The following is a 57,671-nucleotide window of genomic DNA, read 5'->3' on the forward strand; positions in this document are numbered from 1 at the left end:
TTCTCTCGACGGCGAAAGTGCCGCGCTGATATAGAATGTATGGAGAGGTCTTTGTTGCAGCGAATTTTCCCAAGCGCACGCAAACAGCGTGCCCTTCTCGCAGGCACAGCAATTCTCTTTTCGGCGGCTCTCGTCGGATGCAACACTGCATCCACGCTAAACCCGTCCGAAACGATCACAGAGGGTTACGTGCTTGATCAGGAAGCGCTCGATTCGGTGCCTGTTGGCTCCAGTCGTGAGCAGGTTCTTCTGGCTCTTGGTACGCCATCAACTACCGCAACCTTTGATAATGAAGTGTTCTATTACATTTCACAAAAGCGCTACCGTGCAGTGCAATTCATGAAACCCAAGATTGTTGATCGTCATATCCTTGCGGTTTACTTCGACAAGGATGGCAAAGTTCATCATATTGCGAACTACGGTCTGCAAGACGGCAAGATCTTCGATTTTGTATCGCGCACCACGCCAACCGGCGGCAAGGATCAGACCTTCATCGGCCAGATCATCCAGGGTGTTGCCAAGGCTCCGACATCGCTTCCGGGCGGTATGGGCGGAAACAACTGACATCGAATACAAACGAAAAAAACCCCGCCTCTCGGCGGGTTTTTTTGTTGTCCGAATATCAGGCCATATGAGCAAGAACCGCAAGTAGCAAGAGGGCCACGATATTGGTGATCTTGATAGCGGGATTAACGGCTGGACCTGCTGTATCCTTGTAAGGATCGCCAACAGTATCGCCAGTCACCGAAGCCTTGTGTGCTTCCGATCCCTTCAGATGTTTCACTCCATCAGCATCAGTAAAGCCATCTTCAAAGCTCTTCTTGGCATTATCCCAGGCACCACCGCCAGATGTCATGGATATGGCCACGAACAAACCGTTGATGATAACACCCAGCAGCGAGGCGCCGAGTGCCGCAAAAGCTGCCGCTTTGGAGCCTGATATCAGCAGCACGCCGAAATAGACGACAAGCGGCGCCAGAACCGGCAGAAGCGACGGAATAATCATTTCCCGAATAGCCGCCTTCGTCAAAAGATCGACAGCCCGGGCATAATCCGGGCGTTCTTTTCCAGTCATGATGCCAGGCTTCTCACGGAACTGACGACGCACTTCCTGCACCACTGCGCTACCTGCCCGACCAACAGCCGTCATCGCCATACCACCGAAGAGATATGGAATGAGTCCACCAAAGATCAGACCGGCAACCACGTAGGGATTGGAGAGCTCAAATGACACAGGCCCCATATCCGCGAAATAAGGATAGGTTTGGCCGTTGGCGGCAAAATAAGCCAGATCGTTAGAATAGGCCGCAAAGAGCACAAGAGCCCCCAGACCTGCCGATCCGATAGCATAGCCCTTGGTTACGGCCTTGGTCGTGTTGCCGACGGCATCCAGCGCATCGGTCGACTTTCGCACTTCCGGATCAAGGCCGGCCATTTCAGCAATACCGCCGGCATTGTCTGTCACCGGACCAAAAGCATCGAGGGCCACGATCATGCCAGCAATGCCAAGCATGGCCGTAACAGCGATTGCTGTGCCAAAGAGTCCAGCAAGCTGATATGTGCTGATGATGCCGCCAACAATGACAATTGCTGGCAAAGCGGTCGATTCGAGCGAAACAGCCAAACCCTGAATGACGTTGGTGCCGTGCCCTGTTACCGATGCCTGGGCAATCGAATTAACCGGTCGCTTGTTTGTTCCGGTGTAATATTCGGTTATCACCACGATCAGACCAGTAACGACGAGACCAATCAAACCACAGATGAAGAGATTGGTGCCGGTAATCGACATACCTGCGACAGTGCCGATTTCACCCCAGCCGATGGTCAACGTGTTGGCAACAGCAAGTCCCAAAACAGACAATAGACCTGTTGCAATGAGGCCCTTGTAGAGAGCGCCCATGATCGAGCCATTGACGCCGAGTTTGACAAAAAATGTGCCAGCAATCGAAGTGATGACACAAGTGCCGCAAATCGCCAGCGGATAGAGCATGACGCTTGAGAGGACGTCTGAGCCAGTGAAGAAGATAGCCCCCAGAACCATGGTCGCAACGACCGTAACAGCGTAGGTTTCGAACAAATCCGCCGCCATGCCTGCGCAGTCACCGACATTGTCGCCGACATTATCGGCTATGGTCGCAGGATTACGCGGATCATCTTCCGGAATGCCTGCTTCAACCTTGCCGACCAGATCGCCACCGACGTCAGCGCCCTTTGTGAAGATGCCACCGCCAAGGCGCGCAAAGATTGAAATGAGCGAAGCGCCGAAGCCAAGTGCGACAAGGGCATCGATGACGGTTCTGTCGGAAGGCGAATAGCCCATCCAGACAGTTAGAATGAAATAATAAACCGAGACCCCCAAGAGTGCGAGACCGGCCACAAGAAGCCCCGTAATGGCGCCCGATTTGAAAGCGAGTTCCAATCCACCTGCAAGACTTAACGAAGCTGCCTGCGCCGTACGCACATTTGCACGCACCGAAACATGCATCCCGATGAAGCCGGTCAACCCGGACAGGACTGCTCCGATGAGAAAGCCTATAGCAGCGGTGATCGACAACAGATACCAGACTGCCAGAAACACAACGACGCCAACAACGGAAATCGTGGTGTATTGTCGAGTGAGATAGGCTGATGCGCCTTCACGGATGGCACCAGCGATTTCCTGCATACGTGGTGTGCCCTGATCCGCCGCAAGCACAGAACGGATCGCCCATACGGCAAAAAGAACGGAAATCACACCACAGGCAATGACGAGAAGAAGAACTTCAATTCCCATTTAGGCCAACTCCCATGAGCTCGTGCCAGTCACAAGCAGACCGCACTCAATATTGGCGATGCCTGCATATATCGGCGCATTAAAGGCCCGAAAACCCCTCCCCGGGCCTACAACAGCGGCATGGAAGTGCCCGAAACCGACCATTCACCGGGCTTCTTCGGCTTCTTAATACTTTGAAAACACCGACCAGAAATTAAATAATTGGCAAAGGTTTTCGCATTTCAGCATTCGCATTGCCGCATGCCCAACATGCGGAAGCTATCTGCAAAGGTCAAGCCGTAGTTTATAGCGCATCCCGAAAAGGGCAAAGTCGTTGTCGGAACAAGATGCGCGTAAAAACAAATAGATAGAGCGGTTTCAATGATTTGGTATTCGCTGGAGCAGCTTTACTATACCAGAATGCAAAAAGGCCGCGATTTCTCGCAGCCTTTTGAGAAATTGCTGAGTGGCTAAGGCTTATCGGCCACGCGGCTTTGCGCCACGGCTTTCGCCACGCAGTTCAAAGGCCAGACGGTCAAGCACCGCGTTAACAAGCTTTGGCTCATCTTCAGTGTAGAACGCTTTAGCAATATCGACATATTCCGAAACGATCACAGCAGTCGGCACGTCCTTGCGGGTCTGCAATTCCCAAGCACCGGCACGCAGGATGGCGCGGAGGGTCGAGTCGAGACGCGACAGCGGCCAGTCCTCGGTGAGTGCCTGATGAATCATTGGGTCAAGCTTGAGCTGGCTATCGACAACACCGGCAACAATGGCGCGGAACCATTGTGGGTCGGCATCGAGATACTGTGTGCCATCCACTTCCTTGCCAAGACGATGGGCCTCATATTCAGCCACGACTTCCATGACGCCAGTACCGGCAACATCCATCTGGTAAAGCGCCTGCACGGCTGCAAGACGTGCAACGCCACGCTTGTTTGCAGATCGTGGTGCGTTCGGTGCAGAACGGCCTTCAGAAGAAGAAGTCATCGTATCAGGCTCCGAATTTCTTACGCAAATCAATCATGGTGAGCGCCGCACGGGCAGCAAAGCCACCCTTATCCTTGTCTTCGCGACGCGCACGGACCCAAGCCTGCTCGTCGTTCTCAACTGTCAGGATACCATTACCGATCGCAAGACCTTCTTCAACCGAAAGATCCGTGAGCGCGCGGCAGGACTCGTTGGCAACAATATCGAAATGATAAGTTTCACCGCGAATAACTGTGCCGAGAGCCACAAAACCATCGTAATAAGTGCCACCATTTTCCGCACCATCAAGTGCAAAAGAAATGGTCGCAGGCACTTCAAGCGCACCTGGCACCGTGACAACATCATATGTTGCTCCAGCCGCATCAAGAGCAGCCTTCGCGCCGTCAAGAAGCGCATCGGACAGTTCTTCATAGAAACGCGCTTCAACAATGAGCAAATGCGGCGCGCGCGCCTCGTGCTTCGACATGAGAGACTCCATAGCAGAAATCGCGGACCGCAAAATCTGCGGTCAACGCCAAATTCGGAAAATGCTGTTATAGCTTTAGAATGTAGGCTCTAAGCTTATTTCTGATATTGCGCAAGCCTTGCTGCGTACCGCGCGAGCTGATCGATCTCAATATTGATCCTGTCACCAGCCTTGCGATCGCCCCAAGTCGTCACTTCCAGCGAATGACGAATGAGCAGAACGTCAAAGTGGTTCCCATCGACACCATTGACTGTCAGTGAAGTGCCATCAAGCGCAACAGAGCCTTTCTGTGCAATAAAGGGTGCCAGTTCTTCCGGCGCGCGCAGCGTGAAGCGTACCGCATCGCCCTCTTCCTTCCGCTCAATAATTTCCGCCTGCCCATCAATGTGCCCGGAAACCAGATGACCACCCATTTCGTCGCCAAGCTTGAGCGAACGTTCTAGATTTATGCGTGTACCATGTTCCCATTTTGAAATCGTGGTCAGTCGCAGTGCTTCTTCCCAGGCTTCAACTTCAAACCAACGGGCATTTGTGCCTTTTTCCGGCAGCGCCACCACGGTCAGGCACACACCAGAGCAAGCAATCGACGCACCAAGCTCAATTGTTTCAGGGTCATAGGTTGTTTCAATGCGCAGCAAAATACCTTCATTCAAAGGCTTGATACGGTCCACTTTGCCGATATCGGTGACAATCCCAGTAAACATCACGCTTTCCTTACATACTCGATACAGGCATCTTGGCCGTACTGCGCATGGCGCAAAATTGTAAATTCATTATCGATATGGGATTGCAGATCCGTGACGGCAACCCCATTCTTCGCGCCGATTTCCACAGGCGAATGAAACAGGATAAGCCGGTCAACCAGCTTTTGTTGCAGGAAATTACTGGCAACACTGGCTCCACCTTCGACCAGAACAGACGAAATACCCTGCGCGGCAAGATCATCCATGAGCTCCGGCAAAGCAATTCGGCCTTCGTCGCTTTCCGCTGCAATGATACGGCAGCCTGCTGCCTGCATCTCGTAACGCCTTTCAGGCGCGACATTTTCACAACACGAAATCCACAAAGGAAGAGTCTCAGAACTACGAACCAGCCTTGAATCGAGAGGTAATTTCAATCCACTGTCCAATATAAGGCGAATTGGCGAACGCTGTTCCACCCCCGGAAGACGGCAATTCAGGATTGGATCATCAGCGATTGCCGTTTCAACACCGATCAGGATCACGTCGGTCTGTGAGCGCAATATATGCGACTGGGCGCGTGCAATCGGACCGGTAATGGAAACCTGCCCCTCACCCTTTTTTCCAATGTAGCCATCGGCAGAAAGTGCAAGTTTCAGAATCACTTCGGGGCGTTTTTTAGAAGATCGATTCAGATAGCCTGCCAGATCATCAGCAGCCTCGTCCGACAACACACCCGGCACCACTTCAATGCCTGCTTCGCGCAATATGGCGAAGCCTTTTCCACTCACCCGATCATCTGGATCAGTTGCAGCGACCACGACGCGTGCGACACCAGCCCGCACCAGCGCTTCGGCACATGGCGGGGTGCGACCATGATGAGCGCACGGCTCCAAAGTGACATAGGCCGTAGCGCCGCGTGCCGCTTCACCTGCATCGGCCAGCGCCTGCGGCTCGGCGTGAGGACGCCCACCGATTGCGGTGACGCCGCGTCCGACGATGATACCATCCTTGACAAGAATCGTACCCACTGACGGGTTTGTACCTGTAAGGCCTTTATTACGACGGGCGAGCCGGATCGTTGCTTCCATGAAGCGGACGTCATCCGAGTTGACATTTGTATGCAGAAATTCAACTCGGCTCATTTTATGCGTCCGGATCGCGATCGGCTTCAGTTACCGTAAGTTCATCAATGACATTATGGAAATCAACGGCCTTGCTGAAATTGCGATAAACGGAAGCAAAACGGATATACGCAATATCATCCACACCCTTAAGCGCATCCATTGTCAGACGGCCGATTTCTTCAGAAGTAACTTCTGCCTCACCGGAGCTTTCTAGCTGTCGCACAATGCCGGAAATGGCGCGCTCAACGCGTTCTTGATCGATCTCACGCTTTCGGAGCGCCACTTCGATGGAACGGGCAAGCTTTTCGCGATCAAAAGGCACCCGACGACCACTCTTCTTGACGACCATGAGGTCGCGGAGCTGGACACGCTCAAAAGTGGTGAAACGTCCGCCACAGACCGAACAAACACGGCGCCTGCGAATAACGGCACCATCCTCCGCGGGGCGGGAATCCTTAACTTGCGTATCTTCAGACTGGCAATAGGGACAACGCATGGCACTCTTTCACTTACGAAAGCGCATCTGCAAAAGGCTTGCCGAAGCGCTTTATCCTTTGTTTTCAAGCGTGCTGGTTAAAAGACACGCTTTGGATCGACTGATTCCTGATAATCATACCCCATCGTTAAGTTCGTGCATAATTAGTGCATAATTGAAAAAGCCCCACTCAACAGGGTTGAGCGGGGCTTCATCAAAATGTGAGCAGTTTAGCCCTGATAGCCGTACATGGGGAAGCGGTCGGTCAGTGCGATAACCTTTGCCTTCACCGCTGCTTCAACGGATGCATTGCCTTCATCGGAATTTGCTACCTTGAGACCATCGAGCACTTCTGCGATCAGCGAGCCGATTTCCTTGAATTCTGCCTTGCCGAAACCGCGCGTCGTTCCAGCCGGTGTGCCAAGGCGAATGCCAGAGGTTACGAATGGCTTTTCCGGGTCGAAAGGAATACCGTTCTTGTTACAGGTCACATTCGCACGACCAAGAGCCGCTTCAGCGCGTTTGCCTGTTGCATTTTTCGGACGCAGATCGACCAGCATAAGGTGGTTGTCTGTGCCGCCGGAAACGATATCGAGACCCTGCGACTTCAGCTCGTCCGAAAGAGCGCGCGCGTTATCGACGACATTCTGAGCGTAGACCTTGAATTCTGGCTTCAGCGCTTCAGCGAAGGCAACTGCCTTACCAGCGATCACATGCATCAACGGACCGCCCTGCAGACCCGGGAAGACAGCCGAATTGAACTTCTTTGCCAGTTCAGGATCGTTGGTGAGGATCATGCCGCCGCGCGGACCGCGAAGCGACTTGTGAGTCGTCGTGGTGCAGACATGGGCGTGTGGAACTGGCGATGGATGTACACCACCAGCAACCAGACCAGCGATATGAGCCATATCAACCATCAGATATGCGCCAACTTCGTCAGCGATCTCGCGGAAGCGCTTCCAATCCCAGAAACGGGAATAAGCAGTGCCGCCAGCGAGAATCAGCTTTGGCTTGTGTTCGCGCGCAAGGCGAGCGATTTCATCCATATCCAGAAGGTGATCGTCTTCACGAACGCCATAGGAAACAATGTTGAACCATTTGCCCGACATGTTGACCGGTGATCCGTGGGTCAGGTGACCACCGGAATTGAGGTCGAGGCCCATGAATGTGTCGCCAGGCTGAAGAAGCGCAAGGAACACAGCCTGATTCATCTGGCTGCCGGAGTTTGGCTGCACGTTGGCAAACTCTGCGCCAAAAAGCTTCTTGGCGCGTTCGATTGCCAATTCTTCAACAACGTCAACATACTGGCAGCCGCCGTAATAGCGCTTACCTGGGTAGCCTTCAGCATACTTGTTGGTAAGGATGGAGCCCTGAGCTTCAAGCACCGCACGCGATACGATGTTTTCCGAAGCGATCAGCTCGATTTCATGACGCTGACGACCGAGTTCATTACGGATCGCACCGAAAATATCGGCATCGACTTCTTCAAGAGTTGCGTTGAAAAAAGCGTTATTGGCTTGCGACATGTTTCACACCCTCCGGGTTAGCCGGTGATAGCTATATGGTATGAGGCGCAGTATCACACTTCGAATAGCAAGGCCAATGGCCGCGAAGCGAAAAGCATGTTCCAAAATGCGGCATGACGTAGCTTGGACCGGCACTCCCAACAAAAATAGCCGTCCGAACCAAGTTCGGACGGCTATTTTTCATTAAAGCGCGTTTCGGTTTGATTAGATCAGGTATCGGTGCCGAGTGCCAGAGCGGTTGCACCATCCATCTTGTAAATGTCGTCGCGGAACTGCACCACGCCATCGCCTGTTGACCATGCGGTTATGTAGACGAAATGAAGTGGCACAGGATCAGCCACCTGTATCGGCGTATTAACACCCGATGCAATGGTCCCTTCGATGTTCTGGCGATCCCATCCTGCGGTATTTTTCAACAGCCAGACATCAAGATCGCGGACATTCTGCACACGCACACAGCCCGACGAATCAAAACGCATAAGCTTGTTGAAGTAGCTCTTTTGCGGTGTGTCATGCATATAAACCGCATGGGTATTGTGGAAGTTGATTTTGGTCGAGGACATGGCGTTGATCTTGCCCGGATCCTGACGGAACATCAGCTTCACAGCATCATCGGTATTCCAGTCTACGCTTTCCGGCGGAACTTCCTGTCCCTGCGCATTGTAGAGGCGGATCTTGTTATTGGTCAGATATTGCGGATTTTTCCGCATCAGCGGAATAATGTCCTTCTGGATGATCGACTTTGGTGCAGTCCAGTAAGGATTAAGAATAACTTCGTGAATCTTGGAATCAAGAATTGGCGTCTGACGGTCGATCTTGCCGACAACGGCCGTATGGCGCTGTGAAACGCTGCCATTTTCCACGGCTTCAATTCGAGCAGCCGGGATATTGACCATGACGAAACGCTGTTCGGACTGCGTTGCAGGTGTCATCGCCGACAGGCGCTGAAGGTTTGTCTGCAACTGTCCAAGGCGCGTATTGGCATCGACATTCATTGCCGCATAGGTAAACTGCCCCATGACACCATCAGCCGGAAGGCCGTGACGTGACTGGAAGCGCTTCACCGCTGCATCAACATAAGTATCGAAAGCAGTGGAAACACCGGCTTCACGCGGAAGATCACCGGAAACAATCAGACGCTGACGCAGAGCCTGAACCGCAGGGTCACTGACGCCAAGCTGTAATTTCGCATTGCCCGGCACCTGTGGCCAGCCGCCGCGGCCAGCAATGTCCGCATATTGCGCGATCGCCGACTGAAGATTGCCTGCGGTCTGCGTGCTAAGCACCGGTTGATTGGTCGCGACTTTCTGACCACCAGTCACGCGTGCGTCGAACTGGTCATCCCAGTTGCCGCGGCGTGGAGCCGATAGAATATCATTCAGAGCCTGCTGCTGGGCGAAAGCCGCCGGAGCGATTGCAGAGGCTGCGGCAGCCAGACCGGCCGTTGCCGCACCGCGAAGAAAGCCGCGACGACCCGCATTGAACGCTTGTGTATTCTTATCGGTTTTGGTCATTATTCTGGTCCCAAAGGCTAACCTGTTGCATCCGAATACAAAGCATTCGGAAATAGCTCATGATTATGCACTGTATTAAACCGCTTATGTCGGTTTTTATGGCTTATTCATGTCGCAAAGCCCGGATTTCAAGCCAAGCCTCGCTAAAATAGCTATCAATAATGAAGTTTAACTTACAAACAGTGCTGGTTGTGACCATTCTGCAACAAGGCTGTCAGAGTCTATAAGCAATGCTGTCGTTCCAGAAGCGATCCAAACGCTGCAACGACCTGTTCATGGCAGTAAATTCTTCAACCTGAATACCACCAACCTGCTCGATGGAAGCAATATGGCGCTGATAAAGCGACTGTACCTGATCTGCAATCTCGTTGCCCTGATCGGTCAGACTGACACGAACTGAGCGGCGGTCAGTGTTCGAACGTTCATGATTGATGAAGCCCATATCGACAAGCTTCTTGAGATTATAAGAAACATTCGAGCCCAGATAATACCCCCGCGAACGCAATTCACCGGCAGTCAGCTCTGAATTGCCGATGTTGAACAGGAGCAGTGCCTGCGTTGCATTGATGTCGCTGCGGCCAGCGCGATCGAATTCATCTTTGATGACGTCAAGCAGGCGGCGATGCAGACGTTCAACGAGCTGTAGCGCTTCGAGATAGAGTGTGCGGAGAGCTGCTTCGGGATTCAAAAGCGGAGCAGATGCATCCATTCTGTGCTGTGCATTGATCATTTCTTTTGCCTCTCTGTCGGAGCTGCCTTACGTGAGACTGCTCTCTTCCTGTTGGTCCGGTGTATTATCTCACCGTGTCTTGAGAGGACTTTAGGCTTGATGCATAAAATTCGACTTAAAAGTCAGCCTTAACAATCACTTACCACGCGAAATGCAATTTCAGGCTTAATGTTCGGTTACCATGCTGCTTCGTCACACAGCCAAGCCTACGCGGGAAAGCCGCCTTTTTTCAATATAAAGCAAAACGCGAAACACAACATAAATGATGATACAAACCGCATTAAAAGCGACGAGCAGCGGTCTGTATTCGAAATGGCGAGCAAAAACTGAATAGATGGCAATCTCACCCACAGATGCGATAATCCACAACACCGGCCCCCATTCAGCCCGCATCCATAGGCCTGTCGCGGCAACCGGCATCAGCAAGGCGAGCGCCACACATGCCGTCTGCCATTGCCACGGCATGAGATCAAAACGCCACAGCAATCCCGGCTGAATACCGATCAGCTTGATCCAGTAATACACGCCGCTTGCAAGAGCAGAGAGCGCGATCAACCTTATAAACCAGACAAATGACCATTCTGTGCCGCTGGGTTGTAATTGCTGGTGCAGTTCATCCTGACGCATCAAAAACTCAGTTCCCTCTCGCCAAGATTAGCAAAATACGCATTGACCATTTCCGGCTTCACTTCATCAATCGATGCTGGCTTCCAGACGGGTGCACCGTCCTTGTCGATCAGCACGGCTCGCACTCCTTCATAGAAATCATGTTGGCCAAGCATACGGGATGCAATGCGATATTCCATCCGCATACAATCGTCGAGATCCAGAGCGCGACCATCGGCAATCTGACGGAATGTGACAGCCACACTGGTTGGTGAACGCGTAGCAATTACGTTCAGAATATCCGTTGCCGGCTTATTGCCTGCATTTGCAGCTTTTTCCAGTTTATCGAGGCATTCGGACAGCGTCGCATGTGCGAAACTCTCGGCAATGACTTTGCGAGTTTCGGGTGCGGTCTCAAAATCGGGGTATTGAGAACGGGCCAAAGCCCCATCAAGATCAGCCCTTGCCACAAGGTCATCGCGAAGGTCTTCGAGATCGCTGGCAGCCACAGCATGTGTTGCGATGCCGCTCTGCAGGCAGTCTCCCCAGCGAATGCGATTACCGGTGAGTGCAAGATAATAGCCGAAATTATCATGAAGATGCGGCAGGAAGGCGCTTCCACCGACATCGGGGAAGAAGCCGATTCCGGTTTCCGGCATCGCAAAAAGCGTGTTTTCAGTCACGATCCGGTGCGAACCATGTACAGAAATGCCAGCGCCACCGCCCATGACGATGCCGTTTAGCAGCGATATATACGGCTTTGGAAACCGTCCGATGCGGGCATTCAGTCGATATTCATCGCGGAAAAAATCAAAGGCGGGCGTGCCTTCGCGCCCAGCCTTATAAGCTGCAACGACGTCACCGCCGGCGCAGAATGCACGGCCTTCGCCTTCCAGAATAACGCAGGCGACATCCGGATCGGTTTCCCAAGCATGCAAAGCACGGTCGAGTGCGAGAATCATTTTATGAGTCAGAGCATTGAGAGCAGACGTGCGCGTAAGCTTCACGAGCCCCGCTTTTCCCTTGCGTTCAAAGCTGATTTCACCACCACCACCGAAATCGATCTGCATCATGTCTCTCCCGTTTATAAGAGGAGTAGAAAGTGAAACGCCCCGCGTCAATCCTGCACAGGCCTGTACCGGCCAATGCACTTGGATTAGCCACTTTTCCCGTGATAAACCGTGCTCATCTGATAACAAGCTTCCGAACCGTTAGATTCCCAAGCTTTCTTCTCTCGGGAACATGTATATGACTGATCGTTTGTCCAACATCTCTTCTGCCAACATTTCAAGCCATGTCGATGACGTGACGCAAGGTCGTCGTCTGCGCAGAATGCGCAAGGCCGACTGGTCGCGTAGACTGGTTCAGGAAACGCATCTGAAGGTGGACGATCTAATCCTGCCATTCTTTCTGACTTACGGAACGAATGTCAGTGAACCTGTGGACGCAATGCCGGGCGTCGAGCGTTACTCGGTCGATATGGCTGTGCGCATGGCAGAAAAGGCTGCCAAACTTGGTATACCGGCAATTGCGCCCTTCCCGCGCGAAAAAGCCGAAGTCAAGTCCGAGGACGGCGCTTTTGTTGCAAGCCCAGACAATCTGATCAACCGCGCCGTGCGTGCGATCAAGAAGGAAGTGCCGGAAATCGGTATCATTACCGATGCAGCACTCGATCCATTCACAACGCATGGCCATGACGGCATTTTGCGCAATGGCGAAATCATCAACGATGAAACAGTTGCGATGGTGGTTCGTGGCGCACTTTCTCAGGCCGAAGCCGGTGCAGACATTATCGCACCTTCCGACATGATGGATGGCCGTATCGGCGCTATTCGTCAGGCACTGAATGCCCAGGGTTTCAGCCATATTCCGATCATGTCCTATGCGACCAAATTCGCATCTGCCTTCTACGGCCCGTATCGCGATGCGATTGGAACGGCAGGACTTTTAAAGGGTGATAAGAAAACCTATTATCTCGACCCGGCAAACTCTGATGAAGCTGTCCGTGAGGCAGAGCAAGACGTCGCTGAAGGCGCTGACATGCTGATGGTCAAGCCTGGCATGCCTTATCTCGACATCATCCATCGCCTGAAAAACGCATTCCGCCTGCCGACTTATGCCTATCAGGTATCGGGCGAATATTCGATGATCAAAGCTGCAGGTATGAATGGCTGGATCGACGAAGAAAAAGCCATGATGGAAAGCTTGCTTGCCTTCAAACGTGCAGGTTGCGACGGAATTCTAACCTATTTTGCACTTGATGTAGCGGCAAAGCTGAACAGCCACGCTTAACTTGCTGAATACTATTTCCTTGAAATAGCCAGTTTCGTACACCACTTTGAGACTGTCCCGCGTCGTGCGGGGCAGCGGACGGTTGTTCCCGGACGCTTCGTTTGAAGGACTGGAAGGAAAAATGTCCGACAATATTCTGCACGGCGAAGTCATAGGGCCGCATTACGAGAGCCGCGCATTTTTCGAAGGCGTGAGAACACGTCGAATTATGGCTTTTCTTATCGATTATGTTATTGTTTTTCTGCTGTGCATTCCGGCGGCAATCGTGATTTTCATTCTTGGAATTCTCACGCTTTCACTGGGATGGGCGCTTTACGCCATCATGTTTCCGGTGGTCGCTTTGTTCTATGTGTCACGCACGCTCGGTGGCCCACAGCAGGCGACAAAGGGTATGCAGATGATGAACATCAAGATGGTTCGTCTTGAAGGCGGCACGATCGATCCGATGTTGGCGGTGGCCCACACAGTGCTATTCTGGGGCCTGAATGTGGTGCTTACACCGCTAATACTGTTGGCCACGCTCGTGATTGACCGCAAACGTACTGTGCACGACCTTCTTCTTGGAACCGCAGTCATCCGTTCGGACCGCTAAAACCAAGCATCAAAAAAATTCAGAGCCGACTGCGCAAAAGTCTATTGACGTTTTGTGCAGTCGGCTCAATCTTTAGAGCTTAAAGAGATGGTTCGGTATTGCCGTTTCGTGGATATTGAATGACCCATCAACCGCAACAGTCTCCGCAGTTTTTCTTAACGGCTCCATCGCCCTGTCCGTATCTTGACGGACAGATGGAACGGAAAGTGTTTACGCATCTGGTGGGCGACAAGGCCAGAGAAATCAACGACCTGCTTACGCAAGGTGGTTTCCGCCGATCTCAGAACATTGCTTATCGCCCAGCCTGCGAACTTTGCCGCGCTTGCGTTTCGGTACGAATCCTGACTGGCGAATTTGAGATGAACCGCAGCATGCGGCGTGTCTGGAACCTTAATCGTGATCTGATAGGCCGTGAGCACAAGGCGCAACCGAGCACCGAACAATATGCTCTCTTCCGGGATTATCTGGATGCGCGCCACCATTCAGGCGGCATGTCCGATATGACAGTGCTCGATTATGCCATGATGGTTGAAGATACCCACGTCAACACGCAGATTATCGAATATCGCAGACGCGGGCCGGACAGCTTTATCAGCGCCAAAGGTGACGGGGAGCTTATCGCGGTAGCGCTTACCGACGTGATGGCCGACGGCCTCTCTATGGTCTATTCATTCTTCTCACCGCATATGCATGATCGATCGCTCGGAACCTTCATGATCCTTGATCATATTGAGCGCGCGCGGGCGGCTGGCCTCCCCTATGTCTATCTTGGCTATTGGGTCGAAGGGTCACGCAAGATGCAATATAAGACGCGCTTCAAACCGCAAGAACATCTCGGTCCTCGCGGCTGGCAGAAGTTTGAGGGCTAGAAACAAATAAGGCGGCATAAGCCGCCTTTATTTTAAAACTTGCCAGAACGTGGGAACCCCTTGGGCACCAGCCGCCCAGCGGACGCTCGGGCTGCAATCCACTCGACAAGCTCTTCCTTGCTGCGATTGAATGTGCGATCTGCTGAATCCTGCCATGACAGGCCTTCGCTGATTGCGAAGGTACGGACATCGGACACGCCGCCGTCCTTATACTTCTGCAAGCGAACGCCCTTGCCCCGGGTCATTTCCGGAATTTCCGCCAGCGGAAAGACAACCATCTTCCGATTCTCGCCCACGACCGCAATGTGATCCCCTGAAATGCGCTGGCAAAGCTTTGCTTCGTCCGGTGCCTTCACGTTCATCACCTGTTTGCCCTTGCGGGTATTGGCGACTGCTTCATTCTCGGAGACGATAAAGCCATTGCCTTCATGCGATACGAGCAAAAGCTTGGCTTGAGGATCATGGACAAAAGCTGTGAGGATATCCTGATCATTCTCCATATCGACGAGGATGCGGATCGGTTCTCCATGGCCGCGTCCGCCCGGAAGGGTGTTCGCACCAATGGTGAAGAACTTGCCACCTGTCGTGAAGAATAGAAGCTTATCAGTCGTTTCTGCATGGAAGGCAAGCTTGAGCTTATCACCTTCCTTGAAAGCCAGTGTAGAGAAGTCTGCCAGATGACCTTTCATCGCGCGCAGCCAGCCCTTTTCAGACACGACGATGGTTACCGGCTCACGCTCGATCATCGCCTGATGAATGTCTTCAAGGTCATGCGTCGGTGCTTCGGCAAATGTACTACGACGCTTGCCGAGTTTGGTTTCAGGGCCAAACTTTTCCCGAACAGCTTTGATTTCGGTGCTGATTTTCTTCCACTGGCGCGTGCCCGAAGCAAGCAGACCTTCCAGATCAGCCTTCTCGGCAGTCAACCCGTCGAATTCTTTGCGAATTTCAAACTCTTCAAGCTTGCGCAACGAACGCAGCCGCATGTTGAGGATCGCTTCGGCCTGATTATCCGTCAGATCGAAAGTCCGCATCAATTCCTGCTTAGGCTCATCCTCTTCACGAATGATGCGGATGACTTCATCAAGATTGAGATAGGCCTTCAGGAATCCGCCGAGGATTTCCAGACGCTTATCAATTTCCGCCAGACGGTATTCAGAACGGCGAACCAGCACTTCCTTGCGATGTTCAAGCCATTCCTTGAGCACGCCGCCCAGTGACAGAACATTCGGCACTTTGCCATGCGAAAGCACGTTCATGTTGAGCGAAACCCGGTTCTCAAGCTCGGTCAGCTTGAAAAGTGATTCCATCAGCAGTTCAGGATCGACCGTGCGGTTCTTCGGTTCCAGAACGATGCGGATATCTTCCGCAGACTCGTCGCGAATATCGTCGAGCAACGGCAGCTTCTTGGCGAGAAGCAGCTCTGCAATCTTTTCGATCAGGCGCGATTTCTGAACCTGATACGGAATCTCAGTGACAACAATCACCCAGGTTCCGCGGTTCCCCTCTTCCTTATGCCAGCGCGCACGCGAACGGAAAGAACCACGCCCGGTCCGATAGGCTTCAACAATATTGGCATGTTCTTCAACCAGAATGCCGCCGGTCGGGAAATCAGGACCACGTACCTTGCACTTCAAAAGGGCTGACGGATCGCTTTCCGCTTCCTTTTTCAGCTCTTCCCATTGATCCGGCGAAGTGACGAGTTCTTCAACTGTCGCTTCTGGATGGTTGATGAGATACAGCGCCGACGAGCACAGCTCCGCCACATTATGCGGAGGAATATTGGTCGCCATACCAACCGCGATGCCGGCCGAACCATTGGCAAGCAGGTTCGGGAACGCACCCGGGAGGACGATGGGTTCTTCATCCTCTTCATTATAGGTAGGGCGGAAGTCGATGGCGTTTTCGTTGATGCCTTCAAGAAGCAGCGTCGCCACTTCGGTCATACGCGCTTCGGTATAACGCATAGCAGCCGCATTATCGCCGTCGATATTGCCGAAATTGCCTTGCCCATCCACGAGCGGATAACGCACGGCAAAATCCTGTGCCAGACGCACCAGCGCATCGTAAATCGAGGCGTCGCCGTGTGGGTGGAATTTACCCATAACGTCACCGACGATACGCGCGCATTTTGCGTAAGCCTGATCGGGATTAAGTCGCAGCAGGCGCATGGCATGCATGATGCGGCGATGCACCGGTTTCAAACCGTCACGCACATCCGGCAGCGCACGATGCATGATCGTGGACAGCGCATAAGCGAGGTAGCGTTCCTCGAGTGCCGATTTAAGGTCGACCCGTTCGATGTGTTCTTCGCCGTCGCCCGGCGGAATCAGACTTTTACCCATAGTTCTCAGTACCAATTGCGCGATTCGTCAGCAAGTAGCGATGAGAACCAATCCAGTACATTCGTCGTAAATAAACCGTCATTTCATTTCTATACGAGAATTGTAGTGGTTTTCTCCACAACTATCATCGGATGAACAAAACGGGCTTTTTTTCCTTTCGTAAAAGCTTATGAAGTCATTTGAATTTTTTTACCAAAAGATCAGGAGCTATTAAATGCAGTTTTTCGTTGTTGGTAAGCGGACTATACGCACCTTCGCAGCAAGCACGGCGCTCTCGCTCGTTCTTGGCGGCGCAGCAATGGCTGCGGATGCAAATGCGGTCGCGGAACGCATCAAGGCATTGTATACCAAGCAGGGTGGTGAGCTGAACTTTTCCGAAGTGACGGCTGATGGCGATGATGTTCTTTTAAAAGGCGCGTCAATCAAGCTGCCTACGGTTTCCAAAGGTGCTGTTCCACTCGGTGATATAACGCTCGAAAACGTTCAGGATACACCTGAAGGCGGCTACAGCATTGAAAAAATTGCTGTTGCTGATATGGATTTCCCTGCTGAAGGCGCAGATAAGAACGATAAAGCCTCGATCAAAGGTATCTCGATGGAGAATGTCATTCTCCCATCGGAAAAAGCTGAAGGCCCCCTCAGCCAGATGATCTTCTATGATAAGATGAAGATTGATGAAGTAGCCGTCGGTACACCTGGAAGAGATGGCGCTCTCATCAAGGGAATGGAAGTCACCCTAAATTCAGCCAACAAGGCTGAAAAGATCGATTACGCTCTTACTATTGCTGATATTGATGCAACCTTCGATAAAGACGGCAAAAATCCACTTGCTCCGCTGGACATAAGTGCGTTGAAGGGCTCGATTAACTCGAAGGGCACATGGCAGCCGACTGCTGGCAATGCAACACTTGATCAGTTCGAAATCGATGCGAATGATCTTGGAAAAATCAACCTGACCGGTGCCATTGAGGGCTACGATCTATCGTTCGTAGAAGCTCTGCAGAAGACACAGGAAAACATGGCCAAGGCTGATGCCGAAAAGGATGCAGCAGGCCTCGCTTTTCTCGGTCTCGCGGAACAGCTGAGCCTCAAGAATCTTTCGATTCGCTTTGACAACGAAACACTCACACAGAAGCTGCTCGACTATTACGGCAAGCAGCAGGGCGCTGATGGCAAGCAGCTTGGCGAACAGCTGAAGATGATGGTTCCACTGATGGCTACACAGCTCAAGAACCCTGAATTTGCTCAGCAGCTCAAGACCGCAGCTGAAAAATACTTCGACGATCCAAAGTCGCTGACTGTTTCTGCTTCGCCTGACCAGTCGGTCAGCTTCGCATCCATCGTTGCGACTGCTTCGCTCGACCCAACGAAAATCATCCAGCTTCTGAAAATTGGTGTTGAAGCCAACAACTGATCAGATCGAGTTTGATCACATGAAATCCGGTGAGTTCTGCTCACCGGTTTTTTATTATTTACCAAAGAAAAAGCCCGGTCGGCGACCGGGCTTTTAAGTGTTCAGACGGGAGGAAATCAGCTCTTCTGAGTTGGTGCTAGGCGAATATGAAGATCGCGCAGCTGAGCTGGTGACACCTCCGAAGGCGCGTTCATCAAAAGATCAAGCGCCTGCTGGTTCATTGGGAAGAGCGAAATCTCGCGCAAATTCTTCGCACCAACCAGGAGCATGATAACGCGATCAATACCGGCTGCCATGCCGCCGTGTGGAGGCGCACCATACTGGAACGCGCGATAGAGACCGCCGAAGCGCTCTTCCACGTCCTGCTGGCTGAGGCCAACCTTTTCGAACGCCTTGACCATAACATCCGGCAGCTGGTTACGAATCGAGCCGGAAGCGATTTCAAAGCCATTACAGACGAGATCGTACTGGTAAGCCTTGAGCGTCAGCGGGTCCTGCGTTTCCAGTGCTTCCATGCCACCCTGTGGCATCGAGAAAGGGTTGTGCGCGAAGTCGAGCTTCTTGTTGTCTTCGTCCCATTCGTAGAACGGGAAGTCGATGATCCATGCGAGTTCAAAGCGATCACGATCAACGAGGTTCAGTTCTTCACCAGCACGCGTGCGGGCGTCGCCTGCGAATTTGTAGAACTTCGATGGCTGACCGGCTACGAAGAAGCAGGCATCGCCGTCGCCGAGACCCAGCTGGTTGCGGAGCGCTTCGGTTCGTTCTTCACCAATATTCTTGGCAATCGGACCTGCGCCTTCAAGCTTGTCGCCTTCTTTGCGCCAGAAGATATAACCGAGGCCCGGCTGGCCTTCACCCTGCGCCCATGAGTTCATGCGGTCGCAGAATGCACGCGAACCACCGGTCTTTGCGGGGATTGCCCAGACTTCTACTTTTGGATCGTTGGCGATCATGTTCGCGAAGACCTTGAAACCGGAACCAGCGAAATGCTCGGTCACTGCCTGCATTTCAATCGGGTTGCGCAGATCAGGCTTGTCCGAACCATAAGTGCGGATTGCGTCGTCATAAGCGATGCGACGGAACTGTTGCGTGACAGGCTTGCCTTCGGCAAACTCTTCAAAGATGCCGCGCATGACAGGTTCCATCGTTTCCCAGATTTCTTCCTGAGTAACGAAGCTCATTTCAAGGTCGAGCTGGTAAAACTCGCCCGGCAGACGATCTGCACGTGGATCTTCATCGCGGAAGCAAGGGGCGATCTGGAAGTAGCGGTCGAAACCGGCAACCATCAGAAGCTGCTTATACTGCTGCGGAGCCTGCGGCAGCGCATAGAACTTGCCTTCATGGATACGGCTTGGCACGAGGAAGTCGCGCGCGCCTTCCGGCGAAGAAGCTGTCAGGATCGGCGTCGAAAACTCATTGAAGCCGATTTCGGTCATGCGGCGACGCATTGCGCTAATGATCTTGGTACGGCTCATAATGTTCTTGTGCAGCGTTTCGCGGCGCAGATCGAGGAAGCGGTACTTGAGGCGAATATCTTCCGGATAGTCGGGCTCACCGAACACGGGCAGCGGCAGTTCCTTGGCAGCGGCCAGAACTTCGATCTCGGTTGCGAAAATTTCAACGTCGCCAGTTGGCAAATTGGCGTTCACGGCATCGCCTGCGCGGGCCTTCACTTCACCATCGACGCGAATAACCCATTCGCCGCGAACAGTTTCAGCAACCTTGAACGCGGGCGAATCAGGATCGGCCACGATCTGTGTGATGCCATAATGGTCGCGAAGATCGATGAAGAGAATGCCGCCATGGTCACGGACGCGGTGAACCCAGCCGGACAGACGGACATTGGAACCAACATCCGATTTGCGAAGGGCTGCGCAGGTATGGCTGCGATAACGGTGCATGATTTCTGCCTTTTGGAACTTTATAAATCTTGTGCAGGCAAAGCGCTGCAATTCCGGCGGAAAAGCGCATTTTGATCACACTTTGTCAAGCCGATACTGCCTATATCCAGGCACGTACAAGGCCTTGTTGAACCAGCTTGGCGGATTATGTCGACAAAAACCACTATTTACGTGCTATTGCATCACTATATACTTTTTGCAGTGCGACCAGCAGCCCGAAGCCATCCACCATTATCCAGAGCTTGTTTCAATCTGACTGATTCATATAGAAGCGTGCGCTAATCCTCCGTTAAACGTGCATCGTGTCCGAAAATCGCTTCACAGTTTTCGGGATGCGCTCTAAAAGAAAAACATGCAGCTCATCACGACCACAGAGGCCCTTGAAGAGGCCGTATCCGCCCTAGCCAAATCCGACTTTGTAACGGTCGATACCGAATTCATTCGGGAAACGACCTTCTGGCCGGAACTCTGTCTCATTCAGATGGCTTCGCCCGACCATACCGCTCTGGTCGATGCATTGGCACCCGGTCTTGATCTCGCTCCTTTCTTCCGCCTGATGGCCGATGAAAAAGTGGTAAAGGTGTTCCACGCAGCGCGCCAAGACATAGAAATCGTCTTTCACTTAGGCAATTTGATCCCTGCCCCGATTTTTGACAGTCAGGTTGCCGCTATGGTCTGCGGCTTTGGCGATGCCATTTCCTATGACGCTCTGGTTCAGAAAGTCACCGGAAAACACATCGACAAGTCCTCACGCTTTACTGACTGGCGCCGCCGTCCCCTGTCTGAAAAACAGCTCGATTACGCGCTGGCTGATGTCACCTATCTGCGCGATATCTACCTTTATCTCAAAGATGAGCTCCAGAAAGAAGGTCGTAGCGAGTGGGTTAACGAGGAAATGGCTGTTCTCAGTGCACGCGAGACTTATGATCTGCATCCAGATGATGCTTGGAAGCGTGTGAAGACCCGCATGCGTAAACCAATTGAGCTTGCAATCGTTCAGTCTGTTGCTGCATGGCGTGAACGTGAAGCACGCGAACGCAATGTTCCGCGTGGCCGCGTCATCAAGGACGACACGATTGCTGAAATCGCCCAGCAGCAGCCAAAAGATGCGGAAGCGCTGGGACGTCTTCGTTCGATTCCGAAAGGCTGGGAACGGTCGGCTCAAGCGGCGGGTCTGGTGAACGCCATCCAGACGGCATTGGCTATACCAAAAGAAGACCTGCCAAAGTTGCCAAAACAGTCTCATTCGCCAGAAGGCAGTGCTGCGGCTGCAGATATTCTCAAAGTGCTGCTCAAGCTTGTAACCGAAGAACACGGGGTTGCCGCCAAGATCGTTGCAAGTTCTGATGATATTGACAAGATCGCAGCCGAAGGCGAGAAAGCCAATGTTCCCGCCCTTCAGGGCTGGCGCCGCGAAGTCTTCGGTCAGAAAGCGCTTGATCTCATTGAAGGCAAAATCGGTATTCGGTTTGAAAACCGGCGCATTCAAGCTGTCGAATTAAACTAGAGTGCATTCTGAGAAATGTTAAACGGTCTTTAAAAAAAGAGGCACGATAAAACATAAGGAAAAGGCCGGCGGGAAAACTCCAGTCGGCCTTTTATCTTAAGTATTCTGACGAATTTAATGACGCTCGTTTGCGTCAATCGCACTATCTCCAATTGCAAAGAAGAGATTCTTTCCTGTCAGTTTTGCAAGCTGCTGCAAACGTCCTTCCGGACGATCAGAAATCAGGTCGGCAATGTCGCCCGGTACGACCAGCGCAACGCCATTTTCTTCTTCGCGCCAGTAAAGGCGCGGGATGACACCAGGCATAGATGCTGACAGTAGATAAATCACACGCAGCAATGCGCCAAGAAGCTTTGCCCGCGCACGCAAACGCGGCGTGGCAAGCTGCAGGATTTCCGGCGCTATTTCGTCTTCGACCAAACCTTCATGGCGATAATAATTCGCAAGCGCCATGAAAGAACGGCCCGGGTGATCGATGCCGCCGAATGAACCATGCGCAATGATGTTCAATGCCTGTGAACCGCGATAGTCGGGATGCGCGCGCCAACTGATGTCAGCCACGAGACACGCCGCCTGACGATAGCGACCTTCATCCTCAGTCTCATCGAAACCAAGGATGGGCAGTGAAAGCGTTGTCCAGGTGGCAAGTTCGCGTGCATGGCGCGGAGAGCGAGAACGCAGGATTGCCAGCTCTTCCGCTGAGGATAGAAGCGGATCAAGTCGCTGTTCGTTCTTGGGCAGCAACGAATAGAGATAGCCTTCACGAACACCCAGCGCCGAGAATACGATCTTGGAGGGCTTCATTCGACGAATGGTTTCGAGCAGAACGGCCGCACCGTAGCCAAGAAGCTGGCGACGGTTCTTGGATACAGCTTCGATGCCGCGCATCGTGTCGATATTGCCTTTGGCAACCCTTGTGAGAAAGCTCTTTGCTTCCACCGGATCCATCTCATAGCCATGCATGACGTGCAGCGGATAATGCTTGGCCGTCATGTGCAGCTTGGCGAGATTTCGCCATGTACCACCCACAGCGTAAAAAACCTGCCCTTGATGTTCTTCAAGCAGCGTTGCGCGCGCCAATTCCGTACGGGCAATCTTCGCGGCTTCCGGCAACTGCTCGTTGGACATATCCTGCAAACGCAAACCACCAAGCGGAAGGGTAATCCCCTCGCCGACCTCGTGGTCATTGACGCCAACCAGCTCCAGACTGCCACCGCCAAGGTCGCCAGTTACGCCCTGCGGTTTGTAAAAACCGGAAATGATACCCAAAGCAGAATAATAGGCTTCTTCCTTACCGGTCAGCACTTCAATGTGTCGTCCAAGAATGGCCTCGGCTTGCGAAATGAAATCGGGACCGTTTTTCGCTTCACGTGCAGCGGCTGTTGCGAGTGCATGAATTGAAACCGCCCCCGCCTGTTCGGCCAGAACGCGAAAACGCTTCAATGCGCGCAAGGCAATATCGACGGACTTCTCATTAAGCTTTCCGGTCTTGGCCAATCCTTTACCAAGACCACAGAGAAGCTTTTCATTGAAAAGCACTGTCGGAGACCGGACGATGCCCTCGTAAACAACGACTCGGATCGAGTTGGAACCGATATCGATAACCGCAACGGGTTTGAGCCCCTTCAAACGGCCTTGTGCAACTGCTGGACTCATGAAGTCGTTTTTCTTTCAGCCTGTGCACGTCTACGATGCGCAGTGAGGCGTGGGGCAGATGACTTCGGTGACTTTCCTCGACCAGACAAGCTGGGATTTGTCATGAAATATTCCTGCGCGTTGAAGGCTTCTTCTCCATCCGCCTTTTCTATCCGGCGAGAGGTACCATCCGCAAGTAGCTGATAGCTCTGTTGGTTATCAATTATGTTGGCAAACATAATTTGCGACAGAATCTGCTGGTGTACAGTGGCATTCGTTACTGGCACCAAAGTCTCGACACGGCGGTCCAGATTGCGCGGCATCATATCGGCAGAACCGATATAGACGATTGCCTTGTCGGACGGCAAATCATGCCCATTTCCGAAACAGAAAACACGGCTGTGCTCGAGAAAACGTCCGACAATCGACTTCGCGCGAATGTTGTTCGAAAGACCTGGAACCCCCGGACGCAGGCAGCAAATACCGCGTACAATCAGCTCAATATCAACCCCTGCCTGACTCGCTTTATAGAGCGCATCAATAATCTGTGGATCAACCAGCGAATTCATCTTCATCCAGATGGCAGCGGGCTTACCAGCCTTCGCATTGCTAATCTCATCTTCAATGTGCTTCAAGATTCGCGCGCGAAGCGTCAATGGTGAGATCGCGATTTTCATTTCCTCGGCTGGCTGCGCATAACCGGTAATGAAATTAAAGATATGCGCAACATCTCGCGCAATATCAGTATCTGAAGTAAAGAACGACAAATCGGTATAAATACGCGCCGTGATCGGGTGGTAATTTCCCGTACCAAGGTGAACATAGGAACGCAGTTTCTGATCTTCACGGCGAACAACCAGCGACATCTTTGCGTGCGTCTTCAGTTCGATAAAGCCGAACACCACCTGAACACCTGCACGCTCCAGATCGCGCGCCCAGCGAATATTGGCTTCTTCATCAAAACGCGCCTTCAGCTCGACAAGGGCCGTTACCGATTTGCCAGCTTCGGCCGCATCAACCAATGCACGCACAATGGGACTGTCATTGGATGTACGATAAAGCGTCTGCTTGATTGCAAGCACATCCGGATCAGCCGCAGCCTGACGAAGAAACTGCACCACCACGTCAAATGATTCATATGGATGATGGACCACTATGTCCTTTTCCCGAATTGCGGCAAAGCAATCGCCGCCATGCTCACGGATACGTTCGGGGAAACGCGGATTGTAAGACACGAATTTCAGATCATCGCGCGGAACCGACACAACTTCCGAAATCATGTTGAGCGCAAGAAGACCTTCAAGAACACTGATACGGTTTTCGGAAACACCGAGTTCAGTTGCAACAAAAACCCGCAATGCTTCAGGAATTTCAGCATCAAACTCTATACGGATCACCTGACCACGGCGGCGGCGCTTCAAAGCTGTTTCGAAAAGTCGAACCAAATCTTCCGCCTCTTCTTCCACTTCTATATCGCTGTCGCGAATGATGCGGAATGTTCCGGCGCCACGAACTTCATAGCCAGGGAACAGACGACCAATAAACAGGCTGACTGCATCTTCAATGGTGATAAAGCGGAAAGAGTTCTGCTGTTCAGACGGAAGCTGGATAAAGCGCTTCAGCGCAACCGGAATACGCAAAAGCGCCGTCATTGGATGACTATCGAGGCGGCGTGCGAGTTGCAGCGCAATCGAGAAACCAAGATTTGGAATAAACGGGAATGGATGCGCAGGATCGATTGAAAGCGGTGTCAGAACCGGGAAAATCGTTTCAAGAAAATGGCCTTCCAGCCAATCTTTTTCTGTTTCCGACAAGGCTGATGGGCGGACGATCTCGATATTTTCTTTTTCAAGTTCTTCGCGCAGCGTGCGCAAGCGTTCCTGCTGCCCTTCCTGAAGACGGCCTACTTCTTCCAGAACAAAATCAAGCTGTTCCTGTGGTGTGCGACCATCGGCGCTGCGCATGGCAACACCTGCACGCACCTGTGCCGCCAGACCCGCAATACGCACCATGAAGAATTCATCGAGATTGGCTGCAGAAATTGACAGGAAGCGCAGACGCTCAAGCAACGGCTGGCGTGTATTGCCAGCTTCTTCCAGAACACGACGGTTGAACTGCAGCCACGAAAACTCACGATTGACAAAGCGCTCCGGGCTTTGCATCAGCTCAGAAATCTTATCATCATTCATAGCTTCTTGAGCACCCCCAACTTTTCCGAGATTCTTTTCCGCGGAAAGACCGTTGGCTGGCTGAATGGTCAAATCAGTCGTTTGTGATGCCATAATGCTGTTTTCGTTCATTTTTCCTGTCCCGGCTTTTACCGGAAAATCCCGGCGCGACCATAAGCCTATGGCTGTCATATGACAGTTTGATAGCAAACCGCCTAAATTGTCTCCAGAATTGATGAAAACACTTCCAGAAACAAGCCGTTCGGGGTAAACGCTTTAAAAATAACTATTCAGACTGAATACCACGATCCAAAAGCGCCGGAGCATATTATGTCCGATCACATCATTCCGCACTTCCAGAACGACGCTGGTCACAATTCCATTGAAATCGGTGTCAAGGAATTCATGTGCGTCGGCGCGAACCCGCCCTTCGATCATCCGCATGTTTTTCTCGACATGGGTCATGAAAGCGAAGTCGTCTGCCCATATTGCTCGACACTCTATCGCTACAACCCGCAGCTTCACGCTGATGAAACTCTACCTGCTGGCTGCGTCTATGATGCGCCTGCGGATAAAGCTGCCTAAACATAAATAACGGCATTCGTGCCGCTGATATTATGAGCAGCTTGGTCAAGGGACGCATATTGATTGCAGGGGCCGGTGTTGCCGGTCTGAGTGCCGCGCTTGAATGTGCAGCGCGCGGATGGACTGTTCAGCTGGTTGAAAAAGCAAAAGCCCTGTCCGAAGTTGGCGCAGGTTTGCAGCTGGCTCCGAATGCGATGCGCCACCTTGAACGCCTCGGCGTTGCAAACCGCCTTTCCTCACAAGCCGTTACGCCAGAAGCACTCTATCTCATGGATGGGCGTAAGGCTCGCCCACTGCTCGCCATGCAACTCGGCGACAAGGCATTCAAACGTTGGCGTCATCCTTATATCGTTTGCCATCGTGCTGATTTGCAAACAGCGCTGTTAGATGCCTGCCTTGAGAATCCAAATATCGAGATTAATCTCGATGCTGAGATTATTGGCCATAAAGCAGATCAAAACGGCCTCACCGCAACGATCAGACGTGGTGGAGCAGATGAAGATATTGCAGCGGCCTATCTGGTTGCTTGCGACGGTGTTTGGTCTGCGCAGCGCGCCACGGCCGGATATGATAAAGCACGTTTCAGCGGTCATATCGCGTGGCGTACAACACTGGCAGCTAATGCCCTACCCTCAAGTTTCAGCGCCGCCGTACCGGAAAAAAAGTCCGTTTCTGCCTGGCTTGGACCGAAAGCGCATTTCATTGCTTATCCGGTAAAGGGCGGCGACTTCTTCAATTTCGTCGCCATAACGACCGGCGATAATCCTGGTGAGGTGTGGTCGAAGACAGGTGACAAAGTGCAATTGCAGTCTTTCTATGAAGGCTGGAGCAATCCTGTGCGTGATGTTCTCTCAGCTCCAACCGATTGGACCTACTGGCCGCTTTTTGAAATGGCTGAGGCTCAATTTGTCGGCCCGGACAGAACGGTCTTTCTCGGTGACGCCTCTCACGCAGTCACACCCTTTGCAGCGCAGGGTGCTGCCATGGCAATTGAAGATGCGGCAGCACTGGCCGAAGCATTGGATGACGGCGAGCCGAATTCAGCGCTGAAGCGATTTGATTCTATTCGCAAAGAGCGAATCGCAGCTGTTGCAAAACGGGGCCAACTGAACCGCTTTGCCTATCACGCTACAGGTGTATTTGCGCTGGGACGCAACATCCTCTTTGCGATGCGCAGTCCAGATACTTTCCTGAAAGATCTGGACTGGCTTTATGGCTACGATGCCGCTCAGGCTGTTCGGGGCTGATTGAAAAGCAACTCCGACGATCCCTTCAAGAAGCCTAGCTTCTCATAAAAAGGCGCCAGTCTTTCGGGGCAATAAAGCTCAAAACTTTTCACACGTCGCAACTTTTCATGCGATAATATGCGTTGAATAATTGTTTTTCCAAGTCCATGACCGCGAGCTTTTTCTGCGATGATCACATCAAAGATCATCGCCTTGAAGGTGAAGTCGCTTAATACGCGTGCAAAGCCGATTATGCTTCCCTCTGCATCATGACAAAAAATCGTCAGGTCGCAATGGTCCAACATATGTACGACGTCTTCAAACGATCGCGCTGCGGTCCACCATTCTTTGCTGTAAAAGTCATAAAATTCGCGGTGAGCTTCCGATGGTAGATGTTCAGACCAATGACATCTTGTCACGCTAACCTCCTCCTTAAGAACCGTAAACCTCTTGCAACTTTGACCCGTTCGGCAACCACGTTCAGCTTTGCGAAAAGTCGGGCAGCAAATAGAAAACACCCGCCGTTATTAGCGGCGGGTGTTTTTTAAGATGCAACCTGTTTTTTCAATGCAGAATCTGGCTCAGGAACAGCTTGGTGCGCTCATGCTGCGGATTGTCGAAGAACTCGGCTGGTGAGTTCTGCTCAACAATCTGCCCCTGATCCATGAAGATCACGCGGTTTGCAACCTGACGTGCAAAGCCCATTTCATGCGTTACGCAGATCATCGTCATGCCTTCATCCGCAAGGCTGACCATCGTATCGAGCACTTCCTTGACCATTTCCGGGTCGAGCGCCGATGTCGGCTCATCAAACAGCATCACTTTCGGGCTCATGCAAAGCGCACGGGCAATCGCCACACGCTGCTGCTGCCCACCCGAAAGCTGGCCCGGATATTTGTTGGCCTGCTCTGGAATCTTCACACGCTTCAAATAATGCATGGCGATTTCTTCCGCCTGCTTCTTGGGCATCTTGCGCACCCAGATTGGCGCCAACGTACAGTTTTCCAGAATGGTCAGATGCGGAAACAGGTTGAAGTGCTGAAACACCATGCCGACTTCGCGACGCACTTCATCGATCTTCTTGAGATCATTGGTGAGTTCGATGCCATCAACGATGATCTGGCCCTTCTGGTGTTCTTCCAGACGGTTGATACAGCGGATCATGGTGGATTTGCCGGAACCCGATGGTCCGGCAACGACGATGCGTTCGCCGCGCATGACTTTCAAATTGATGTCGCGCAGAACATGGAACTCACCATACCACTTGTGCATGTTCTTGATCTCGATGGCCACTTCGGTCTTCGAGACTTCGAGTTTTGACCGGTCGATTTCGACACCAAGCTCTGATTGCGGGAGGGCGCTTTGTGCACTCATTTGGACTATTCCCTTTATTCTTATCGTTTATGACCTGTGTCGAGCCGTCGTTCCATGAATATAGAGTATCGCGACATGGCGAAACAGAAAATCCAGAACACGAAGCCCGCAAAGACCAATCCAGTTGCAGGTGTCTGTGGAGAAGCCCAGTTTGCATCGGAAAAATTCTGTCGAACGATGCCGAGCAGATCAAACATACCAATGATGTAAACAAGGCTGGTGTCTTTAAACAAGCCAATAAATGTGTTCACGATACCGGGTATCACGAGCTTCAAAGCCTGTGGCAAAACGATGAGGTTGGTCTTTTGCCAGTAGCTGAGACCCAGTGCATCGGCGCCCTCATACTGGCCTCGAGGGATAGCCTGTAGGCCCCCACGCACCACTTCTGCCATATAAGCCGACGCAAAAAGTGCCACGCCGATAAGCGCTCGAAGCAGCTTGTCGAAAGTTACACCCGGCGGCAGGAACAGCGGCAACATTACGCTGGCCATGAACAGCACTGTGACCAACGGAACACCACGCACCGTTTCGATGAAGATAATAGACAGCGTCTTTATGACGGGCAGCTTTGATCTTCGTCCCAACGCCAATACGATACCCAGAGGCAGCGACACCGCGATACCGACGAACGACAGAACCAGTGTTACTAAAAGGCCGCCCCAAAGCGAAGTTTCGACATAACGCAGTCCAAAAGAGCCGCCGACCAACAAGAAAAAAGCAATAATGGGGAACACGAAGAAGAACAGAACCGCGTTTATCACCTTGTGCGGAATCTTGGGGATGAGCAACGGCAAAAGCAAAATGACAAACAATAAAGCGGTCACGTCAACGCGCCAACGTTCATCAAGCGGATAGCGCCCATAGATAAATTGCTGATACTTGGCATTTACAAAAGCCCAGCAAGCGCCTGACCAACCTTCTGGTTGCACACCACCCTGAACGATAGTGAGGCATGCGGTACGGTCTGTTCCTGTCCAGGCGGCATTCACAAAAAGCCATTGGATAATGGGCGGTAAAAACCATGCCACAAGCGCCAGACCAAAAACTGTCAAAGCAGCATCGACAGGCGTGGCAAAAAGATTGACACGCAACCAGTGCGCAACACCTTGAACAGAATGCGGTGGTGCTTCACCTTCGACCATTTGTGAGCGTACATATTGGAGACTTGAATTTTCCATGGTCATCTCTCCACCAACGCCATTTTCGCATTGAACCAGTTCATCAAACCAGAAACGATCAAGCTGATGCTGAGGTAAATCACCATCCATATGGCCACGACTTCAACGGCCTGTCCGGTCTGATTAAGAATTGTGCCTCCAACCGCAACAAGATCGGGGTAGCCGATGGCGATCGCCAACGATGAGTTTTTAATCAGGTTCAGATACTGGCTGGACAATGGCGGGATAATAATGCGCAAGGCCTGCGGCACGATGATCAGACGCATGGTTTGACCGGGACGCAGGCCCACAGCGTAAGCTGCTTCTGTCTGGCCCTTATTGACACCAAGCACGCCTGCACGCACGGTTTCTGCAATGAAAGAGGCCGTATAGAACGACAAAGCTAGAAGCAAAGCGAGGAATTCCGGCTTAACCTGTGCACCACCTGTCAAATTAAAAGTTCCAAGCTTCGGAAAATCAAATGAAACAGGAAATCCGGTCACGATGAGTGCCAGTATCGGCAAGCCGATAATCAAAGCAGCAGACACGCGCACCGTATGAAACGGCTGACCGGTCGCCATCTGGCGCCGTTTTGCCCAACGCCCCACAAAGAACGAAGCGACGATCCCAAGCAGAAGCGCAACCGCCAACAGCCATGCCCCTTCCCCCCAAACAGGCGACGGCATGAAAAAACCTCGATTGTTGAGATAAGTACCCAGCGGGAAAGAAAGACTGTCACGTGCCTGTGGCAGAACCGAAAGTACACCGAAATACCAAAAGAATATGACAAGCAGTGGTGGAATGTTGCGGAACACTTCTACATAAACCATGCAGATTTTTCGGATCAGCCAGTTGCGAGAAAGACGTCCAATGCCGACAAGGAAACCTATGATTGATGCCAAGATCACACCCAGCGCCGCAACATAAAGTGTATTAAGCAACCCAACCAGAAGGGCACGACCATAGGTAGAATCGCTCGTATAGGGAATGAGCGTTTGACTGATATCGAAGCCTGCGCGTCCGCTCAAAAAGCCGAAGCCGGAAGCGATATTGGCACGCTGAAGATTGGCAACCGTGTTACCCACGATCCAGTAAATAGAACCAATAACGACGACAAACACCACGATCTGATAAAAGATGCCGCGAAGCCGCGGATCATAAAGAAGTGATGTGCCACTACCGCTACGGCGTTGATCAGTTGAAGAATAGGAAGCCATATGTTCCCTGTTTCTCTCGGCTACTGCATCCGCTTTGAAAATAGCTAACGATCCCGCCCCATCGGAAAACCATTTCAGAGCAGTTACATAGAATGCCAAAGAATGCGGCCCTGGCCATCTCGTTCAGAGCACGAATTAAATTGTCGAATACGAGTGTTCTGGCATGACGGGAAGATAATGCCGTTTATGAAAATGCAAAAACGGCGTTAAATCTCTACCTAGACAAATATGGCGGGCACACTGCTGCCCCCGCCCATGTCAACAACCAGGCCCGATATCAGCGAATCGGCATACCGTACTGCAGACCGCCCTTGTTCCACTGCGCATTAAGACCACGAGCGATCTTCAACGGGCTGCCGGCGCCAAGATTACGCTCAAACAGTTCGCCATAATTGCCGACACCTTTTACGATGTTTACTACCCAATCGTTGGTGAGACCAAGATCTGTTCCGATCTTCGTATCAGCTTCCGACCCGAGCAGACGCTTGATTTCCGGATTATCGGAATTCTTCATCTCTTCCACATTAGCCTGAGTTACACCGAATTCTTCGGCATTCAGTAGCGCATAGTGTGTCCAACGAACGACATCTGCCCATTTGGAGTCGCCCTGACGGACAGCCGGTCCGAGCGGCTCTTTGGAAATGATTTCTGGAAGAACCACATGATCGTCAGGATTCGCCAGTGTCAAACGAATTGAATAGAGACCTGACTGGTCAGTCGTATAAGCGTCGCAGCGGCCTGAATCATAGGCCGAATTAGCTTCTTCGACCTTTTCAAAAACAACGGGATTATATTCCATCTTATTGGCACGGAAATAGTCGGCCATATTCAGTTCAGTTGTCGTTCCTGCCTGTACGCAGATAGATGCACCAGACAATTGCAATGCAGAATTGATCCCCGAAAGCTTCTTCGAGTTGATCATGAAACCCTGACCATCGTAATAATTGATGCCCGGAAAATCGAGGCCCAATGATGTGTCGCGGCTGATTGTTGCCGTCGTGTTACGGACCAGAACATCCACTTCGCCTGATTGCAGCGCAGTAAAACGTTCTTTGGCATTCAGCGGCGTAAATTTCACCTTGGTCGGGTCACCAAAAATCGCAGAGGCAATTGCACGGCAATAATCGACATCGAAACCAGACCAATCACCCTTGTCATTCGGAGCGGCAAACCCCAGCAAACCGGTGTTGACGCCACATTGTAGAAAGCCCTTGTTCTTTACATCGGAAAGCGTGTCAGCCGATGCCCCCGAAGCCGCGCCAAACAACGCCGCTACACCCAATACCCCTGTCAAAACAGTTTTTTTCATCTGGCCTGCAACCTTTTGTGTTCCCTGGAGATCATCAGAACTCGTCATCCTGAGCGTCTCTGTTGCTTTATTTTTGTGCACAGAGTTGAGAAATAAGAACTGGTCCCTCCCCAATCCATGCATTACGCAGGCTGTCGCTCACCCGGAGCCGTTATCGACTCTCTAATTTTAAAGGTCAGCAATACCCGACGCCTTCACCCCCCTATCGAAGGCGATATTTTGGATTTGGTCAAGCGGTTAACGCTTAGGAAAGCACCTAAAAATCAAAAATGGTGGCTTCTCAGCTTCTCACTTTTACACGTTTTCCCAATTTCCGGGTAACGCTGTTCATGTTATTGATCAGCGCAATCCGAAAAAACGCTTCACTAATATTATTGATATATATCAATATGGTAACGCGATATAAAGCGCATATAAACTGTAAATACCTTCGACATTTTTGCTGTTTCAGACACGCGGCATCATCTTCCCTCCCTCAAGTGAAAAAATAATATTTCGCGTAGCCATAAAGCGCGCTGTCCACCATGTCGCGATAAAGCCAATAGCCAGTCCAGCAACGACATCCGTTGGATAATGCGCACCCGCAGCGAGCCTGCTGACAACGAAAAGCAAACAAACTGGTACGGTTAAGTACCTCCAGCGCGGAAGGAAAATCCAGAGTGAGACCAGCATAATACCCGCCATCATTGAATGGCCCGATGGGAAACTTTCATAAGAATGTTCACCTCGAAAAGGTGCAAAATAGGCAGATCCCAAATCATCCAGCAGAATCGGGCGTGCCCTTCCGATCACCAGTTTGCCAATCTCAGTCGGAATACTGCCAACGACGATTGAGGCGAGTATCAGCGTTGCCCAACAATGGAAACGAACGAGGATCTCCCGCGCATTCAAGTGAATGCCAGGGGAAAGTAGAAAAGCGGTGACTACCCAGATGATGATCGCTATCCCAAGCCAGACAACAGTTCGGATCAAGTCGGTGATCTTGCGAAGAATCTCCATAACCACAAAGTCGCTGTTCATGGCTGAGCGAATGATCTCTGCATCCCACAAGTGAAGGATAAGCAAAAGGAAGGGCAATAAAACCGCGATCGCTGTCATCTCGATCGTCCAACTTGACTGCGCACCCGGATATGCAGGTTTTAAAAGCGCTTTTATTAATTCCAATGCTGCACGGGCCGGGTAGAAAATCACACTTATTGCCGTGCGCTCATTAAAATCAGGCATACCGCGATTACACTTCCTCTGGTTTAGATTATCACTGTTACAAAGCTGCATATTGCATCCGCAACATACGGGCCTTATCCATAAATCAGGATCATCCATCAGAATGGAAACGAAGCCTGTTTTGCAAAACTAATCCGGAAGACATAGTCGACCGGAAAACTTGCATAAATCTCTAAAAGAGATTGGGTAGATCAGCATGCAACATGGCCTGGAGGCAATTTCGTGACTAACAAACAAGATACATCAGAAAAGCTGGGTATAAACACGCGCCTGACCCGCGACGGATACAACCCTCGCGATTATCACGGTTTCGTCAATCCACCGGTCGTACGTGCCTCTACTGTACTATTCCCAGATGCCCAAACCATGGCTACCGGCAATCAGAAATATACTTATGGCACGCGTGGAACGCCAACCAGCGAAGCGCTTTGTAAAGCTATTGATGCACTCGAAGGCTCGGCGGGAACGGTATGCGTGCCCTCTGGTCTGGCGGCAGTAACAGTGCCTCTGCTTGGCTTTCTATCGCCTGGCGACCATGTGTTATTTGTCGATTCGATCTATAATCCCACACGCCATTTTGCTGATACCATTCTAAAACGTATGCGTATCGAGGTCGAATATTATGATCCGGAAATCGGATCTGGTATAGCGGCACTTATGCGCCCCAATACCAAAGTGGTCTTCACGGAATCGCCTGCATCCAACACGTTCGAAATTCAGGATATTCCAGCGATTGCGCAAGCCGCACACGACGCTGGTGCAATCGTCATGATGGATAACACATGGGCTACGCCGCTTTACTTCAAGCCGTTGGATTTCGGGGTAGACATCAGTATTCATGCCTCGACCAAATACCCCGCCGGCCATGCAGATATTTTGTTCGGAACAATCTCTGCGAATGAAAAATGTTGGCCACAACTGCTTGAAACCCACGGTACACTCGGCCTTTGTGCAGCCCCTGACGACGCCTATCAAATCCTACGTGGCCTTCGCACGATGGGAGTCCGTCTGGAACATCATCGCAAGAGCGCACTTGAAGTTGCTCACTGGCTCGAAAGCCACCCCGCTGTGGAGCGTGTTTTGCACCCTGCCCTTGAAAGCCATCCAAGCCATGAACTTTGGAAACGCGATTTCAAAGGTTCGTCAGGCGTCTTTGCCTTTGTGCTGAAAGGCGGAGGAAGAAAGGAAGCTCATGCTTTCCTGAATGCGCTTAAGATATTTGGACTTGGTTATTCTTGGGGCGGATACGCGAGCCTTGCGAATGAAGTTGGGTTAAAAGACCGCAGTGTTGCGAAGGGCGACTATCCAGGCCCCCTCATTCGTTTGCAGATTGGCTTGGAAGATGTTGCCGATCTCATTGCTGATCTGGAACAGGGGTTCGCGGCAATCTGAGAATAGACCATCAGTCATAGAAACCGTCATCCATCACAATTATTAATGATTGTGATGGATCTATATTAAAATAACTTGATCAAAATCGATATTTTACAAGAAAATATATAGGAAAATCGACTTCCATCACCGACGATAAATATTTATACTTATTATTATCGGCAATTAAAACGGCTTAAGACAGTGCGATTTTTTAGCTTTATGACCCCTCCTTTCTGCTCTGCCTTAAAATCTTTTTTTCCATTTTTTATTTTAGTAATTTCCCTTATCCCGGCAAACGCACAGGAAGCCCCACTACGACAAGTGAAAGTTGGGGTCTATGTCAGCGAGCCTTTTGTCATCAAGGAAGGGGAAACATATAATGGTATGGCCGTCGACCTTTGGCGCGACCTAGGTACACGCCTTGGATTGGTTTCCCAATTTGTCGAATATCCCAATTACAATGAGCTTGTGAAAGCCGTCTCCGAAAAACAGGTTGATGCTGCGGTAACCAATCTCACGATCACCGAAAGCCGCGCGGAAGTAGTTGATTTTACGCACCCATGGTTTGACGCCGGGTTGCGTATCATGATTCACAAAGAAGCGGGAAATGGATGGGATGACCTGATCGAAGGTCTTGAGGACGCAGGGCATCTCGCGACATATGCCTGGATTGGTATTGTTATTCTGATTGCCACAATCGCTCTTACCATTTTTGATCGACGATTTGATGCCAATTTCCCTCCGCGTTGGATAGAAGGGTTGGCAGAGAGTTTTTATCACGTGGTTTCTCTTGCAACATCAGGCAAAAGCTCTCGCAAGAACCTCTTCGGATGGGCTGGCCGAATATGGCAGGCATTCTGGCTGGTGTTTGGTATCGCTGTGGTTGCATATGTTACGTCATCAGTAACAAGTGTTATGACAGTCACGCATATTTCCAATAAAATTAATAACCTGGCAGACTTACAAAACAAAACTGTCGGCGTTCGCACGGGAAGCATTGCTCAACAGATACTTACGGCAAGATCTATTTCCACAGTCACTTTTAACCACCTGCCAGAAGCTGTTTCAGCCCTCACAAATGATGAAATATCTGCCATTGTGGGTGACAGTCCGGTATTAGCATATTACGCGCACAAAAACCTCGATGAGCCTGTCGAGATGGTTGGGAACATTTTTAGCCCCGACAAATATGGCTTTGCGTTCCCACGTAATAGCGATCTCGTAAAACCTGCCTCGGTGGCCATAATCAGCCTTGAAGAAAATGAGACTCTGGCTGCTTTGAAAGAAAAATATTTTGGACCTGATGAATGAAATTTCATTGGAAACCAAAGTAGTGAATGCCATGTCAGTTCGGCATTTCGCTTGCGCATAAAATGCGATAAGGATTGGATTGCTTAATATATTCGGAATGCAGGTGCCATCTACACCAAAGGAAACGACCATGATGAACTGGGTTTTTATCCTGCAAGGCGTTATTGCTATTGGCCTCGCGGGTCTGGCGATTGCTGTTATTCTGCGTCATCGTGCGTCAAAATAGATTTCTTAGAGCAGCACGGGAACTTCTTTGAGCTATTCATCGTTTGTTTATCAATAACGTTGTTCAGGAGAATTCCGATGAAACTCACTCTGAAAATGGCGCTGATCGCTTTGGGTGTAATCTCCGCTGGTGCTGCTCATGCAGCAAATGCAATCGTTACAACCAATCTCAATGTGCGGACCGGGCCTGGGACAGGTTACGCATCGCTTGGGAGTATTCCCAGTAGAGCTCCTGTAAATGTTCATGGGTGCACATCGGGTTACGGATGGTGTCAAGTCAATTACGGTGGGCTTACTGGTTGGGCTTCGTCCCGCTATCTAGCTATGCGCGAAGGCACCGGAAGCGGATCATCCAATGATTTCAGCCGCAATGCGGCATTGATTGGCATTCCTCTTATCGCTGGTGTAGCTATTGGCGCAGCTATCAATGATCGAAATGACCGATGGGATCGAGATCGCTGGAATCGGAGTAGAAACTGGGACAGAGGGCGTCATTGGGATCGCCCAAGAGGAAATTGGGATCGTCCACATCGCAACCAAAGGTGGAGATCAAATTCGAGCGACCGTGGCAACGGCCCAAGAGGCCATTAAGCATCTAATAAGGAGGCGTTGCATATAAGGAGGAGCTGTTTTCAATTCTCTCGTGCAGAGCATCATCGCCAGCCGTCATTGAAGCTGATAACGATCGAAATGCTGCGATCAAAGCAGTCCGAAAGTGACAGCAATACCGATTAACCACTTAATATCGTCATCCATTACCAGCCACATGCTTTCTGCCCGTAGGCAATTATGTCCTGCTATCCCCTGCCCGGCCTTAAGATCGTCTCCGGCGAGATAGACGGCAGTGTCGGGCTTAAGGCTTATCTGCTTCCAGCCCGCACAGTTGCTCGCATTACTCGCGCACCCCGCCAAGCTCAAGGCAAAGCCTGTAAGCATCCATGTTGATAACTCCCTCATCTATATCCGCCCTCTTTTGAATTGCCTTTGCGGTTGCTTCTGCTACGGCCAATGCTGCACGTTGACGCTCTTTGATGGTCCGGGCCACATATCCAGCCCCCAGACACAAAAAAGCCGCTAGAACAGCGGCGGCGGTGATCTTCAACCAGTTAGGGATTGCGCTCATATCGCATCCACCAGCTTTTCAAGCTTGGCCTTGGCCTGTGGCATCGTGAAGATTGCATATGCGGTGAGTGCGAGAACGAACACGACGAGCACCATCTGGACGCGCCAATCGACAAACGGGATTGCAGCCCCTGCCCCACCGCTGCCGATCCAAGACCAGAACCGCGACGATTTCGAGATCGGCTTTTCAACGACCGGCTTAGGTAGCACATCGTTCGGTTTGGCTTCGATGATGGTATCAACGCCATAGCCCTCTGCCAGCAATGCCTTGTCGTACTCACGTGCATAGCCTGCAATCAGATCGGCCTTGTCGGTTCCATTGACGATCCGTCGGGCGCCTTTGAAGTCGGACTTCTGCAGGGTGATGTAATCGGAAAGCTTCTTGCCAGTGAACCAGCCTTCGACCATGCCAGCGATGATGATCGGTGCGGCATATTCCGGCTTGAGTAACAATTCAGGCTTTGCCACGAAGTCGACACCAAGAACCTTGCTAGCCTTTTCGTAGTTCACCTTTCGTTGAACGGCTTCATCGTATGGGCCGTTTCATGATAGGCAGTGGCAAGCATGTACGCCATCTGATTGCGCAACAGTTAGCGTTCTCGACCAGCCTCAATCAAGAGGCGGGTATCGCCAAAGTTCATATTCACGGTGTTTCCTTTCGGCAAAAGAAAAGGTCCCGTAATGCAGGGCCTGATAAGTTGATATATTTGTCCGCTAGGAGCCTAACCGCTTCTTCACATGACATATCGCGATGCTGGCAAAAATACCACCCGTTGCGAGCGTTTGGATTTTAACGAGCTGATCACTTGTCAACCGTAAGCGGAGTCTGCGTCACACATAGCCATTCGTACGAAAGCTGCAAATCCGCTCTAGCCTCCACCTTCAATATTTCGCATACTTTTAGGGCTCTTCGACAAATCGTTCGTTTCAGTGAGGCTCTAGGGTGATGGGGTTGTTCGTGTTGCTTATCGGCTTCCCCGGAGTGGGTAAGTTGACCATCGCAAAAGAGCTTGATGCCTTGATCGGTGCCAAGATCGTTGACAATCACTGGTTCAACAATCCGATTTTACGGCTTTTCGACGATGAAGGATTATCGTCGTTGCCCAGTGATATATGGCAATATACAGGTCAAGTCCGCCAGTCGGTGCTTAGCGCAATATGTAGTTACAGCTCGAGATTTGATAATTTTATTTTCACTCATGCAGGATCTGAGGGCGACAAGCGAAGTATTAGAACGTATTCACAATTTGTCGAAGCGGCGAGCCGATGTGAAGCAACTTTTGTTCCTGTTAGATTGCTTTGCAACGAGGAAGAATTGGTCCGTCGAGTTTCTCTACCCGCGCGGAAACAACACCTAAAATCGACCGATCCCGAGGCATCGAGATATCGAAGCAAAACATCGACCGTTCTAAAAATTCCTCATGCGAATGCTTTGACTTTGGATGTCACGATTAATTCGCCAGTACAAAGCGCTTTGGCAATACGAGATCACATTTCTCGCGTTGCGCATTCTTTCGATGATAGTCCTTGAGGATAATTCCACGGTAAAAGCTCATCGATCCGATTCTGCTTATGGCCATTGACGATTGCGGTGAGCGTGCTGGTCAGCCATTTCTGCGGATCGACCGAATTGAGTTTGCATGTCCCAATCAGTGAGGCGATTGTAGCCCAGTTATGAGCGCCTACTTCGTGGCCTGCGAATAATGCATTTTTTCTGCTCAATGCAATTGGTCGGATCGTACGTTCGACACTGTTGTTATCCAGCTCGACCCGACCATCAGACAGGAACAGACACAAGCCGTCCCAGTATTTAGCTATGTATTTCCATGCCTCGCCCAATGGGGCTTTTGCCGACACGCGTGCACGGTGATGCGCAAGCCATGTTTGCATATCGATGATCAGCGGCTTTGATTGTGCCTGACGAACTGCGAGCCGCGCTTCTGGACTGAGACCACACAATTCAGTCTCGATCTTATAGAGTTCGCCGATCCGTTTTATACCGTCTTCAGCAATCGGGGACGAGCCTATACGAGTGATTTCAATAAGCTTGCGACGCGCATGAGCCCAGCAGTAAGCCAATTGTATATTCGGACCAACACGATCTGGCGCGACCAACCGATTGTAGCCTGCATAACCATCCACTTGCAGGATACCGCTGAAGCCCTTCAATATATGTTCGGCATACTGGCCAGATCGTCCCGGCGCGTAAGTGAAGGCGACACCGGGCGGGGCATTTCCGCCCCATGGTCGGTCATCCCGCGCCAAAACCCAAAAATATCCTGTTTTGGTCTTTCCTGATCCCGGTTCAAGAACCGGTGCACGCGTTTCATCCAGGAACAGTTTATTTGAGCGCTTCAAATCAGCAAGCAGCGCATCAAAGACAGGGCAAAGCTCAAAGGCTGCCCATCCCACCCAGTCAGCCAGTGTCGAGTGATCTATGTCGATGCCCTGACGGCCCATAATCTGGGCCTGGCGATAAAGCGGAAGATGGTCGGCATATTTCGATACCAGCACATGCGCGACCATTGCTTCCGTCGGTAAGCCTGCTGGTATCAATCGGGCGGGAGCGGGTGCTTGCACGACACCATCGGTGCAAACGCGGCATGCATATTTTGGACGATGTGTGACAATGACACGAAACTGCGCAGGGATCACATCCAGTCGTTCAGAAACATCTTCGCCAATGCAATGCAGACACCCGCCGCAGGCACATGTCAGGCTTTCCGGCTCGATCACTTCGTCAATGCGCGGCAGGTGCTTTGGCAAAGAACCACGATTGACGGCACGTGGCTTTGAGGCAGGCTTGGTGCAAGCTGTATCCGCTTCATCTTCCGCATGGATCGCCGCAATGGCAGTTTCCAGATTTTCCAGCGCCAGATCAAACTGCTCAGGATTAATCTTCTCTGACTTACGTCCAAAAGCGGCCTGTTTGAAGGCTGCAACCAGCTTCTCCAGCCGCGCAATCCGATCATCCTTACGAAGACCAAGCGCAGCTGCTGTGATCAGCAGTGCTTTGAGTTCAGCAATATCATTGGGCAGATCGGCAGCATCCAACATGAGCCAAACTTACCAAATCCGGCCTTGATACGCTTGATGATTATGCTGCCAGAGTCATCGTGCCGCAGCAATTAGTGGTCATTTAAATAGTCATTAGCGCTCGAGCTTCCACCGCACGTACTCGGCGCCAGTCAAGGTCTGCAAACAAAGCCCCAAACTGCGCATGGTTCAACGACATCAGCCCATCGCGGATATCCGGCCAGATGAACGTATGGGCTTCCAAACGCTTATAAGCCAGAACCATACCCGTGCCATCCCAGTAGATTAACTTGAGCCGATCCGCCTTGCGCAAACGAAAAACAAATACAGTTCCTGTGAACGGGTTTTTGCGCAATTCATTCTTTACCAACGAAGCTAGCCCGTCATGTCCTTTACGGAAGTCAACAGGCTGTGTTGCCACCATGATCCGCACCCGGCTGGAAGGAAATATCATGATGAGACCGTCAGTCCACGCGCCACTGCAACAATACGCGAAATCGGCGCACCCGATTCAAGGCGTACTATCACTGGACCAATGCATATCTCAACGCAGCTGGGGTAAGAGCCCGATTGTTCTGTCAATGGATCGATGATCACCAAACCCGCGAATTCTATTCCGTCTTCTGGCGCGGGCAGAACCAGTTGACCGCGTTTGGCCAAGGTTCGCCACATAGATAACCTGTTTGCTCGAACGCCATAACGTTGCGCCACATCAACAACTCGTGCACCAGGCCGAAGCGTTTCTGAGACAAGTCTGGCCTTGAATTCCGGCGGCCATTTATTGCTTCCCCCGCTAATACTATTCTCAGGGGTGAGAAACTCCACCGTAGGCCCCATGGGGAAACTGCTTCATCATCCATGAAAAGCCCTTCGCAGATCAAACAGCGCGGGAAAACGTGGGGCTGAAACAGCGGTTACTGTCAACCAATGACTATGAACAGGCATTACCAAATACCATATCCTGATTCCTATGAGAGCTGCGATTACAACCCCGAATTTTAGGCCCCAAATCGCCACTTTTTAGCTCGTCCAGAAAATTTTATTCTCACCGTTTTCAACAGATTTTTTTCTCAATCCTCTCTCAGATTGACATTATATTAAAATATAAATTCCATAGGTTTTTATTCTGACACTGTTTTAAAGCGATCCGCAATCTTAATCTTATTAGCAAGATCCATAACTATGCTTATCATTGCTATCAACTGTCAAACGAAGCTTTTTTTTGCAACCGCCTTAATACTCATCATGTGACTTCGTCATTTTCTCGAAAAATATGATTTTTAACATATTGTTGTTTCAACCACCTTGCAGAAACTACTTCTGAAAACAGTTATTCTATACTATCAAGAGTTATATCGATCCTGCCATAATAACAAATTCGAGCGTGTCGGGGGATAAGCAGAGTCAGTTGCTACGGGTTTGCGGATTGTGTTTTTCTAATTTTGTGGGATGATGATTAGCGCTTTGATACCCCCCGCATCGTGCGAAGCGCAGCCCTAGTATGCGCCCCCGCTGCCGGGGCTTTTTTTGTCTGTCTTATCCAAAAGTAGGGACTGTAAATATTTTACCTTGTGGTAAAATATAATCGCATTTTACAGGCGGGGGTCGCTTGGGGTGCAAGCCCTGGATTGCCCACCAGCAGATCCGGGGCTTTTAGCTGTCTATTTTATAATTTGAAACATACCAAAGCTCTATTAATAAATCTGATAGGGAGTTACCGGAGGCAGGGTAAAATAGATATTGTTAATGGTGACATTTGGCTTCTGGCTTCATCCATCTCAGCATCCATATGAGCCAGTTATCCTGTGTGACGTTTTCCACGATAGGTCCATTCAGCATGGACAAATTCTATCCAGGACAGCGGTACGCATGAATTCGGTATAGTGCTTTCAAAAGCGATTTAGGCGCTCAAACACTAGTAGCGTGAATGTCAAACCGAGCGTCTATACGGCGGCTCCTGAGCGTACTATTTAAGCCGGGCAAATTGTCATGCCGCCCGTATAAACCTCATTCATTTTCTGACTTCGGGTAAACACTATTAACCATCATTATAGATGAGCTATGCGGCACAAAATCGCGGATCTTAGCATCTCCAAGATTGGTGAAGGCAGCACTGCCGGAATGCTATATTGCATACGCTTGACCCTACTCTGTGCATGAGCCAAATCCCCTGCATTAAGCTCACTAGTTTGCATCGATGGCCTTCATGTAGATATAAAAGATGAATTTTGTCTATACGCTCTTATGTTTACTACCTACACAAATTTTAATTCAACACAATTCCTAATAAATATAATTACCAGTATAAACCAACATAAGTAAATTTTTTATAAAATGATAAATAATATATTTAGGATAATATGCTGTATTATTTTATATAATTCTATCAAATTTATAAAATAGTAATCTATATTAATTAATCAGAGAATAAAATTAATTCTGAATAAATATTTAACATGTTATTAATCCGGATAATATCTTCGAGAGGCGTACGCATCAGTAGATGCTTGTTTAGGCTTTCAAATAGTCACAGCCTTGCAAAAAGCTGCTCTTTTTATCTAAATATGAATTATGAATTATGAATTTTATATAAGAATATTCTTATTGGAGACCTACTTATTAGGGTTTCTTCATTTTTGGTTACACAATAATGTTCCCACACATCAAGTCCAACCCTTAGAGGCCCACCTTACTTGATGCAGCGAACCGGCGATCAATTTATGCGCGCCGCTTTTTTTGCCTTATTATGCTTAGGAGATCGTTTGCAAATGCCCATAGACGAGTCTCGTGAGCACAAATTGTATGCAGGTTATTAACGATAACCGAAGCGAACTAAGCCAAGAAACAGAGCACAAACCATCTATATGTGATAGCGCAGGAGTTGATAGACGTTAAACTACTCAACTAAGATAATCCTGACCACCAAAGGTAAACGTAGATGCTTTAAACAAGCCTACGGACAATTGTGCTGCTGTGATTTTCCAGGAAGCTGAAGTGAAAGCCTTCTCCAGCTTACATGCTAAAAAGACTCGATGTTTATCCGCGAGAAAAGCTTTCCCTGAGATAAAAGCACTCTTGCAGATATACGGCGTTAAGGAGCGATTGAGGCACAGGCAGGTATCTTATATCTGCAACTGCAAAGAGTGCCATGTTTAGCCTCGTTTTCTGTTAGTCAAAAATCCGCCAACCTATGGAAACTGGCACTTGCACCCTGTCAGCCGAGATGGATATCACTCCGATTTCTGGCCTTCGCGGGATTTCAATCCGCTTCCCACTGACAGGGATTGTCGTGCCGGATTTGAAATATTCGATAAGGCTTATGGCAACAAGGGATACACAGGATTGTGGCGCGCCATGCTCGACGCCTCCGCACTAGGGGAGAAGGCAGGATGAAGCTGACAGCGGCCATTCTGCTGACCGCATCTTTAAGTTTCATCGCAGGAGAGAAATGGGCCGTGGGCAACGAGCCTCTCCCTATCAAGCGCAATGAGCTGCTGACCCGGTCCATCGAACTCAGCCAGAGCAATCGCGGAGTGATCGAGGATTTCTCGAAGCTCATCAAGGAAACCGATTGGTGCGACGGTCGCCAAGCCCTGAAAGGCGTGAGTGATGGGGCGCGCATTTGCAGAGTATGTTCGCAGAGCGATTGCAAATCGTAGAAAGACGGTTGCTGAAATAGCTCATGAACAAATAACCGAAGAGCGGAAAGCCAATCTACGCGCTTGCTATCAGGCATATCTTGACAACAAGCGCCGCACCGCACTGCAAGAAAGGGGGGAGAGATGACGGCTAAAGCAACACCTTATTGGCCTGCCGCTATGCCGCTCAATCAAGCTGCGGCTTACTGCGGAATATCGACTGCAGCATTCAAGGAAGTTTGCCCTGTTAAGCCGGTATCGCTCACAAGTACAGCAAAGGGGCATCGGTTCCTGCGCCAACGCTTAAATGAGTAGCTTGCCTCACTGGATCAGAATATGGATTATTCCAACCTTTCGCCGTTCGAGGCATGGAAAGCAAAGAGAAATGTACGTTCAGCTTAAAGGGCTGCATACCGTCAAAAAGAAAATGCCGGGCGGAACCGTTAAGGAATATTACTACGCTTGGCGTGGTGGCCCCCGTCTGACTGCTGACCCGATTAAAGACAGAATTGCTTTTATTGCTGAATTTAACGCAATGCGCAGAGCGAACGCGGAGTCTGACAAGGAAACTCTCGCTGGCTTGATCGAGCGTGGGCTGTAGCAAAGCGTGTTTTCTCGTGGGCTGTCGATATGGAATTGATAATGCGCAACCCTTGTGCTGGGGGTGGTCACCTGTGGAAAGGCTTGCGCGCAGACATAATCTGGGCTGATGAACAAATTGATGCGGCAAAGGCAAATCTAGGGAAAGAGCTATGGCAAGCCCTAATGCTGGCGCTTTGGACTGGTCAAAAGCAAGGCGATTGGCTGGCTCTCACATGGACTGCATATGACGGGCAGCATATCCGCCTTAAACAATCGAAAACTGGAAAGCGTGTGACCATCCGTGTCCATTCAGAGCTTAAGAAAATGCTGGATGAAATGACACGAGGTGACGCGGTGAATGTCCTGACAAACACACGTGGAGAGCCATGGACCAGCGATGGGTTTAAAACGTCATGGGGAAGCAACGAAGAATGCGGGAATAAGCGGTGTAACTCTCGGCCACTTACGCGTAACATTCATTACCAAAGCACGGCAAAGCGGGGCAACCATGGAAGAAATTGCAGCCGCTTCCGGCCAATCAATAAAAGACGTAGCAAGAGTGCTAGAAGTACATTATCTGGCGCACGGTGAGGAGACAAATGATGCGGTGATTTTGAAGCTTGAGCGGGGAAAAAAGTGAACAATTCTGTAAACCGCTCACGAAAGGCCTGTAAACCGCCCTTACACCCACATCATCTAAGTCATTGAAAACAATGGCGATCCCGACAGGATTCGAACCTGTGACCATCGGCTTAGAAGGCCGGTGCTCTATCCAGCTGAGCTACGGGACCTCACCATCAGAACCCGGCTTTAGCACAAAGCATAAGGCCGGGAAAAGCTGTTAGTGCGTCCAAGGCTGTGGACGGTAGAAGCTAAAGTTATCCGAATAGGAAACCTTGCGACGCTTCACTTCATGCGGCTCGATTACGCGATAAGCGATACCGTTGCGGGTCGCATATTCAATTGCGTCTTCACGGCTGTCGAAAGACAGGCGAATCTGACTCTTCATGTCACCGGATGATGTGTAGCCCATAAGCGGCTCGACTTTACGAGCGCTTTCTGGCTCATATTCCAGAAGCCAGTTATCGGTTTTGGCTTTACCAGACTGCATTGCTGTCTTAGCTGGACGGTAAATACGTGCAACCATTTAACGAACCTTGATCTATGCTCTTAAGCCCGCGCAGGGCGATAATTTCACCAAGGCAATAGTTTACACGTCACACCATGTCAACGCGATAAAGGCGCACGCCACAGCATCTGACTGCGACATACTCATCTTGGCAAATTCTCTGGAAAAAATGGTCGGAGCGAGAGGATTCGAACCTCCGACCCCCTGATCCCAAATCAGGTGCGCTACCAGGCTGCGCTACGCTCCGTGCTTTGTAAGCGGCCCTTCCCTAGATAATCGCTGGATATAAAGCAAGCGCTAAAAGCATTTTTTTGAATTTTATTTGAAGCGTTTCACAGCCATTATGTTTGCGGTTATTCCTAACCTCCCGGAACCAAGCCTGTCTTGGTGCGTTTCATTTACAACTTTAAATTTTCAGGAGTTTCAGAGTGAATCGCAACGGGCTTTATCTGATTATCGGTGCTCTTGTCGTCGTGGTCGCAGGATTTGCTATCTATACCTATCAAGAGGAAACAAAACCTTCCGGGATCGAAATGAAGATTGGAGAGGGTGGCGTTTCTATCCAGGAAAATTAATCCTTTAGTCTGAGAGAGCGGCGCCAACATGGGCAAATTTTGCAGTCTAAATCGGTTGTAAACATATAAATCGATTAAGATTTCAAACGCTTACCGTTTGTGATGCAACGATTCTTCGCGGTCCATGTTAATTGCGTTGCCAAGAGCCAGTGGAGGGATCGACATGGATATCCAGACTTCAGATGCACTTTATCGTCGCCACGAAAATGAGTGGGCCGCATTTCGTGATGCTGTTCAGCAAAAAGAGGCGAGCCAGAAACGCGGTGAGACTGCTTCCGGTGAAGCCTTTTCGGGCAACAAGGCATCCGGACAGGAATAATTCATCCGACCAGCTTAATTAGAACGCCGCGAAAGCGGCGTTTTTTATTGCCGGAACAACGCTATAAAATCTTAAATTCAAGAAAATTCACTTGGGATTTCAATCTCGTCCGCTACCTTCTGCATATCGAAACAATTTCAGTATTTTGGGATCATGAAATGTCGGCACAGAAAGTAGCGATCATTACGGCAGGTGGCAGCGGAATGGGTGCGGCTTCCGCACGTCGGCTGGCAGCAGACGGTTTTTCCGTCGCAATCCTCTCGTCATCAGGCAAAGGCGAAGCATTGGCCCAGGAACTGGGCGGCATTGGCGTCACTGGGTCGAACCAGTCGGCTGATGACCTAAAGAAGCTCGTCGATCTCACTATCGAAAAATGGGGGCGTATCGATACGCTGGTGAACAGTGCCGGCCACGGTCCGCGCGCACCGATCCTCGATATTACGGATGAAGATTGGCACAAAGGTCTCGATACTTACTTTCTGAATGTTGTGCGCCCAAGCCGTCTTGTCGTGCCTTTCATGCAAAAGCAGAAGTCCGGCACGATCATCAATATCTCGACCGCATGGGCTTTTGAGCCAAGCGCGATGTTCCCGACTTCAGCAGTTTTCCGTGCTGGTCTGGCCTCGTTTACAAAAGTCTTTGCCGACACCTATGCAGCAGACAATATCCGTATGAACAATGTTCTGCCCGGCTGGATCGACAGCCTTCCAGCAACAGAAGAGCGCCGGGATAGCGTGCCTATGCAGCGCTATGGCAAAAGCGAAGAAATTGCTGCGACGGTTTCATTCCTTGCCTCCGAAGGTGCTGCCTATATCACGGGGCAGAACCTGCGCGTGGATGGCGGTCTCACCCGCTCGGTCTGATAAAACTCCTGGTAACCAAATGCGAAGGAAGACTCAGTAGGGTCTTCCTGTCGCGATTCGGACAGGGAACATGAAAAATGGCGCCACGGAAACGGAGCTCCCGCCCGACAAAACGCTCAACAGGGCGTTCTAACGGGCGCAAAAACAGTTCAGGTTCATCCGCACCAATTTTGGCGCTTGCCGCTATTTTGGGATTAGGTGCGTTCAGCCTGTGGGCAACGGCCCAGCATAAAAGCCCACAAGCAGCATTGACCGCTTTGTTCCAGCGCAATGTCCCGACAACCACTTCGTCTGCTCCTGCCAAGGTTGAAACTAGACAGCCTGTCGAGAAGGCCGCGATCGAAAAGAAGTCGCAAAGTAAAGATTATGCTGGCGCGGTGGGTCCCGTGCCACGCCCGGCCGCATTGGTAGCGCCGGCACCCGCCAAGCCTGTGCAGCAAACCGCAATTGAGGTTTCACCCCCCCCAATGCCGACGCAGAAAGTGGCCACACCACCGCCTCCCCCTGCATCCGCACGCGCATTGCCGATGCCACCACGCGGCACCAATACGCCCGCTCATTCCCCATCGGTGATTTACGCCAAAGCAAAACTCACCATTCACAAGAATGCATGGGATCGCTCACCAGCGATCGGTACCGTCGAAAAGGGTCGCGAAATGCGCTCCTATGGCAAGACCGGCAAGTGGCATCGCGTTGTCGTGCCTTCAACCAATATTATTGGCTGGGTTCATGAGGATCAATTGCTCGGTGGCCGTAACAAGCCCGACAGCGCACAGATGATGACCACCGGATCGATTGTCAAAAAGATGCAATCACCGGCTCCAGCGGCATCTGTTGTGCAGAAGGCACGCATTCAGCCGCCAATGGCAGTCGGACAGAGAAACTAGGTTTTCTGCGCGGCAGTTGCCATGGCTGCGATTTGCGGATCACCCGGCAGATAGTCAAAGCCAATTGCGAGCAGTGACGAAGTATCAGCGATCATGTCGCCGAACAGCTGCTCATAAAGCGTCTGTCTGCCCACCAGCGTCAGCAAAAACTTCATAAGAAAGGCTGGCACCGGGAGCAATCGTGGAGCACGCCCCATTGCTTTGCGGGCTTTTGTGATAATTTCGCGGGTTGAGCGGGGTTCTGGCTCGGCGAGATGGAAAATTTGGCCTGAAACCTGATCTTTTTGTGCATTGACGAGAAACATCAATGCACGCGCCACATTTTCCAGCGAAACAAAACTGCGCCGGTTGTCTGCCGAGCCAAAGGGAAGCGGCAATGCGGTGTCGCAAAGCTTCATTAGAGCGCGCAGATTGGCTCGTGCATCTGGGCCATATACGAGCACCGGGCGTGCAATAACCACCTCAATGCCAGGCATTGCAAGCAATGCTGCTTCTGCCTTCGCTTTGGCATGGCCGTAATCATCACGCGGTGAGAACGGCATATCCGGCATCAACGGCGATGGATTGCCTGCGATCGTGTAGATTGTTGAGACAAAGATGAAACGACGCACACCAGCCTGCCTGGCTTTTTCCGCAAGCTCGACTGTCAGGAGATGATTGACAGCGTCAAACTCATCCGACTGTGGTCGCTGAGCACCTGTACGATGCGCAAGTGCAGCGCAATGAATGACCGCATCGACGCCGTCAAAGTCTGGCGTTAAAAGCGCATCGCGTGAAATAGCGAGGGTTTCGTGTTCATCACCAGCCAGCTCGCGCAGAACAGCGCTCCCGATAAATCCGCCAGCGCCAGTGACAGCGACCTTCATCGCTCACCATGGCCAGTTTCGGACAAAACCTGTGCTGCAAGCGTGCGCGTTATGCGCGTTTTCTGCTCCATAGCCGCGTTATCAAGACGATCGACGATCTGGATCGCCGACAGAAGCGAGCGTTCAATGCGGCTCACCAGATAGCTCACCACATGCGGTTCAACGCTGATCTGACGATCAGCAAAGAGTTTGTGAATAACACCACCCAGCAGCATGTCGTCCGGTTCGGCAATTTCCACCACCGTCGCCGCCTTAAGACGTGATGCGAGATCGGGGAGTTTGACTTTCCAGTTTGCAGGCAGAAGACGCGAAGTCATTAGCAGCGACGGTCCCGGACCAAGGGCCGCATTCTGGCGAACGCTGTTGATAAGATGAAACAGGCCCGTTTCATCAAAACGATCCTCGCCGATATTATCAATCAGCACAGGATATTCCGCCGCACCATGCACCACGCTCTCGCTGATGGATTTTGGATTAGCCAGTAACGCACCTGTTGCCGCACGCCAGACTTCCGCAAGATGCGTTTTCCCCGCGCCCGTCGGTCCGGCAAGGATCACTACTGGGGCAACCCAGTTTGGCCAACGGTCGATAAGATCCACCGCCGCACGGTTCGACCCCGTGACGATGATATCTTCGCGGTGATAGCCGGGCTGATGCTCAAGGGCGAGCGGAATCTGACGCGGCGCGTCATTCATCGCTGCCTCCAGAATGTCTGACTCCTGAAAATCTGTCCCGGTTACGTTTCAATTTCATTTCTCTTTGCCTGTATTCTCGCCCGCCTCTATCAGCGGTCCGACATCTGAATGCGAACGCTTGTAAGCAGGGTCGTACATCGGAGAATGGAGATAGCGATTCAGGGCAAAGCGCACAAGCACCCCGACCGCTGCCGCAGCTGGCACTGCAACCAGCATTCCAGTGAAACCAAACAGAGAACCGAAAGCGAACAGAGCGAACATCAGCCATACCGGATGCAGGCCCACAGACGACCCGACGAGCTTTGGCTGGAGGATGTTTCCCTCCACAAACTGGCCCAGGAAAAACACGGCAGCAACAGCAACGATCATGATCCAATCCGGCCAGAACTGCACCAGTGCGACACCGATCGCAAGCGTCAGACCAACGAAGGAACCGATATAGGGAATGAAGCTGATAAGCCCAGCAAAAAAGCCGATCAGCAGGCCAAAGTTAAGCCCCGTCAGGGTCAGGCCGATAGCGTAATAAGTGCCGAGAATGAGGCACAAAGTGCCCTGTCCGCGTACGAAGCCAGCCACCGCTGCATCCATGTCGCGAGCAATACCGCGGACGGTATAAAGTTGCCTGCGCGGAACCCATGAATCGATACGATCAATCATGCGATCCCAATCAAGCAGCATGTAGAACGCAACCACCGGCGTAACGATGAAAAGACCCGCAATATCAATCAAAGATTTCCCCGAATTCCACAGGGACTGAAGCAATGTTGATAGAAAACCGGCACCCTGTTGCAGGAGTGTGCTCAAGTTTTCCTGAATGACTGAGCTATCGATACCGATAAAGCGTTTGAGCCACTGCGAATTCTCATTCGCGAGAAGTGCCTGCAATTGCGAAATATAATCGGGTAGCTTGGCAATAAAATCGGCAAGCTGTGTTGCGAGAACCGGTATGATGATCATCAATCCGACGACGAGTATGATCAGGAAGACCAGCAGAATGACGATTGTTGCAGCCAATCGCGAGAGACCCAACCGTTCCAGACGATCTGCAACAGGATCAAGAAAGTATGCCAGCGCCATACCTGCAACGAAGGGCAGAAGAACCGGGCTGAATATAACGAGAAATAAAACGAAAACAGCGACAGCGCATGTCCAGAACACGGCCTGACGACGGACGACAGAACCTGTAAAGCCGCCGACTTCTACATTGACGTGAATATCGCCGTCCCGAGTCACAGCTTCGGCCTGCTGTATCGTCTTGGTGGTCGTGTCATGTACAGGAGCTGGTTTCTTGGCCATATTGATCCATTCTCTGCAAAGATATTTCCCGCGTCTGAGCTATTATAATATATCGATGTTACTATTCTCGTAAGCGCAGGCAGATAGAGATAGTTAGATCGCCGCAAAAAGATTGCAATGATTATGCGTGAGGCGTTCGTCTTCTGTCGACAAGTTACTGCAAATCCACAATCGCATGAATTTCGGTAGATTTCTGCAGTGTTTTGCGCTTTTACGGCCTTCTGGCCTTGCAGGACACGCAATCTCATGTCATTGCGCCCTCATTATTCCCCAGATAAGGGCACAGCCCCGTTTCAGGCCAGTTTCAGGAGCAGGTGATGACCACGGAAAATAACCCCGCCAGAAAAAATGGACTGACTTATGCTGAAGCGGGTGTCGATATCGATGCCGGCAATCTGATGGTCGACAAGATCAAACCACTTGTGCGCTCGACGCGCCGTCCCGGAGCGGATGGCGAAATTGGTGGTTTTGGGGGTCTGTTCGATCTCAAGGCAGCAGGCTTCACCGATCCGGTGCTGGTTGCAGCCAATGACGGCGTCGGCACCAAGCTCAAAATTGCAATCGATGCAGACAAGCACGACACTGTTGGGATCGATCTTGTTGCCATGTGCGTGAACGATCTCGTTGTTCAGGGCGCAGAGCCGCTGTTCTTTCTCGATTATTTTGCAACCGGCAAGCTGTCCCCTGATCAGGGTGTAGCCATTGTGTCTGGTATCGCAGAAGGCTGCCTTCAGGCTGGTTGCGCACTGATTGGCGGTGAAACCGCCGAAATGCCGGGCATGTATCGCGATGGTGATTACGATCTGGCTGGCTTTGCGGTGGGCGCTGCAGAACGCAATCATCTGCTACCACGCGGAGATGTTTCCGAAGGCGATATCATCATCGGCCTTTCGTCGTCGGGCGTTCACTCCAACGGCTTCTCTCTTGTTCGCCGTATTGTCGAAATGTCCGGCCTTGGCTGGAAATCGGATGCACCGTTCAAGGAAGGCGCAACGCTTGGTGAAGCGCTGCTGGAACCAACCCGCATCTATGTGACGCCGTTGCTTGCCGCGATCCGTGCTTCAGATGGTATAAAGGCATTGGCCCATATCACTGGCGGCGGTTTCCCGGATAATATCCCCCGCGTTTTGCCAGAAGGTCTTGCCGCTGAAATCAATCTCGATGCAATCGATGTTCCAGCCGTATTCTCCTGGCTTGCAAAAACCGGCGGAGTCGAACCGCTCGAAATGCTGCGCACCTTTAACTGCGGCATCGGCATGATCGCCGTTGTTTCACCGGACAAGGTGAACGAAGTGACTGCAGCACTCACCAATGAAGGCGAAAACGTCACAACACTTGGCCGTATGGTCAAGCGTGAAGGCGAAGGCGTGGTCTATCAGGGTACGCTGAAGCTATGAGCCGTAAACGGGTCGTCATTTTTATCTCGGGCGGTGGCTCCAACATGGAGGCTCTGATCCGCGCTGCGCAGACGACCGATTTTCCAGCTGAAATAGTCTCGGTCTTTTCTGACAAGTCAGACGCAGGTGGCCTTGCCAAAGCACAAGCCGCGGGCATCCCGACACAGGTGTTTACCCGCAAGGATTACGCCTCCAAGGAAGCGCATGAAGATGCGATTCTTGAAGCGCTTGCCGCTTTGAACCCGGACATTATCTGCCTTGCAGGTTATATGCGGCTCCTCACCGCCAAATTCATTGCACCTTATGAAGGCCGCATCCTGAACATCCACCCGTCGCTGCTGCCGCTTTTTGCAGGCCTTCACACGCATCAGCGAGCATTGGACGCAGGCATGAAGCTTGCAGGTTGCACTGTACATCTGGTGACGGAAGGCATGGATGAAGGTCCGATTCTGGCACAGGCTGCGGTGCCGATCGTGGAAGGCGATACGGAGAGCAGCCTTGCTGCGCGCGTTTTGAAAGCGGAACATAAAATCTACGCTTTAGCCCTCAGGAAATTTGCCAGCGGTGACGCGGAAACAGGCCTGTCACAAGATACGATGATCATCAGCGCCTGACGTAGAAGGGCGCGAATAAGCGCGACAAATTAATCACACCCGAATTTTTTCGTTAACAAAACTTTAATTCTCGCGAAAATGCCCTAATTCAGGTTCGTAAGGGAAGCTGCTTCGGCAACCCGTGAGATTCGCATAAGCGTTTCTTTCAGTATGTGTTTATTAGAGGACAAAATCATGTCTCTCCGTTTTTCGACTTCCTTCCTGTCGGCCATGGCCGTCGTTTCGGGCATTGCTATTTCTGCACCTGCTTTCGCTGCAGATTATGTAGCGTCTCCCAACTCAGGTCGCACCCAGCCACGTTCGGAAGTTGGCACTCTTACCTGTGACATTTCCCCTGCAATCGGCGTCATTATTGGTAGCCAGCAGGACGTGGATTGTGTTTTCAAACCTGTTCGCGGTCGCGGCCCGGTGGAACATTACACCGGCAACATCACAAAAATCGGCGTTGATGTCGGCTTCATCAATGGCGGTACTGTTGCATGGGCTGTGTGGGCGCCAACCGTTCGCCCTGAAGGCGCGCTCAAAGGCCGTTATGTCGGCGCATCGGCAAACGCCGCTATCGGTATTGGTGCTGGCACCAATATCCTGACCGGTGGTTCTTGGAAGACAATTTCGCTGCAGCCTATTTCGGTTCAGGGCCAGAAAGGTCTCAACGCAGCTGTTGGCCTCTCCAAGCTCAAACTGAACTACGCAGGCTAATTGAGTTTGAACCAATTAAAACCCGCGCCCAACATGAGTTCGGCGCGGGTTTTCTATTTTGGCGCGCACCTTGTTCCGAAAACCGGTTCCCACTTTTCGGGATGCGCTTTATGAAAGCTTTCTGATCCAGATTTTGGTGTCATGAACTGCCAGACCACCATAAGGTGCGGCCGGTTCCGCTCCGATCAGCGTGTTGATCCCCTCGCCCCGCTCGAACGTCGAGTTTGGGAAAATACCTTCCGACACAACGACACCACGCTTTTGACCAGCGCGCAACACTGCATGTAGCACCACTTCACCGCGATGATTGCCGATTTCAATCCGTTCACCATCTAAGATATCAAGCTGAGCCGCATCATCCGGGTGGATGAGAAGCTCTGGACGAACCTCTTTGGCAAGAGATGTTGGTGTTTCGGCAAATGTCGAATTCAGGAAATTATGGGCGGGCGATGTGGCAAGACGGAATGGGTGTTCGGCATCCACCGCCTCAATCACGTTCCAATAGTCCGGAAACTCTGGAATTGAGTGGTGTGGCCCCTGCAGGCCCATGACTTCCGGTGGTTTGTTTGGTGACGGACTGCCGGTCCAATCGGGACGGAAGCGGAACTTGCCGTCCGGCCATTTGAAGCCATTGATGTAATGGGCTTCCTCAAATGGCGGCTGCACATCGACAAAGCGCTTTTCCTTCAATTCATCGAAATGCGGAAGATCGCTGTTGGCATTCATGTTGTCGATCAACGTACGCTCATCGACGTTAAAGCCCGGCAGATGAGCAACGCCCAGCCGCTCAGCCAACTCATTTATAACAAAGATATTAGGCCGAGCTTCTGCCAGAGGTTCGATCAGCTTCGGCCCTAGCACCACATGCTGCTGTCCGCCACCACGGTAAATATCGTCATGTTCAAGAAATGTCGTCGCAGGCAAAAGCACGTCAGCCATCATCGCAGTATCGGTCATGAACTGCTCATGCACGGCAACAAACAGGTCTTCGCGGGCGAAGCCCTGCCGCACCAAGCGCTGTTCCGGCGTTACATTCATCGGATTTGTGTTCTGGATGAGCATCGCCGTTACAGGCGGGCCTCCGTACAACGCTTCGCTATCGCCAGTAAGAATACGCCCGATCTTCGACTGATCAAGAAAACGCAGGCTTTTATCCTGCATTGCGCTGCCTTCGATCTCGCGCTTGTCCATCTTGAAGATGCCGGCATTGGAATGAAACGCGCCACCGCCCTCATATTGGAATGCGCCGGTAACACACGCAATTGATGCGGCAGCGTGCATGTTCACAGCACCATTGCGCTGGCGTGTAAAGCCGTAGCCAAGCCGGAAATAGCTACGCTTGGTCTGTCCCACCAGATGTGCAAAAGCTTCGATTTCCTCGACACTCAGGCCGGTGATTTCTGCTGCCCATTCCGGTGTACGGGTCTGAAGATGGGATTCCAACCCCTTTGGATCGTCGGTGTAGCGATTGAGATAATCCCAGTCCGCAAGACCATCACGAAACAGCACATGCATGACAGCGCAAGCAAAAGCACCATCCGTTCCGGGCTTAAGCACAATGCCCATATCCGCCTGTCGCACAGTCGCATTGGCATAGATGTCGATGACGACGATCTTGGCTCCGCGATCCTTGCGTGCCCGCACGGCATGCGTCATCACATTGACCTGCGTAGCTGCGGCATTCGTGCCCCAGATAATGACCACGTCGGCCTTTGCCATTTCGCGCGGATCAGGCCCCGTCAGGCTACCGGTACCAGCAAAATAACCAGTCCACGCCATATTTGTGCAGAAACTGTCGAACTGGTTCGAATAGCGTTTGGCATAGCGCAGGCGATTGATGGAATCGCGCTGCACGAGCCCCATTGTACCAGCATAGTAATATGGCCAGACGGTTTCGCTGCCATAGGTCTGCTCGGCCTTGATGAAGCGTTCAGCAATGAGATCAAGCGCTGCTTCCCATGACGCCCGCTTCCACTCGCCACCACCCTTGCGGCCAGCGCGAATGAGCGGATGTTTCAAACGGTCGGGATGGTGAACCCTCTCGGCATACCGGGCCACCTTGGCGCAGATCACACCAGCGGTATAGCTGTTGTCCTTGGTGCCACGGACACGACCGATTGTGCGCTCGTCTAAAAGTTCGACATCAAGCGCACAGGTGGAGGGACAATCATGCGGACAGGCAGAATGCCCGATTTTGATATTTGACTTGGGGGATGGCTGGCTCATAGTGCTTTTTATCGCAACCGAAGTTCCTCAGAAACGAATTTCTGACGAATTGAACAACCTGCGACGAAATGGATTTTTATGAAAGCCGTAAGGTTACGGCACCAAGAACAATCAGACCGGCTGCTAGAAGACGTGGCAACCCCACTCTCTCTTTGAGAATGAGTCCCGAAATCAAAATACCAAAGAGAATGGCGGTTTCCCTCAATGCTGCGACCATTGCAATTGGCGCCATAGTCATAGCCCACAGAGCAAGGCCATAAGATAACAGAGTGCCTATGCCACCGATAAGTGACGGACGCCAATGATTGCGAACATAGTGCAGAAAGCGATCAGGTTCGCGGTAAAGCGCCCAACCCGCCAGTGGAAAAGCATTTACCAGAAACAACCAGAGCGTGTATGACAAGGTATGCCCTGACGCACGCACACCGACGCCGTCGATGATGGTATAGGCTGCGATGAATCCAGCATTGGCTATAGCCAGCAGTGCGGTTTTGCTGGAGGTGCCACCATTGCGATGCCGTGCTTCAATCGCCATTGCCAGAACGCCCGAGCAAATCAGAATAACGCCGATCCAACCACCCAGACCGATGCGCTCGCCAATCAAAGGTGCACTGACAAGAGCTACCAATAAGGGCGGAGTACCCCGCATGATCGGATAAGCCTCGCTCATATCGCCGGATTTATAGGCGGCTGCGACCAGCGACATGTAAAATATCTGCGTGATGGTCGACAGGCCGATGTAAATCCAACTTGAGGGATGCGGCAGCGGTAAGAACGGCAGGAAGAAAACGGCAATCAGACCAGCCGCCCCAACCACACAGGCGGCTGCAAAAAATTTGTCGCTTCCGCCTTTGACGATGGCATTCCAGCTTGCGTGGAAAAACGCACCACAAAGGACAATCAGCAGTACGCTACCAGACATGGAAGACTCGACTCAGATGAGAGCAGATAATGAAGGTTTTATGTCACATTTGGTGAAACAGGGATATTGCCGAAAGCAACGAGGCATGAAACAAGCGCCGTTATGAATTATCGTCACGCCTATCACGCCGGGAACTTTGCCGATGTCGTCAAGCACGTCATCCTTTCCCGCATTGTTGAATATCTCAAGCGGAAGGATCAGGCCTTTCGCG

At 51.3% G+C, this 57,671-nt stretch carries 55 protein-coding genes and 2 tRNA genes (1 of these 57 only partly in view); 23 read left to right on the plus strand and 34 right to left on the minus strand.

Annotation, left to right across the window (positions count from 1 at the left end; translation table 11 throughout):
* Positions 1 to 51 precede the first annotated feature (51 nt).
* Positions 52 to 564 (plus strand): outer membrane protein assembly factor BamE, encoded by a 513-nt coding sequence (locus H5024_RS08710; protein WP_187545464.1) that lies wholly within the window; start codon positions 52 to 54, stop codon positions 562 to 564.
* A gap of 58 nt (positions 565 to 622) precedes the next feature.
* On the opposite strand, the gene H5024_RS08715 is transcribed toward H5024_RS08710, so the two are convergent.
* From H5024_RS08715 to H5024_RS08765, 11 genes are all read right to left on the minus strand, one after another.
* Positions 623 to 2,773, minus strand: coding sequence for a sodium-translocating pyrophosphatase (locus H5024_RS08715; RefSeq protein WP_187545466.1), 2,151 nt, complete (start codon positions 2,771 to 2,773; stop codon positions 623 to 625).
* A 456-nt stretch (positions 2,774 to 3,229) separates the two neighbouring features.
* Positions 3,230 to 3,742, minus strand: a complete 513-nt coding sequence (gene nusB / locus H5024_RS08720; protein WP_007874461.1) for a transcription antitermination factor NusB — start codon at positions 3,740 to 3,742, stop codon at positions 3,230 to 3,232.
* Between the two features lie 4 nt (positions 3,743 to 3,746).
* Positions 3,747 to 4,208, minus strand: a complete 462-nt coding sequence (locus H5024_RS08725) for a 6,7-dimethyl-8-ribityllumazine synthase (protein ID WP_187545469.1) — start codon at positions 4,206 to 4,208, stop codon at positions 3,747 to 3,749.
* 95 nt (positions 4,209 to 4,303) lie between these two features.
* Positions 4,304 to 4,912 (minus strand): riboflavin synthase, encoded by a 609-nt coding sequence (locus tag H5024_RS08730; protein ID WP_187545471.1) that lies wholly within the window; start codon positions 4,910 to 4,912, stop codon positions 4,304 to 4,306.
* Positions 4,912 to 6,033 (minus strand): bifunctional diaminohydroxyphosphoribosylaminopyrimidine deaminase/5-amino-6-(5-phosphoribosylamino)uracil reductase RibD, encoded by a 1,122-nt coding sequence (ribD, locus tag H5024_RS08735; protein WP_187545473.1) that lies wholly within the window; start codon positions 6,031 to 6,033, stop codon positions 4,912 to 4,914. The genes H5024_RS08730 and ribD overlap by 1 nt, the downstream gene beginning before the upstream one ends.
* A gap of 1 nt (position 6,034) precedes the next feature.
* Positions 6,035 to 6,511 (minus strand): transcriptional regulator NrdR, encoded by a 477-nt coding sequence (gene nrdR / locus H5024_RS08740; protein ID WP_187545475.1) that lies wholly within the window; start codon positions 6,509 to 6,511, stop codon positions 6,035 to 6,037.
* Positions 6,512 to 6,720: 209 nt separating this feature from the next.
* Positions 6,721 to 8,016: a serine hydroxymethyltransferase gene (gene glyA / locus H5024_RS08745; RefSeq protein ID WP_187545478.1), complete on the minus strand. Its 1,296-nt coding sequence runs from the start codon at positions 8,014 to 8,016 to the stop codon at positions 6,721 to 6,723.
* Between the two features lie 209 nt (positions 8,017 to 8,225).
* On the minus strand, positions 8,226 to 9,530 hold the full coding sequence (locus H5024_RS08750) for a L,D-transpeptidase family protein (protein ID WP_187545481.1): 1,305 nt from the start codon (positions 9,528 to 9,530) through the stop codon (positions 8,226 to 8,228).
* Positions 9,531 to 9,744: 214 nt separating this feature from the next.
* On the minus strand, positions 9,745 to 10,239 hold the full coding sequence (locus tag H5024_RS08755) for a winged helix DNA-binding protein (protein ID WP_337961960.1): 495 nt from the start codon (positions 10,237 to 10,239) through the stop codon (positions 9,745 to 9,747).
* 213 nt (positions 10,240 to 10,452) lie between these two features.
* Positions 10,453 to 10,887 carry a DUF6163 family protein gene (locus tag H5024_RS08760; protein WP_187545486.1) on the minus strand — a complete coding sequence of 145 codons (435 nt, stop codon included), beginning with the start codon at positions 10,885 to 10,887 and terminating at the stop codon, positions 10,453 to 10,455.
* Positions 10,887 to 11,936, minus strand: a complete 1,050-nt coding sequence (locus H5024_RS08765; RefSeq protein ID WP_187546719.1) for an enoyl-CoA hydratase/isomerase family protein — start codon at positions 11,934 to 11,936, stop codon at positions 10,887 to 10,889. Before H5024_RS08765 ends, H5024_RS08760 begins: the two co-directional genes overlap by 1 nt.
* Before the next feature lie 178 nt (positions 11,937 to 12,114).
* On the opposite strand from H5024_RS08765, the gene hemB reads away from it, so the two are divergent.
* The 3 genes from hemB (at position 12,115) to H5024_RS08780 (ending at position 14,619) form a co-directional block, all read left to right on the plus strand.
* On the plus strand, positions 12,115 to 13,158 hold the full coding sequence (gene hemB / locus H5024_RS08770) for a porphobilinogen synthase (protein ID WP_187545488.1): 1,044 nt from the start codon (positions 12,115 to 12,117) through the stop codon (positions 13,156 to 13,158).
* Between the two features lie 121 nt (positions 13,159 to 13,279).
* Positions 13,280 to 13,750: an RDD family protein gene (locus H5024_RS08775; protein WP_187545491.1), complete on the plus strand. Its 471-nt coding sequence runs from the start codon at positions 13,280 to 13,282 to the stop codon at positions 13,748 to 13,750.
* A gap of 119 nt (positions 13,751 to 13,869) precedes the next feature.
* On the plus strand, positions 13,870 to 14,619 hold the full coding sequence (locus tag H5024_RS08780; RefSeq protein WP_187545494.1) for an arginyltransferase: 750 nt from the start codon (positions 13,870 to 13,872) through the stop codon (positions 14,617 to 14,619).
* A 32-nt stretch (positions 14,620 to 14,651) separates the two neighbouring features.
* Here H5024_RS08780 and H5024_RS08785 read toward each other — a convergent pair whose 3' ends face one another.
* On the minus strand, positions 14,652 to 16,964 hold the full coding sequence (locus H5024_RS08785; protein ID WP_187545497.1) for a DNA topoisomerase IV subunit A: 2,313 nt from the start codon (positions 16,962 to 16,964) through the stop codon (positions 14,652 to 14,654).
* 214 nt (positions 16,965 to 17,178) lie between these two features.
* Here H5024_RS08785 and H5024_RS08790 point away from each other — a divergent pair, with 214 nt between their 5' ends.
* Positions 17,179 to 18,378 (plus strand): hypothetical protein, encoded by a 1,200-nt coding sequence (locus tag H5024_RS08790; RefSeq protein WP_187545500.1) that lies wholly within the window; start codon positions 17,179 to 17,181, stop codon positions 18,376 to 18,378.
* A 116-nt stretch (positions 18,379 to 18,494) separates the two neighbouring features.
* Here H5024_RS08790 and aspS read toward each other — a convergent pair whose 3' ends face one another.
* Complete coding sequence (gene aspS / locus H5024_RS08795) at positions 18,495 to 20,282, minus strand: aspartate--tRNA ligase (RefSeq protein ID WP_187545503.1); 1,788 nt, start codon at positions 20,280 to 20,282, stop codon at positions 18,495 to 18,497.
* Positions 20,283 to 20,634: 352 nt separating this feature from the next.
* Here aspS and rnd point away from each other — a divergent pair, with 352 nt between their 5' ends.
* Entirely contained in the window at positions 20,635 to 21,789 is a 1,155-nt protein-coding gene (gene rnd, locus H5024_RS08800) for a ribonuclease D (RefSeq protein ID WP_187545506.1), read from the plus strand.
* Positions 21,790 to 21,903: 114 nt separating this feature from the next.
* On the opposite strand, the gene ppx is transcribed toward rnd, so the two are convergent.
* Entirely contained in the window at positions 21,904 to 23,445 is a 1,542-nt protein-coding gene (gene ppx, locus H5024_RS08805; protein WP_187545508.1) for an exopolyphosphatase, read from the minus strand.
* Positions 23,442 to 25,724 (minus strand): RNA degradosome polyphosphate kinase, encoded by a 2,283-nt coding sequence (locus tag H5024_RS08810; RefSeq protein WP_187545511.1) that lies wholly within the window; start codon positions 25,722 to 25,724, stop codon positions 23,442 to 23,444. Before H5024_RS08810 ends, ppx begins: the two co-directional genes overlap by 4 nt.
* A 198-nt stretch (positions 25,725 to 25,922) precedes the next feature.
* Here H5024_RS08810 and H5024_RS08815 point away from each other — a divergent pair, with 198 nt between their 5' ends.
* Positions 25,923 to 26,177, plus strand: coding sequence for a zinc-finger domain-containing protein (locus tag H5024_RS08815; protein ID WP_187545513.1), 255 nt, complete (start codon positions 25,923 to 25,925; stop codon positions 26,175 to 26,177).
* 41 nt (positions 26,178 to 26,218) lie between these two features.
* Positions 26,219 to 27,424 carry an FAD-binding protein gene (locus tag H5024_RS08820; RefSeq protein WP_187546721.1) on the plus strand — a complete coding sequence of 402 codons (1,206 nt, stop codon included), beginning with the start codon at positions 26,219 to 26,221 and terminating at the stop codon, positions 27,422 to 27,424.
* Here H5024_RS08820 and H5024_RS21605 read toward each other — a convergent pair.
* From H5024_RS21605 to lpxE, 6 genes are all read right to left on the minus strand, one after another.
* Positions 27,406 to 27,921: a GNAT family N-acetyltransferase gene (locus tag H5024_RS21605; RefSeq protein WP_348770680.1), complete on the minus strand. Its 516-nt coding sequence runs from the start codon at positions 27,919 to 27,921 to the stop codon at positions 27,406 to 27,408. The genes H5024_RS08820 and H5024_RS21605 overlap by 19 nt on opposite strands.
* Before the next feature lie 46 nt (positions 27,922 to 27,967).
* The gene (locus H5024_RS08830; protein ID WP_187545516.1) at positions 27,968 to 28,777 is read right to left on the minus strand and encodes an amino acid ABC transporter ATP-binding protein; all 810 of its coding nucleotides are present in this window, start codon (positions 28,775 to 28,777) and stop codon (positions 27,968 to 27,970) included.
* 20 nt (positions 28,778 to 28,797) lie between these two features.
* Complete coding sequence (locus H5024_RS08835) at positions 28,798 to 29,955, minus strand: amino acid ABC transporter permease (protein ID WP_187545518.1); 1,158 nt, start codon at positions 29,953 to 29,955, stop codon at positions 28,798 to 28,800.
* Positions 29,956 to 29,957: 2 nt separating this feature from the next.
* Complete coding sequence (locus tag H5024_RS08840) at positions 29,958 to 31,151, minus strand: amino acid ABC transporter permease (protein ID WP_187545521.1); 1,194 nt, start codon at positions 31,149 to 31,151, stop codon at positions 29,958 to 29,960.
* A 277-nt stretch (positions 31,152 to 31,428) separates the two neighbouring features.
* Complete coding sequence (locus H5024_RS08845) at positions 31,429 to 32,460, minus strand: amino acid ABC transporter substrate-binding protein (protein WP_187546726.1); 1,032 nt, start codon at positions 32,458 to 32,460, stop codon at positions 31,429 to 31,431.
* 447 nt (positions 32,461 to 32,907) lie between these two features.
* On the minus strand, positions 32,908 to 33,684 hold the full coding sequence (gene lpxE, locus H5024_RS08850; protein ID WP_187546728.1) for a lipid A 1-phosphatase LpxE: 777 nt from the start codon (positions 33,682 to 33,684) through the stop codon (positions 32,908 to 32,910).
* A 222-nt stretch (positions 33,685 to 33,906) separates the two neighbouring features.
* Here lpxE and H5024_RS08855 point away from each other — a divergent pair, with 222 nt between their 5' ends.
* From H5024_RS08855 to H5024_RS08865, 3 genes are all read left to right on the plus strand, one after another.
* Positions 33,907 to 35,076 (plus strand): cystathionine beta-lyase, encoded by a 1,170-nt coding sequence (locus H5024_RS08855; protein WP_187545523.1) that lies wholly within the window; start codon positions 33,907 to 33,909, stop codon positions 35,074 to 35,076.
* Positions 35,077 to 35,277: 201 nt separating this feature from the next.
* Complete coding sequence (locus H5024_RS08860) at positions 35,278 to 36,369, plus strand: transporter substrate-binding domain-containing protein (RefSeq protein WP_187545525.1); 1,092 nt, start codon at positions 35,278 to 35,280, stop codon at positions 36,367 to 36,369.
* Positions 36,370 to 36,672: 303 nt separating this feature from the next.
* Positions 36,673 to 37,185 (plus strand): SH3 domain-containing protein, encoded by a 513-nt coding sequence (locus H5024_RS08865; RefSeq protein WP_187545528.1) that lies wholly within the window; start codon positions 36,673 to 36,675, stop codon positions 37,183 to 37,185.
* A 301-nt stretch (positions 37,186 to 37,486) separates the two neighbouring features.
* Here the strand turns inward: H5024_RS08865 and H5024_RS08870 are convergent, their stop codons facing one another.
* Positions 37,487 to 37,717, minus strand: a complete 231-nt coding sequence (locus H5024_RS08870) for a hypothetical protein (protein ID WP_187546791.1) — start codon at positions 37,715 to 37,717, stop codon at positions 37,487 to 37,489.
* Complete coding sequence (locus H5024_RS08875) at positions 37,714 to 38,226, minus strand: hypothetical protein (RefSeq protein ID WP_247875224.1); 513 nt, start codon at positions 38,224 to 38,226, stop codon at positions 37,714 to 37,716. Before H5024_RS08875 ends, H5024_RS08870 begins: the two co-directional genes overlap by 4 nt.
* 436 nt (positions 38,227 to 38,662) lie before the next feature.
* Here H5024_RS08875 and H5024_RS08880 point away from each other — a divergent pair, with 436 nt between their 5' ends.
* The gene (locus H5024_RS08880) at positions 38,663 to 39,247 is read left to right on the plus strand and encodes a chloramphenicol phosphotransferase (protein WP_187545530.1); all 585 of its coding nucleotides are present in this window, start codon (positions 38,663 to 38,665) and stop codon (positions 39,245 to 39,247) included.
* Here H5024_RS08880 and H5024_RS08885 read toward each other — a convergent pair.
* From H5024_RS08885 to H5024_RS08895, 3 genes are all read right to left on the minus strand, one after another.
* Complete coding sequence (locus H5024_RS08885; protein ID WP_187545532.1) at positions 39,205 to 40,773, minus strand: IS66 family transposase; 1,569 nt, start codon at positions 40,771 to 40,773, stop codon at positions 39,205 to 39,207. The genes H5024_RS08880 and H5024_RS08885 overlap by 43 nt on opposite strands.
* Positions 40,774 to 40,855: 82 nt before the next feature.
* Positions 40,856 to 41,206, minus strand: a complete 351-nt coding sequence (gene tnpB / locus H5024_RS08890) for an IS66 family insertion sequence element accessory protein TnpB (protein ID WP_187545535.1) — start codon at positions 41,204 to 41,206, stop codon at positions 40,856 to 40,858.
* Positions 41,203 to 41,589: a transposase gene (locus tag H5024_RS08895; RefSeq protein ID WP_187545538.1), complete on the minus strand. Its 387-nt coding sequence runs from the start codon at positions 41,587 to 41,589 to the stop codon at positions 41,203 to 41,205. The genes tnpB and H5024_RS08895 overlap by 4 nt, the downstream gene beginning before the upstream one ends.
* A 2,552-nt stretch (positions 41,590 to 44,141) precedes the next feature.
* Between H5024_RS08895 and H5024_RS08900 the strand changes: the two genes are divergently transcribed.
* The 3 genes from H5024_RS08900 (at position 44,142) to H5024_RS08910 (ending at position 45,612) form a co-directional block, all read left to right on the plus strand.
* On the plus strand, positions 44,142 to 44,411 hold the full coding sequence (locus H5024_RS08900; RefSeq protein ID WP_187545540.1) for a hypothetical protein: 270 nt from the start codon (positions 44,142 to 44,144) through the stop codon (positions 44,409 to 44,411).
* A gap of 364 nt (positions 44,412 to 44,775) precedes the next feature.
* Positions 44,776 to 44,991, plus strand: coding sequence for a hypothetical protein (locus tag H5024_RS08905; RefSeq protein WP_187545543.1), 216 nt, complete (start codon positions 44,776 to 44,778; stop codon positions 44,989 to 44,991).
* 378 nt (positions 44,992 to 45,369) lie between these two features.
* Positions 45,370 to 45,612 (plus strand): hypothetical protein, encoded by a 243-nt coding sequence (locus H5024_RS08910; RefSeq protein ID WP_187545545.1) that lies wholly within the window; start codon positions 45,370 to 45,372, stop codon positions 45,610 to 45,612.
* A gap of 74 nt (positions 45,613 to 45,686) precedes the next feature.
* On the opposite strand, the gene H5024_RS08915 is transcribed toward H5024_RS08910, so the two are convergent.
* The 3 genes from H5024_RS08915 to H5024_RS08925 all read right to left on the minus strand — a co-directional run bounded on the left by H5024_RS08915 (position 45,687) and on the right by H5024_RS08925 (position 46,348).
* Positions 45,687 to 45,763: transfer RNA gene (locus tag H5024_RS08915), tRNA-Arg, on the minus strand.
* 50 nt (positions 45,764 to 45,813) lie between these two features.
* The gene (locus tag H5024_RS08920; RefSeq protein WP_007874386.1) at positions 45,814 to 46,119 is read right to left on the minus strand and encodes an ETC complex I subunit; all 306 of its coding nucleotides are present in this window, start codon (positions 46,117 to 46,119) and stop codon (positions 45,814 to 45,816) included.
* A gap of 152 nt (positions 46,120 to 46,271) precedes the next feature.
* Positions 46,272 to 46,348 (minus strand) — tRNA-Pro (locus H5024_RS08925).
* 181 nt (positions 46,349 to 46,529) lie between these two features.
* Here H5024_RS08925 and H5024_RS08930 point away from each other — a divergent pair.
* From H5024_RS08930 to H5024_RS08945, 4 genes are all read left to right on the plus strand, one after another.
* Positions 46,530 to 46,676: a hypothetical protein gene (locus tag H5024_RS08930; RefSeq protein ID WP_187545547.1), complete on the plus strand. Its 147-nt coding sequence runs from the start codon at positions 46,530 to 46,532 to the stop codon at positions 46,674 to 46,676.
* Between the two features lie 163 nt (positions 46,677 to 46,839).
* Positions 46,840 to 46,995, plus strand: a complete 156-nt coding sequence (locus H5024_RS08935; RefSeq protein WP_187545549.1) for a hypothetical protein — start codon at positions 46,840 to 46,842, stop codon at positions 46,993 to 46,995.
* 158 nt (positions 46,996 to 47,153) lie between these two features.
* Complete coding sequence (locus H5024_RS08940) at positions 47,154 to 47,858, plus strand: SDR family oxidoreductase (protein ID WP_187545552.1); 705 nt, start codon at positions 47,154 to 47,156, stop codon at positions 47,856 to 47,858.
* A 77-nt stretch (positions 47,859 to 47,935) separates the two neighbouring features.
* Positions 47,936 to 48,745 (plus strand): hypothetical protein, encoded by an 810-nt coding sequence (locus tag H5024_RS08945; RefSeq protein WP_187545554.1) that lies wholly within the window; start codon positions 47,936 to 47,938, stop codon positions 48,743 to 48,745.
* Here the strand turns inward: H5024_RS08945 and H5024_RS08950 are convergent.
* Genes H5024_RS08950 through H5024_RS08960 form a run of 3 tightly spaced genes read right to left on the minus strand, consistent with a single transcriptional unit; the run spans position 48,742 to position 51,602 of the window.
* A complete protein-coding gene (locus H5024_RS08950; RefSeq protein ID WP_187545557.1) occupies positions 48,742 to 49,611 on the minus strand; it encodes an NAD-dependent epimerase/dehydratase family protein in 870 nt (289 codons plus the stop codon). The genes H5024_RS08945 and H5024_RS08950 overlap by 4 nt on opposite strands.
* Positions 49,608 to 50,318 carry a DnaA regulatory inactivator HdaA gene (gene hdaA, locus H5024_RS08955; protein WP_187546731.1) on the minus strand — a complete coding sequence of 237 codons (711 nt, stop codon included), beginning with the start codon at positions 50,316 to 50,318 and terminating at the stop codon, positions 49,608 to 49,610. The genes H5024_RS08950 and hdaA overlap by 4 nt, the downstream gene beginning before the upstream one ends.
* Before the next feature lie 42 nt (positions 50,319 to 50,360).
* Positions 50,361 to 51,602 carry an AI-2E family transporter gene (locus H5024_RS08960; RefSeq protein ID WP_187545559.1) on the minus strand — a complete coding sequence of 414 codons (1,242 nt, stop codon included), beginning with the start codon at positions 51,600 to 51,602 and terminating at the stop codon, positions 50,361 to 50,363.
* 317 nt (positions 51,603 to 51,919) lie between these two features.
* Between H5024_RS08960 and purM the strand changes: the two genes are divergently transcribed.
* The 3 genes from purM to H5024_RS08975 all read left to right on the plus strand — a co-directional run bounded on the left by purM (position 51,920) and on the right by H5024_RS08975 (position 54,312).
* Positions 51,920 to 52,999: a phosphoribosylformylglycinamidine cyclo-ligase gene (gene purM, locus H5024_RS08965; protein ID WP_187545561.1), complete on the plus strand. Its 1,080-nt coding sequence runs from the start codon at positions 51,920 to 51,922 to the stop codon at positions 52,997 to 52,999.
* Entirely contained in the window at positions 52,996 to 53,613 is a 618-nt protein-coding gene (purN, locus tag H5024_RS08970) for a phosphoribosylglycinamide formyltransferase (protein ID WP_187545563.1), read from the plus strand. Before purM ends, purN begins: the two co-directional genes overlap by 4 nt.
* Before the next feature lie 174 nt (positions 53,614 to 53,787).
* Positions 53,788 to 54,312, plus strand: coding sequence for a DUF992 domain-containing protein (locus tag H5024_RS08975; protein ID WP_187545566.1), 525 nt, complete (start codon positions 53,788 to 53,790; stop codon positions 54,310 to 54,312).
* Between the two features lie 108 nt (positions 54,313 to 54,420).
* On the opposite strand, the gene H5024_RS08980 is transcribed toward H5024_RS08975, so the two are convergent.
* On the minus strand, positions 54,421 to 56,538 hold the full coding sequence (locus H5024_RS08980) for a molybdopterin oxidoreductase family protein (RefSeq protein WP_187545568.1): 2,118 nt from the start codon (positions 56,536 to 56,538) through the stop codon (positions 54,421 to 54,423).
* 76 nt (positions 56,539 to 56,614) lie between these two features.
* Positions 56,615 to 57,460 carry a DMT family transporter gene (locus H5024_RS08985; protein WP_187545570.1) on the minus strand — a complete coding sequence of 282 codons (846 nt, stop codon included), beginning with the start codon at positions 57,458 to 57,460 and terminating at the stop codon, positions 56,615 to 56,617.
* 102 nt (positions 57,461 to 57,562) lie between these two features.
* Between H5024_RS08985 and H5024_RS08990 the strand changes: the two genes are divergently transcribed.
* Positions 57,563 to 57,671: the beginning of a 23S rRNA (adenine(2030)-N(6))-methyltransferase RlmJ gene (locus H5024_RS08990; RefSeq protein ID WP_187545573.1), read on the plus strand. It continues 764 nt past the right edge of the window; only the first 109 of its 873 coding nucleotides appear in the window; it begins with the start codon at positions 57,563 to 57,565; the stop codon falls past the right edge of the window.

This window comes from Ochrobactrum sp. Marseille-Q0166, assembly GCF_014397025.1.
GTDB lineage: Bacteria > Pseudomonadota > Alphaproteobacteria > Rhizobiales > Rhizobiaceae > Brucella.

Coding starts and splice junctions, on each gene's coding strand:
- H5024_RS08715 (WP_187545466.1), bottom strand. CDS start 2,773: ATGGGAATTGAAGTTCTTCTTCTCGTCATTGCCTGTGGTGTGATTTCC.
- nusB (WP_007874461.1), bottom strand. CDS start 3,742: ATGACTTCTTCTTCTGAAGGCCGTTCTGCACCGAACGCACCACGATCT.
- H5024_RS08725 (WP_187545469.1), bottom strand. CDS start 4,208: ATGTCGAAGCACGAGGCGCGCGCGCCGCATTTGCTCATTGTTGAAGCG.
- H5024_RS08730 (WP_187545471.1), bottom strand. CDS start 4,912: ATGTTTACTGGGATTGTCACCGATATCGGCAAAGTGGACCGTATCAAG.
- ribD (WP_187545473.1), bottom strand. CDS start 6,033: ATGAGCCGAGTTGAATTTCTGCATACAAATGTCAACTCGGATGACGTC.
- nrdR (WP_187545475.1), bottom strand. CDS start 6,511: ATGCGTTGTCCCTATTGCCAGTCTGAAGATACGCAAGTTAAGGATTCC.
- glyA (WP_187545478.1), bottom strand. CDS start 8,016: ATGTCGCAAGCCAATAACGCTTTTTTCAACGCAACTCTTGAAGAAGTC.
- H5024_RS08750 (WP_187545481.1), bottom strand. CDS start 9,530: ATGACCAAAACCGATAAGAATACACAAGCGTTCAATGCGGGTCGTCGC.
- H5024_RS08755 (WP_337961960.1), bottom strand. CDS start 10,239: ATGGATGCATCTGCTCCGCTTTTGAATCCCGAAGCAGCTCTCCGCACA.
- H5024_RS08760 (WP_187545486.1), bottom strand. CDS start 10,887: ATGCGTCAGGATGAACTGCACCAGCAATTACAACCCAGCGGCACAGAA.
- H5024_RS08765 (WP_187546719.1), bottom strand. CDS start 11,936: ATGCAGATCGATTTCGGTGGTGGTGGTGAAATCAGCTTTGAACGCAAG.
- hemB (WP_187545488.1), top strand. CDS start 12,115: ATGACTGATCGTTTGTCCAACATCTCTTCTGCCAACATTTCAAGCCAT.
- H5024_RS08775 (WP_187545491.1), top strand. CDS start 13,280: ATGTCCGACAATATTCTGCACGGCGAAGTCATAGGGCCGCATTACGAG.
- H5024_RS08780 (WP_187545494.1), top strand. CDS start 13,870: ATGACCCATCAACCGCAACAGTCTCCGCAGTTTTTCTTAACGGCTCCA.
- H5024_RS08785 (WP_187545497.1), bottom strand. CDS start 16,964: ATGGGTAAAAGTCTGATTCCGCCGGGCGACGGCGAAGAACACATCGAA.
- H5024_RS08790 (WP_187545500.1), top strand. CDS start 17,179: ATGCAGTTTTTCGTTGTTGGTAAGCGGACTATACGCACCTTCGCAGCA.
- aspS (WP_187545503.1), bottom strand. CDS start 20,282: ATGCACCGTTATCGCAGCCATACCTGCGCAGCCCTTCGCAAATCGGAT.
- rnd (WP_187545506.1), top strand. CDS start 20,635: ATGCAGCTCATCACGACCACAGAGGCCCTTGAAGAGGCCGTATCCGCC.
- ppx (WP_187545508.1), bottom strand. CDS start 23,445: ATGAGTCCAGCAGTTGCACAAGGCCGTTTGAAGGGGCTCAAACCCGTT.
- H5024_RS08810 (WP_187545511.1), bottom strand. CDS start 25,724: ATGAACGAAAACAGCATTATGGCATCACAAACGACTGATTTGACCATT.
- H5024_RS08815 (WP_187545513.1), top strand. CDS start 25,923: ATGTCCGATCACATCATTCCGCACTTCCAGAACGACGCTGGTCACAAT.
- H5024_RS08830 (WP_187545516.1), bottom strand. CDS start 28,777: ATGAGTGCACAAAGCGCCCTCCCGCAATCAGAGCTTGGTGTCGAAATC.
- H5024_RS08835 (WP_187545518.1), bottom strand. CDS start 29,955: ATGGAAAATTCAAGTCTCCAATATGTACGCTCACAAATGGTCGAAGGT.
- H5024_RS08840 (WP_187545521.1), bottom strand. CDS start 31,151: ATGGCTTCCTATTCTTCAACTGATCAACGCCGTAGCGGTAGTGGCACA.
- H5024_RS08845 (WP_187546726.1), bottom strand. CDS start 32,460: ATGAAAAAAACTGTTTTGACAGGGGTATTGGGTGTAGCGGCGTTGTTT.
- lpxE (WP_187546728.1), bottom strand. CDS start 33,684: ATGCCTGATTTTAATGAGCGCACGGCAATAAGTGTGATTTTCTACCCG.
- H5024_RS08860 (WP_187545525.1), top strand. CDS start 35,278: ATGACCCCTCCTTTCTGCTCTGCCTTAAAATCTTTTTTTCCATTTTTT.
- H5024_RS08865 (WP_187545528.1), top strand. CDS start 36,673: ATGAAACTCACTCTGAAAATGGCGCTGATCGCTTTGGGTGTAATCTCC.
- H5024_RS08870 (WP_187546791.1), bottom strand. CDS start 37,717: ATGAGCGCAATCCCTAACTGGTTGAAGATCACCGCCGCCGCTGTTCTA.
- H5024_RS08880 (WP_187545530.1), top strand. CDS start 38,663: ATGGGGTTGTTCGTGTTGCTTATCGGCTTCCCCGGAGTGGGTAAGTTG.
- H5024_RS08885 (WP_187545532.1), bottom strand. CDS start 40,773: ATGTTGGATGCTGCCGATCTGCCCAATGATATTGCTGAACTCAAAGCA.
- tnpB (WP_187545535.1), bottom strand. CDS start 41,206: ATGATATTTCCTTCCAGCCGGGTGCGGATCATGGTGGCAACACAGCCT.
- H5024_RS08895 (WP_187545538.1), bottom strand. CDS start 41,589: ATGGGGCCTACGGTGGAGTTTCTCACCCCTGAGAATAGTATTAGCGGG.
- H5024_RS08900 (WP_187545540.1), top strand. CDS start 44,142: ATGAAGCTGACAGCGGCCATTCTGCTGACCGCATCTTTAAGTTTCATC.
- H5024_RS08905 (WP_187545543.1), top strand. CDS start 44,776: ATGTACGTTCAGCTTAAAGGGCTGCATACCGTCAAAAAGAAAATGCCG.
- H5024_RS08910 (WP_187545545.1), top strand. CDS start 45,370: ATGGGTTTAAAACGTCATGGGGAAGCAACGAAGAATGCGGGAATAAGC.
- H5024_RS08920 (WP_007874386.1), bottom strand. CDS start 46,119: ATGGTTGCACGTATTTACCGTCCAGCTAAGACAGCAATGCAGTCTGGT.
- H5024_RS08935 (WP_187545549.1), top strand. CDS start 46,840: ATGGATATCCAGACTTCAGATGCACTTTATCGTCGCCACGAAAATGAG.
- H5024_RS08940 (WP_187545552.1), top strand. CDS start 47,154: ATGTCGGCACAGAAAGTAGCGATCATTACGGCAGGTGGCAGCGGAATG.
- H5024_RS08945 (WP_187545554.1), top strand. CDS start 47,936: ATGGCGCCACGGAAACGGAGCTCCCGCCCGACAAAACGCTCAACAGGG.
- H5024_RS08950 (WP_187545557.1), bottom strand. CDS start 49,611: ATGAAGGTCGCTGTCACTGGCGCTGGCGGATTTATCGGGAGCGCTGTT.
- H5024_RS08960 (WP_187545559.1), bottom strand. CDS start 51,602: ATGGCCAAGAAACCAGCTCCTGTACATGACACGACCACCAAGACGATA.
- purM (WP_187545561.1), top strand. CDS start 51,920: ATGACCACGGAAAATAACCCCGCCAGAAAAAATGGACTGACTTATGCT.
- purN (WP_187545563.1), top strand. CDS start 52,996: ATGAGCCGTAAACGGGTCGTCATTTTTATCTCGGGCGGTGGCTCCAAC.
- H5024_RS08975 (WP_187545566.1), top strand. CDS start 53,788: ATGTCTCTCCGTTTTTCGACTTCCTTCCTGTCGGCCATGGCCGTCGTT.
- H5024_RS08980 (WP_187545568.1), bottom strand. CDS start 56,538: ATGAGCCAGCCATCCCCCAAGTCAAATATCAAAATCGGGCATTCTGCC.
- H5024_RS08985 (WP_187545570.1), bottom strand. CDS start 57,460: ATGTCTGGTAGCGTACTGCTGATTGTCCTTTGTGGTGCGTTTTTCCAC.